The 41730-nt window shown below is 44.2% G+C and carries 39 protein-coding genes (1 of these 39 cut by a window edge); 23 read left to right on the top strand and 16 right to left on the bottom strand.

Annotated features, from left to right (window positions below):
- The first annotated feature begins 94 nt into the window (after positions 1–94).
- The gene (locus tag R7P80_RS06480) at positions 95–910 is read left to right on the top strand and encodes a sterol desaturase family protein (protein WP_225491399.1); all 816 of its coding nucleotides are present in this window, start codon (positions 95–97) and stop codon (positions 908–910) included.
- A 103-nt stretch (positions 911–1013) separates the two neighbouring features.
- Here R7P80_RS06480 and R7P80_RS06475 read toward each other — a convergent pair whose 3' ends face one another.
- The 5 genes from R7P80_RS06475 to R7P80_RS06455 form a co-directional block, all read right to left on the bottom strand.
- Complete coding sequence (locus R7P80_RS06475; RefSeq protein ID WP_005389537.1) at positions 1014–1232, bottom strand: hypothetical protein; 219 nt, start codon at positions 1230–1232, stop codon at positions 1014–1016.
- A gap of 48 nt (positions 1233–1280) precedes the next feature.
- Positions 1281–1661 (bottom strand): hypothetical protein, encoded by a 381-nt coding sequence (locus R7P80_RS06470; protein ID WP_053307088.1) that lies wholly within the window; start codon positions 1659–1661, stop codon positions 1281–1283.
- A gap of 198 nt (positions 1662–1859) precedes the next feature.
- The gene (locus R7P80_RS06465) at positions 1860–2273 is read right to left on the bottom strand and encodes an NUDIX hydrolase (protein ID WP_206959219.1); all 414 of its coding nucleotides are present in this window, start codon (positions 2271–2273) and stop codon (positions 1860–1862) included.
- Positions 2263–2682: an NUDIX domain-containing protein gene (locus R7P80_RS06460; protein ID WP_054574143.1), complete on the bottom strand. Its 420-nt coding sequence runs from the start codon at positions 2680–2682 to the stop codon at positions 2263–2265. The genes R7P80_RS06465 and R7P80_RS06460 overlap by 11 nt, the downstream gene beginning before the upstream one ends.
- Before the next feature lie 207 nt (positions 2683–2889).
- A complete protein-coding gene (locus R7P80_RS06455) occupies positions 2890–4908 on the bottom strand; it encodes a methyl-accepting chemotaxis protein (RefSeq protein ID WP_225491400.1) in 2019 nt (672 codons plus the stop codon).
- A 134-nt stretch (positions 4909–5042) separates the two neighbouring features.
- On the opposite strand from R7P80_RS06455, the gene R7P80_RS06450 reads away from it, so the two are divergent.
- Positions 5043–5537, top strand: coding sequence for an NlpC/P60 family protein (locus tag R7P80_RS06450; RefSeq protein WP_198556802.1), 495 nt, complete (start codon positions 5043–5045; stop codon positions 5535–5537).
- Between the two features lie 45 nt (positions 5538–5582).
- On the opposite strand, the gene R7P80_RS06445 is transcribed toward R7P80_RS06450, so the two are convergent.
- The 3 genes from R7P80_RS06445 to R7P80_RS06435 form a co-directional block, all read right to left on the bottom strand.
- Positions 5583–5927, bottom strand: a complete 345-nt coding sequence (locus R7P80_RS06445) for a DUF3802 family protein (protein WP_005377620.1) — start codon at positions 5925–5927, stop codon at positions 5583–5585.
- 190 nt (positions 5928–6117) lie between these two features.
- Positions 6118–7080: a GGDEF domain-containing protein gene (locus R7P80_RS06440; protein ID WP_025766666.1), complete on the bottom strand. Its 963-nt coding sequence runs from the start codon at positions 7078–7080 to the stop codon at positions 6118–6120.
- Positions 7080–8054: a response regulator gene (locus R7P80_RS06435; RefSeq protein WP_021033872.1), complete on the bottom strand. Its 975-nt coding sequence runs from the start codon at positions 8052–8054 to the stop codon at positions 7080–7082. Before R7P80_RS06435 ends, R7P80_RS06440 begins: the two co-directional genes overlap by 1 nt.
- 224 nt (positions 8055–8278) lie before the next feature.
- Here R7P80_RS06435 and R7P80_RS06430 point away from each other — a divergent pair, with 224 nt between their 5' ends.
- Both R7P80_RS06430 and R7P80_RS06425 read left to right on the top strand, forming a co-directional pair.
- A complete protein-coding gene (locus R7P80_RS06430) occupies positions 8279–9145 on the top strand; it encodes a fructosamine kinase family protein (RefSeq protein WP_005377623.1) in 867 nt (288 codons plus the stop codon).
- Positions 9146–9398: 253 nt separating this feature from the next.
- Positions 9399–9593, top strand: coding sequence for a CPXCG motif-containing cysteine-rich protein (locus tag R7P80_RS06425; protein ID WP_005377624.1), 195 nt, complete (start codon positions 9399–9401; stop codon positions 9591–9593).
- Between the two features lie 75 nt (positions 9594–9668).
- Here R7P80_RS06425 and R7P80_RS06420 read toward each other — a convergent pair whose 3' ends face one another.
- Positions 9669–10280 (bottom strand): riboflavin synthase subunit alpha, encoded by a 612-nt coding sequence (locus R7P80_RS06420; RefSeq protein WP_225491401.1) that lies wholly within the window; start codon positions 10278–10280, stop codon positions 9669–9671.
- A 392-nt stretch (positions 10281–10672) separates the two neighbouring features.
- Between R7P80_RS06420 and R7P80_RS06415 the strand changes: the two genes are divergently transcribed.
- Complete coding sequence (locus R7P80_RS06415; RefSeq protein ID WP_005377626.1) at positions 10673–12043, top strand: MATE family efflux transporter; 1371 nt, start codon at positions 10673–10675, stop codon at positions 12041–12043.
- Positions 12044–12176: 133 nt separating this feature from the next.
- Entirely contained in the window at positions 12177–13175 is a 999-nt protein-coding gene (locus R7P80_RS06410) for a DUF3080 domain-containing protein (RefSeq protein WP_206954080.1), read from the top strand.
- 15 nt (positions 13176–13190) lie between these two features.
- On the opposite strand, the gene R7P80_RS06405 is transcribed toward R7P80_RS06410, so the two are convergent.
- Positions 13191–14036, bottom strand: coding sequence for a DNA ligase (locus R7P80_RS06405; protein ID WP_017634928.1), 846 nt, complete (start codon positions 14034–14036; stop codon positions 13191–13193).
- A 423-nt stretch (positions 14037–14459) separates the two neighbouring features.
- Here R7P80_RS06405 and R7P80_RS06400 point away from each other — a divergent pair, with 423 nt between their 5' ends.
- The 16 genes from R7P80_RS06400 (at position 14460) to R7P80_RS06325 (ending at position 32869) form a co-directional block, all read left to right on the top strand.
- A complete protein-coding gene (locus R7P80_RS06400; protein ID WP_017634929.1) occupies positions 14460–14780 on the top strand; it encodes an STAS domain-containing protein in 321 nt (106 codons plus the stop codon).
- Positions 14781–14806: 26 nt separating this feature from the next.
- Positions 14807–15673, top strand: a complete 867-nt coding sequence (locus R7P80_RS06395) for an OmpA family protein (RefSeq protein WP_225491402.1) — start codon at positions 14807–14809, stop codon at positions 15671–15673.
- Positions 15670–17772, top strand: a complete 2103-nt coding sequence (locus R7P80_RS06390; RefSeq protein ID WP_064353904.1) for an SLBB domain-containing protein — start codon at positions 15670–15672, stop codon at positions 17770–17772. The genes R7P80_RS06395 and R7P80_RS06390 overlap by 4 nt, the downstream gene beginning before the upstream one ends.
- The gene (locus tag R7P80_RS06385) at positions 17772–18458 is read left to right on the top strand and encodes an AAA family ATPase (protein ID WP_054730238.1); all 687 of its coding nucleotides are present in this window, start codon (positions 17772–17774) and stop codon (positions 18456–18458) included. Before R7P80_RS06390 ends, R7P80_RS06385 begins: the two co-directional genes overlap by 1 nt.
- An 11-nt stretch (positions 18459–18469) precedes the next feature.
- Positions 18470–18850 (top strand): Hpt domain-containing protein, encoded by a 381-nt coding sequence (locus R7P80_RS06380; RefSeq protein ID WP_005377636.1) that lies wholly within the window; start codon positions 18470–18472, stop codon positions 18848–18850.
- A gap of 308 nt (positions 18851–19158) precedes the next feature.
- Entirely contained in the window at positions 19159–20685 is a 1527-nt protein-coding gene (locus tag R7P80_RS06375; RefSeq protein WP_065274521.1) for a sigma-54-dependent transcriptional regulator, read from the top strand.
- Entirely contained in the window at positions 20660–21730 is a 1071-nt protein-coding gene (locus R7P80_RS06370) for a glycosyltransferase family 4 protein (protein ID WP_170893796.1), read from the top strand. The genes R7P80_RS06375 and R7P80_RS06370 overlap by 26 nt, the downstream gene beginning before the upstream one ends.
- Before the next feature lie 144 nt (positions 21731–21874).
- On the top strand, positions 21875–23059 hold the full coding sequence (locus tag R7P80_RS06365; protein ID WP_225491403.1) for a glycosyltransferase: 1185 nt from the start codon (positions 21875–21877) through the stop codon (positions 23057–23059).
- An 11-nt stretch (positions 23060–23070) separates the two neighbouring features.
- Positions 23071–24243 (top strand): glycosyltransferase, encoded by a 1173-nt coding sequence (locus tag R7P80_RS06360; RefSeq protein WP_115385966.1) that lies wholly within the window; start codon positions 23071–23073, stop codon positions 24241–24243.
- Entirely contained in the window at positions 24236–25666 is a 1431-nt protein-coding gene (locus R7P80_RS06355) for a lipopolysaccharide biosynthesis protein (protein WP_225491404.1), read from the top strand. Before R7P80_RS06360 ends, R7P80_RS06355 begins: the two co-directional genes overlap by 8 nt.
- Positions 25663–27027, top strand: coding sequence for an O-antigen ligase family protein (locus tag R7P80_RS06350; RefSeq protein WP_167415198.1), 1365 nt, complete (start codon positions 25663–25665; stop codon positions 27025–27027). Before R7P80_RS06355 ends, R7P80_RS06350 begins: the two co-directional genes overlap by 4 nt.
- A gap of 115 nt (positions 27028–27142) precedes the next feature.
- A complete protein-coding gene (locus R7P80_RS06345; RefSeq protein ID WP_213962561.1) occupies positions 27143–28267 on the top strand; it encodes a glycosyltransferase in 1125 nt (374 codons plus the stop codon).
- Positions 28264–29697: a GumC family protein gene (locus tag R7P80_RS06340; protein WP_005377649.1), complete on the top strand. Its 1434-nt coding sequence runs from the start codon at positions 28264–28266 to the stop codon at positions 29695–29697. The genes R7P80_RS06345 and R7P80_RS06340 overlap by 4 nt, the downstream gene beginning before the upstream one ends.
- A 221-nt stretch (positions 29698–29918) precedes the next feature.
- Positions 29919–31037 carry a glycosyltransferase gene (locus tag R7P80_RS06335; protein WP_213885319.1) on the top strand — a complete coding sequence of 373 codons (1119 nt, stop codon included), beginning with the start codon at positions 29919–29921 and terminating at the stop codon, positions 31035–31037.
- Entirely contained in the window at positions 31030–32220 is a 1191-nt protein-coding gene (locus R7P80_RS06330; protein WP_033905250.1) for a glycosyltransferase family 2 protein, read from the top strand. The genes R7P80_RS06335 and R7P80_RS06330 overlap by 8 nt, the downstream gene beginning before the upstream one ends.
- 10 nt (positions 32221–32230) lie before the next feature.
- On the top strand, positions 32231–32869 hold the full coding sequence (locus R7P80_RS06325; protein WP_205390866.1) for a sugar transferase: 639 nt from the start codon (positions 32231–32233) through the stop codon (positions 32867–32869).
- Between the two features lie 19 nt (positions 32870–32888).
- On the opposite strand, the gene R7P80_RS06320 is transcribed toward R7P80_RS06325, so the two are convergent.
- The 5 genes from R7P80_RS06320 to hrpA form a co-directional block, all read right to left on the bottom strand.
- Positions 32889–33278, bottom strand: coding sequence for an ATP-binding protein (locus R7P80_RS06320; RefSeq protein ID WP_005377656.1), 390 nt, complete (start codon positions 33276–33278; stop codon positions 32889–32891).
- 126 nt (positions 33279–33404) lie between these two features.
- Positions 33405–34985, bottom strand: a complete 1581-nt coding sequence (locus tag R7P80_RS06315; protein ID WP_005377659.1) for a BCCT family transporter — start codon at positions 34983–34985, stop codon at positions 33405–33407.
- 362 nt (positions 34986–35347) lie between these two features.
- Entirely contained in the window at positions 35348–35863 is a 516-nt protein-coding gene (locus R7P80_RS06310; RefSeq protein WP_005377661.1) for an outer membrane beta-barrel protein, read from the bottom strand.
- A gap of 199 nt (positions 35864–36062) precedes the next feature.
- Positions 36063–36542, bottom strand: a complete 480-nt coding sequence (locus R7P80_RS06305; RefSeq protein WP_021033871.1) for an outer membrane beta-barrel protein — start codon at positions 36540–36542, stop codon at positions 36063–36065.
- A 182-nt stretch (positions 36543–36724) separates the two neighbouring features.
- Positions 36725–40711: an ATP-dependent RNA helicase HrpA gene (gene hrpA / locus R7P80_RS06300; RefSeq protein WP_225491405.1), complete on the bottom strand. Its 3987-nt coding sequence runs from the start codon at positions 40709–40711 to the stop codon at positions 36725–36727.
- A gap of 185 nt (positions 40712–40896) precedes the next feature.
- On the opposite strand from hrpA, the gene R7P80_RS06295 reads away from it, so the two are divergent.
- On the top strand, positions 40897–41481 hold the full coding sequence (locus R7P80_RS06295; RefSeq protein WP_025766683.1) for an FMN-dependent NADH-azoreductase: 585 nt from the start codon (positions 40897–40899) through the stop codon (positions 41479–41481).
- Positions 41482–41575: 94 nt separating this feature from the next.
- Here the strand turns inward: R7P80_RS06295 and R7P80_RS06290 are convergent, their stop codons facing one another.
- On the bottom strand, positions 41576–41730 hold the 3' end of the coding sequence (locus tag R7P80_RS06290) for a hypothetical protein (protein WP_225491406.1). The gene runs 235 nt beyond the window's last position; the window shows 155 of its 390 coding nt (coding positions 236–390); the start codon falls outside the window, past its right edge; the stop codon is at positions 41576–41578.

Raw genomic sequence — 41730 nt, 5'->3', positions numbered from 1 at the left:
TTAGCATGAGTAGTTTTACAGGCAAAGCCGAAACGGATGATAACCACCTACTGAAGTAGGTGGTTTAGGGCTGAAAATAAATAAGGGAATGACAGTGACAGAAACGACATTTCAAGAACCCTCATGGCTCAGATTAGGCTTTTTCCTTGGCGTATTATTGCTTTGTGCCATTTGGGAAAACAAATTTCCTAGAAAAACACTGACCGCTTCGCGCAGGTTTCGCTGGGTCAATAACTTGTCATTGGTCGCTTTTAACAGCCTAGTTATTGCTTTAATCATGCCTATCGCCGCCTTTCAAGCTGCGGTCATAGCTCAGGAGCAACAGTGGGGGCTGCTCAATATTCTGTCCCTCCCCGCTTGGTTAAATATTTTTCTAACCGTCATTTTGCTTGATTTCGTCATTTACGCTCAGCATGTTGTCTTTCATCATGTAAAGCCGCTGTGGAAGATTCACCGAATGCATCACGCCGATCTCGACATAGACGTCACTACAGGCGCACGCTTTCATCCCTTCGAAATAATCATTTCAATGGGAGTAAAAATTGCAGCCGTGTTTATCTTAGGTGTTTCACCTATCGGAATTGTGGTATTTGAAATTGTGCTTAATGCGAGCGCGATGTTTAATCACAGTAATGCAAAACTGGCTTTATCCATAGACCAAAAACTGCGAAACGTCATCGTTACACCAGACATGCATCGCGTGCACCATTCAGTGATAGTAAAAGAGACCCACTCAAACTTTGGTTTTTTCCTTTCAGTTTGGGACCGCTTTTTTGGGACATACCGAGCTCAGCCTAAGTTGGGTCATGATGATGTTGTTATTGGTGTGCCGGAAATTAGAGACGAAGAAGAGCAAAGATTAGATAAGCTTTTAACGCAGCCCTTTCGCTACAATAAAGAGAAGAAGTAATGGTTGAAAAAATATTGTTGGATGAAGTATGTCAACAAAACGAATAGACCAAGCCTAAACCCCTGTTAAACACTACTTCATCCTCATGATGTGTAAGAACAGATTAGTTTTCTGCTAGCTGACGCTTTTTGTTTAACTGAGTAATACCAACAAATAAACCAACAACACCAAGCACTGCACATGCCAAAGCATTGGTGTTCATTACTTGCTGTGCCTCTATTGAGCTGTATAGAAAAGCAAGGCTGAAGAAAGTGGTGGCAAAGCTCAAACCTGTCAGTACGCTGAAACCAGCAAAACTGGCCAAGTCTTTAAAATCGTTCATAACGAGTCCCTGTTTACAATCCTTAATCGAGTGTTGTGAAAATAATAATTAACGAAATATTTGGCGCGATTGACTATGTTTTCGCGCATTCCATAACCAGATAGATACCCCAAATGAGAACCCTAAAAACAGTGTCTTCATTTGTAGGGCGACGTTGTTATCTAATATTTCTAATGTATAGTGAGCGTGGGAACTAAAGATAACATTGGTTATAAGAATCAATAACATAACGACTAGGCCAGAGCGGCGATGCTTGACCAATAGATACGCTGCTAATAAGTCTAACAGCCCCAACGAGCTCCAATACATATTCAACCAGCGTGGCGCAAAATCGTAAGGTAAAAAGCCACCAACAATGTTGTCATAAAGATGAACCACTCCGCCAACTGTCATAAAAAGGCATAAGAGAAACACGACGAATTTATCCATTACCGTTTCCTTATCTGAATGAATGAGCAAAGCATATAGAAGTCACTTAAACATTTGTAATCCCATCGCCATTTTTGAGATCGACAGTGCCATTATCAACACGATGAGAACAGTAACGGCTGCTCTACCTTCTTTATTTAGCATAGTGTTTGCTTTGTCATTGTCCCAAATCCGCCAATGCAACGACAGAACCCTCCTTTAAATCACGCCTTGGTTTATCAACTCTCGTACCTTTTCCAGCCCGCGCTGAAACACAGTATGTGTATTCGCGGGAAGGCCGCTCTCGACATCGTGCCAGAAGAACGCGAAATCATGTCCACCATCGTCTTGCGTATGAAACAGCCATGAATTAGCGAGGTCAGCACACTCACACAAAACAAAATGCCATACTTGATTTTGAAAGCCACTGTCCCATGAGCATAAATATCGTGCGGAACGAACATGTGTGATACCAGACTCCTCAGCGAGCTCCCGCTTGGCCGCTATGATGTAACTTTCATCAAACACTTCAACAGTGCCCTTGACGAGCTGAACACCCGCCAACGGATGTTTAAAAAGTAGGATCTCTTGATTTTGATTACGTAGAACGACGGGGCAAACTTTATCGATCACAAAACCACTCCTTATGGTTCAAGCAAAAGGCTTTAGCTTTCTCTGGATATAAAGAAATCGAGTGAAGTTGCTCTACACGCACCCACTTCAAATGGTACTGATTAACATCTGATTTTCTGATTTGCTCTGGCCCACTCCCTAGTTTCACTTTTAAGTTCCCTACATAAGAAAGAAAATAGGTTTCTAAGCGACCTTGATTTTCGAGTTCCAAAACTTTCTTAACCGAACCAAGTTCTATTGAGGTTTCTTCCCGCGCTTCTCTTTTAGCAGCTTCAACAGGTTCCTCACCTGCTTCAACACTGCCGCCAGGGAAAACCCAATACTGTCTGTCGTTTCGAACGCGATGGATAAGCAAAAGTTCTTGGTGATGATTAACTAGTATGAGGCTGGCTCTTTGTGATAACTGCATGATTCATTCCTTTGAATTCTGGCGACATTCTAGTCAACGAGTCCCTCGAACAAAGCATTAACATCACGTTGTGATAACTAAACCCTTTAGAAATGAACGAGATGAGATGTAACTCACTTTTGCAATGCAAATAGGAGCCATTGAATGGGTAGCCGTAACAAAAAAGCAGAACCGAGGTTCTGCTTTTAGTCGGTGGAAACATCTCATTTACTTGGTCTGATGAAGCTCATACTTGTGCAGCATTGCTTGCTGGTGCCCAGCAATTTCCGCCACTTGCTCAGAACTCTCAACCATAGACTCAAGCTGCAGCTTTGTGCGTTCGCCAAGATCAGAAATATGTGTGATGGATTGAGATACATCTGCCGTCGCTCGTTCTTGTTCTTCTGTAGCAACTGAGATTTGCTCAACACGTTCTTGAATGTGCTTAACCGCGAGGTTGATATCAGAAAATGTCGATTTCACTTCATTGCTGGACTGTAGCGCGTGGGTCATTTCTTCTCTTGAATCATTAACTGCTTGACGAGAACGCTCTGCGGCAGTAATAAGCTCGCTCATCATTTCTCGGATGTTCGTCGTTTGTTGAGAGGTATCACTTGCAAGTTTGCGAACTTCATCAGCGACAACCGCAAATCCACGCCCTTGCTCACCAGCACGGGCAGCTTCTATTGCTGCGTTGAGAGCAAGTAAGTTGGTGTTGTCCGCGATCCCACTGATCATATCCACCATTTCACGAATCTGTTTAACACGCTGGTCTAGCTCTAACATTGACTGTTCATTTACATCCAAAGAGCTTTCTAATGACTCCAAACGTTCGCGGTTTTGTTCCACGACTTGAACCCCTTTTTCAGTGTGTTGGGTTGCAAGGAGCGAGTCCTGTGAAGATGCATTTGTCACCATTGCTATTTCACGAATAGAGGCTTCAAGCTGCGTTATGGTCGTAATCATACTCGACAACGCTTCATTTTGTGTTGCCAACCCATCACTTGTTTGTTCGGCTGCACTGTGACTTACTTCTGCCGTCTGATAAAGCGTTTCACAATTGCGCGTCACCGTTTGAATGGAGTCATGTGTGGAATCGATTACTTGATTCAACTTTCGTGCTACTTCTTTCAGCTCATAGGGGCCGACTTCTTCTGCCTTGTCACGAAAATCATGTTCGGTAAGTGCTGAAAGACGCGTTAGTACATTCCTTAACCCTCGTTTTGTCCATGACTTGAGACTAAACCAAGTAACCAGAATAATAAAAGAAATCACACACGCCGCAAACACGAGCACAACGCTCACCGATTCAATGGTCTCGTTGACCACCCGCTCTTTTTCATCGATCAACTGACCAGCGGTTTGGGAGATTTGATCAAGTAACCGCATGGTTTCATCCGCAAGCATCGAAGCCTGTTTAAACTCTGAACGTTGCAATTCCCCTTGTTCTAGTTTGGCGAGGATCAAACGCAGCACGCCCTTTTCACTAAAGCCTTGTTTCACCATCTCATATGGTGCGGTTAAGCTTGCATATTCACTTACTTCAGGATTGACAGATTGGAAGTCTTCATAGGCGAGTTTAATACCTGCTATGCGATTTCGCATTTCTCGGTATTCTTTTTCGGCTTTGTTTAATTCTGAGTGCATCATCATGACTAAGAACGTACTTTCCATTGAGCTTGCAGAAGCAATGAAACGGTTAGCGGCATCGCTCGACTCAGGATTATCGGCACTAAGGAACGAACTGATTCGATTCATTTCCGGACCGATAGAGCTAAGCCCATAGCGAAAACCACCAACAGCGGCATCAATATCCATTTGAATTTGTATCACCGAAGATTGTTTCAACAAAATGGACTGCGTGATGTTATGTAAACGCGCTAGTTTGGTGTCTAACTCCTCCGAGAGTTGCTGATCTACACCAGACGCTTCCCCAACCAAAGTTGTGCTTTGAGTTGCAAGAGAGTCGATTTGCTCTTTTATGAGAGGCAACTCTTTCGGCTCAGTAATCTGCATACCATGGTTGAGTAGCTTAACCATCTCCAATACATTCCTGGTTAACTTTGCGTTTGCCATCGCGATGGGTAATGCTTTTTGCGACAAGTCTTCAAATTGTTCCCCTACCTGTTCCATTCCTTTGAAACTTGAGACAGAAAGGGCTATAACAAGAGCAATGATAGTTAAAAATGTTGCACTGACAGCCTGAATCAGTGAAAGTGATGTGCGTGAGCGTTTTCGCTTTGCCATAATCAATTTTTATTCTTTCTTAAGGTTGAATCGGTTCTGCAGTGATTCCGTCACATTTGTGAGACAAAACCGTGATTTGCAGCCCATACTATGGATTGGTTATGACACTAATATTTCAGTTGTGAGTCATAGAGATGACAGGTGGTGATTTGCGTCGAGTATATTTTCCTTTGATAATCAGTGTGCTACTAAGCGCCTGCTCTTCTGGGCCTGAGCCTAGTGAGCAAGCACAGGTGACAACACCTACAAATCAGCTATTGTCGGACAACCCTGACTTGTTCGACTTTTACACAGAGTGGCACGGCACGCCTTATCGCTTAGGCGGGACACAGAAATCTGGAATTGATTGCTCAGCATTTGTACAAAAAGCGTTTGTTGAGGCTTATCAGCTCTCGTTACCAAGGACAACGAAGCAGCAATCAAAGCAAGGTGTGGAGTTAAGCTGGACGGATGCCAAGCAAGGGGATCTAGTGTTTTTTAAAACAAGACGTACAACTTATCATGTCGGAATTTACTTGGGTAACAAGCAGTTCATGCATGCATCGACGTCTAGAGGTGTGATTATTTCAAGAATCGACAACCCATACTGGGCATCTAAGTTTTGGCAAATAAGAAGAGTTACAATGTAACTCCTCTCACTCTTTAACCGGACATTGCTGTAAGTTAAAACAATATCAGTCGTAAGTCGCAACAGCATTATCGAACAGATTTTTGACCAGAGCGATGTATTCATCAAGGAACGTGATCTGTTCATTGGTCGCTTTTTTATGCCATACCCCAGCCAATATCTCACCAAGATCTTCAACAACTGCATCAGCCTCTTTCAACAATTTGAAGCGTACGCTCGAGTGAAGTTCTGGATTTTGCTCAAAAATCGCCATGATGTTTGAAGCCACCATATCGGTGACAACATCTTCGATGCTTTCGGATCCAGTGTCGCCAATTTCGGTCGTAAAAATATCTAGATTTAGAGACAAGTGCTCGATAAGAGCGAGATATCCATCGGTTTCTAAAACCACTGTTTTTCTCCGTTTATTGCAAGCCTTCGAAGCTGAAAGCAGAATAGTTTCAATAGTAAGACATGCCGAGAAAATTTCATTAACTTATTTCATATTAACAAACATTCACGAACCAACTGGATGATTTTCAAACAATTGAGCTTTGCTTCACTGAATTCGGATACAGGGTTTCTTCAAACCTTTTTATATTTCAGTCATTTTCATGCAAACAGGTTTGGTTACGACCATTTTCTTTTGCACGATACAGCGCAGCATCGGCACTCTTTAACCATTGAGTGTGAGTTTCAAAATAAGGCTTATACTCGCAAACACCAATACTTATTGTGTAATTAATCAAAAAATCTTCCACTTTCACGATCTCTTGCTCAATTCTTTTGCGCAAACGCTCTGCGAAATAGCAAGCTTGCTCCTGGTTTGTGTGAGGAAGTAGTACGGTAAACTCTTCACCACCAAAACGACCGCAGATGTCACTACTCCTTGCTGTTTTTCTCAACAAGGCAGAGGTTCGACGAATGACTTCGTCCCCTGTCGGGTGACCATAAGTATCATTCACCTTTTTAAAGTGGTCGATATCGAATATTACTAATGAGCATGGTCCGTCGATAACTTTTAAGTGAGCAAACTCATCTTTCAATGATTGCTCCCAATAAGCGCGATTAAATAAACCTGTTAAACCATCTTTGCGACTGATTTCCGACAAATGTTGATTTGTTTCTTTCAAATGAATGCGATTTCTCGCAGTTTCAGAAACATCATTGACTTGAATCGCTATGTGGCTGACCTCTCCTGAGAGCCCAATTAACGGCGTGATCACGATATCTTGATACATAAAATCACTGCTGTTTGAAACCGGAGAAAAATTGTTGAACTTAAAAAGGTACGGTCTGTTTTCCCAGCTAGAAAAAGAACGAGTTTCCAGATCGGCGGCAGCTTTTATCTTGGTTTCTAGCCAAGTTCTTGGCAGCTCTTCAAAATGCTCAAATAAACATTCACCAAGAATTTCTTGTGATAGAACGCCACTGTATGACTGCATAAAACTGTTCCACACACACACTTTATACTCTTGATCCAAAACAATAAGCCCTGAATCCATCGTATCGAGAATTTGTGTGACCCAATGAAAGTCTGCTATGTCCAGCGTGATATCGGACATTAGATTAGCTCCATGATTTCATAGATTATTTCTACGGATGGCTTATCAATTAAAAACAGTACCTCGCACTCGAAATCGAGCGCTTCTGCCATGTAGGTGTATTCGATAGTAAAGAGCTCGCCCAACTCGCCTTGCTCTTCACAATAAGGTGTTAAGGTATCCACAATGCCTGGCTGACGAAGTGAGAACTGCTTGTCGAGTTGATCGCCCAACGATGTGAGAAATGACGAAACCAGTAGGTTAGAGATATTCAAGATGATTTCATTATGAGGCGTAAACTCAAGGAGGTAACCTAATTTTTCCCCAATCTGATTGATATCCCTACCACGTAAGCACACCAGTGCCTCTCCGTGAATACCACCACCGACAAACCTCTGCGCTACCGCAACGGAACTGTCACGCCCAACCACATCAACCAGTGTCATATGAAGCTCGCCGTAGGACAAAGGTCCAACATGAGGAACAGGAAGTTGGATGAACTCATGTAAATGGTCGGCCATAATCGCAGCCCCTTTACCAAGGGCAATGTTCGCAATTTCACGGAATTTGGCTAGTAAGGAAAGCTCTTCGCAACCCTGGTTTTTAGAATCAACCGAATGACTAGGTTTGAACGCATAATGCAGCCCTAATTGTTCGTATAGTGGGAGCACCTGCTCTTCTGTCAGAGGCTTAGCGATAAAAGCTTGAGCACCAAGATCGAGACAGCGCTGTTTTGCCTCTTGTTGAACATCTCCAGAAATAATGACGATTTTGGTCGGGTACTGACTAACAGGTAATGATTCGAGGACCTCAAAACCATCCATTATGGGCATCGTTAAATCGAGAAACAAAATATCGATATTTTGCTCAGCAAGAATATTAAGCGCCTCATAACCATCTTGCGCTTCAATAAGATGCAATGATGTATCTTGTACGATAGAACGCGCAATAAGCTTTCTTGCAACAGCTGAGTCATCACATATCAGTATTTTCATGCCACCAATGGAACTAACGTCAAAAAAATCATAATACCTGTTGTAAACGTTCATCTCCATATGCTAAGCCAAAAAATCAGAGGCTTATAAGCGATTTGATTCACATTTATACAAATTGACTACACTAAGAGGAAGGTTTCTTTACTAAGTATGCTCAACATAGCGCCAACTCCCTGCTATTTATCCTAAACTATTGGTGGTCAAATAGATTCGCGAGGTTTTGTATGTGGCAAGCAATATCGCAACAGCTTTCTGATACTTTATTGTTCGATTACCAGATCACGGAAAAAGTAAGGCTGTCTGGTGGGGATATCAGTGAAAGCTACATGATCAATGATGGCGAGCAACGTTATTTTGTGAAAATTAACGACCGCGAGTTTTTGTCTAAATTTGAGGTAGAAGCTGAAAGCCTGCATCTTTTGCGTGAAACATCCACCCTATTTGTACCTGAGGTGGTATTGGTTGGTAAAACCAAAAATGCCTCATTCCTAATTCTTAACTACCTTCCAACGAAACCATTAGAAGATGGTCCCAACAGCTTTAAATTTGGGCAGCAATTAGCTCACCTACACCAGTGGGGCGAGCAAAAAGAGTTTGGTTTTGATACCGACAACTATCTCGGTTCGACTCTACAGCCCAACAAATGGCACAAGAAATGGTGTGTATTCTTTGCTGAGCAACGTATAGGATGGCAATTACAGCTCCTTAAAGAAAAAGGCGTCACCTTGGTTGATATCGATGACTTTATCGATGTCGTAAAACAGCGGCTAGCAAACCATGCTCCGGAACCTTCTTTGTTGCATGGCGATTTATGGAATGGAAATGCGGCACTCACTGCATTCGGTCCTATCTGTTACGATCCTGCGTGCTATTGGGGGGACAGGGAGTGTGATATTGCGATGACAGAGCTTTTTGGTGGATTTCAACCAGAATTTTATCAAGGCTACGAATCGGTTATGCCACTTTCTTCAAGCTATGAAGAGCGTAAAGATATCTATAACCTTTACCATGTTCTCAACCATTGTAATTTGTTTGGCGGCCATTACTTGGAACAGGCTCAACTGGTTATTAATAAAATCATTTCTTATTAATTTGGAAGCCACTGCATATTTCAATATGTAAAATCTCGAGGCACATCACTACAGAAGATCACCCTAAGCTCAAGGTTGAGTTTGGGGTCAAGTTTTGTACTTATTTCGACTCAATTAGCAACAACTCGACCTAATATCAAAGGAGACTTAACTTTGGATTGTGCCTATTTTCCTTGTAGGCAAAGTAAGTAAAGGGCTGTACTTCCTTGATGAATAGTGTGTTTAAAAGCCCTGCGAGATTAGGAGTTGTTGTATGAAAAATTATACCGAAAGGTATGTAAAGTGCCCGCATTGCGGACACTCTATCGGCATTACATTGGATGCAAGTAATGGTGACCAAGAGTTTTATGATGATTGCCCAGCTTGTTGCCACGCTATCCACCTAAATATGCGAGTGGATGAGTTACAAGATAAGGTCGAACTAATTATCGATGACAATTACGAATAACAGCTCGAGCATGTGAACATCAGAAATATAAAAACGCTTAAATGAAAAAGGAGCATTAGGCTCCTTTTTCTCATTCTAAAGCTGTTTTGCTGCAAGAACGCGCTCAACAGTATCAACAATTGCTTGAGTCTGAGGATCAAACTCAATATTAACACGCTCCCCTACTTGTCTCACTCCGAAAAGCGTTCGCTGCAAGGTTTCTGGAATTAGGTGTACCGAAAAACGACACGCTTCAACTTCACCAATAGTTAGCGAGCAGCCATCTAAACCAATATAACCTTTCGCTAATACATATTTCATTGATTCTTGCGGCAGTTGAAACCAAATCGTGCGGTTATTGGGCGTATCGATGATATCGACAATATCTGCCGTCAAACTAATATGACCAGACATGCTATGCCCGCCTATTTCGTCACCAAACTTAGCCGCGCGCTCAATGTTTACGCTATCCCCTTCCAGCAGCCGACCTAAATTAGTAAGAGCCAATGTCGCTTGCATTAAATCAAAACTGATAAGGTTGCCTTCGATCTTAGTCACAGTTAGACAACATCCGTTGTGTGCAACGGATGCACCAATTTCTAACCCTTTACAAAGTTCATCGCTTAACTCGACAACGTGCGTTTGAAAGCGTTCTTTTTTATCAATTTTAACGACCTTCGCCGTACCCTGAACTATTCCTGTAAACATTTCTTTTTACCTATTGATTTAATACCAACTGTAGTCGAAGACTAAGCCCTAAACACTGCGCTACAGGTCGGAAATAAAGACCGCAGACGATAAAGCCATGGCTTAATGAACACTGGTTTGTTCTCATGCATGCTTCAACATTACCATGATTCGCTGCTGTTCTCAGTAAAAGCGTATCCTTAGCGTGGAGAGCGTCCAGTCAGTGTTATCGACTATTAGCTACCTAGCTATGGAATATAAACATACAATTGTTTATCATTTGCACGGAGTTTCTCCGAGGCATTTTTTCACCTTATCGTGACTAAAATCAACCATCAGATCCGTTCACCACATCTTTTGCCCTCGAGTACTCTCATTCTTTCAACTTATTGTTCCGCTCTGGAGTATTTTTCGTGCATCGCTATAAAGAAGAAGCATCAAGTCTTATCAAATTGGCGACCCCGGTATTGATCGCATCTGTCGCTCAAACTGGTATGGGGTTTGTTGATACCGTAATGGCTGGCGGCGTTAGCGCCACCGACATGGCTGCGGTTTCTGTCGCTTCAAGTATTTGGCTACCATCCATTTTGTTTGGGGTGGGTTTATTAATGGCATTGGTCCCTGTTGTCGCACAGTTAAATGGCTCTGGTCGTAGAGTGAAAATCCCGTTTGAAATTCAGCAAGGCGTCGTTTTGGCATTGCTGATCAGTGTGCCGATAATTGCAGTCCTGCTTCAAACCCAGTTTATTCTCGGGCTGATGGATGTTGAAGCATTGATGGCTGAAAAAACGGTGGGATACATTCATGCCGTTATACTAGCAGTACCCGCTTTTTTACTTTTCCAAACGCTTAGAAGCTTTACGGATGGTATGTCATTGACGAAACCGGCAATGGTGATTGGCTTTATCGGTTTACTGCTCAACATTCCTCTAAACTGGATTTTCGTGTACGGCAAGTTTGGTGCACCTGAATTAGGCGGCGTTGGCTGTGGTGTAGCAACCACGATTGTTTACTGGGTCATGTTTGCCATGCTATTGCTGTATGTGATGACATCAGAGCGATTGAAAAGCATCAACCTATTTGGAGAATGGCATCGCCCACAATGGAAAGCGCAAGTTCGTCTATTCAAACTCGGCTTTCCTGTTGCAGCAGCGCTGTTTTTTGAAGTTACACTGTTTGCTGTCGTTGCGCTGCTCGTTTCACCACTGGGTCCTATCATTGTGGCAGCGCATCAAGTCGCGATTAACTTCTCCTCGTTGGTATTTATGCTACCAATGAGTATTGGTGCAGCAGTAAGCATTCGTGTCGGCCATCGACTTGGTGAAGAAAACGTAGATGGCGCGCGCGTAGCGTCACGAGTCGGCATTATGGTTGGTCTAGCATTGTCCGTTCTCACAGCGATTTTAACCGTCTTGTCTCGTGAGTGGATCGCCGAGCTTTATACTAGCAACCCAGAGGTAATCACGCTAGCGATGCACCTGCTCGTGTTTGCCGCTGTTTATCAATGTACGGATGCGGTTCAAGTGATCGCAGCTGGTGCATTACGCGGCTATAAAGACATGCGAGCCATCTTCAACCGTACTTTTATTGCTTATTGGATTCTTGGGCTCCCAATTGGTTACGTCCTTGGCCGTACAGACTGGATTGTTGAGCCAATGGGAGCACAAGGCTTCTGGCTTGGTTTTATCATCGGCCTATCTTCTGCTGCCTTTATGTTAGGCGTCAGAATGCGTTGGATGCATCGCCAAGAGCCAGAAGTGCAATTGAACTTTTCAGTTCAATAAAGAGTAAAAAAGCCAGCATCCGCTGGCTTTTTTGATCGAATAATCACACGGTTGAGTATACTTATAACAAGATTACGAAGCGGTTGATTTTGCTCTCTAAACAACGGATACGAAGTTATAAAAAAGGATATTTGTGCGGTCTATTTTATTGTTCTTAATCTTGATTCTTAATGGTTGTGATAACTGGTTCAACCCAGAGAACGCCATGTTTGATAAGTATCATCAACGTGTAGCCAATGTATTGGACGTTCCTGCTATTCCAATAGAATTACAGTCTACGGTAACGATTCCTGCGAAACGTGTTTTGTTCGAGCCATTGCCAAGGCTATCTATTGGCCTGCTAGAGAGCTATCAATTACGACAGTGCGGACTCTTTAATTTACTTGCTGAGAAAAACTCACAACTAGGAAAGGTGCAGGATGCCTTTCATGATTTTGATTATCAAACTGCCCTTTTAAGAGTCATGAATCGATGTTTATCCGAATTTCCACTTAGCGATGAAGAACGTGCTACATTGACAGAGCTTTACTCAACCAAGTGGCAACATCTAGACATTCATCTCGACAACTTACTACTCGTAAGTGATGCCATGCAAAAGCAACTAACTGCCTCTGATTGGCTATCTCAAGACACGACGAATGATATTGCACGCATTAACGATGTCTATCGTATTTTCAGCGAAATGTATGATTTACCCCACCGCGCGGTCTCACGTCTACCCGATGTGGAAGTTACGCAATATCAAGAAGAGTTAGAGAAATCTCGTTTACTCGGACGACTTTACTATTCAATGGTAAATACATCCCTTTGGTTAAAAGCGACAACTCAGCTACTTGAGCAGAACCAGAGCAATGTATTGTGCGGGCCGAACAGAGACACCACTCAGTTCCGCTACTTAAGAAATGTCTTTCAATCCATTTACGTTGAAGAAGTGCAACCTTATTTGGCTTATTTAGACAGTACCTATCAACAACTTAATGATGGTGCCACTTTGGTGGAGAACCGTATGCAACTCCATGGTCACCAGTATGGCATCATTGAGGCACATAGGACATTTAGGCAAGAAACCCTAAACCACGTTCAGTTTTGGCAGGGTCTCTTCAAACGATGTGGCGTAACCGTTGGCAACTAGTAAGTGCAGAGCGTTCTATTCCTTCAACCTTTCACGCAAGAATCGAGCAAAACGCGGTTTACCAGTATGTGTAAAACCGTTATATCTAAATGTAATGGTTGAACCAATTTTCGGAGGCTGGCGACGCACTTCATCGGTAAATCCGCTACCGATGTAAAACTCAATGCCATTTGGTAAGCGAACTAACATTGCTCCCATCATACCTAATAAGCGCCCTGTTCCTGGCTTATAACCCACAACTAACGCTTCATCATCTGCGTATCGTTTTAGTTTAAGCAAATCACTACCGCGTCCAGCCTGATAGCGGCTTGATACCTTCCGCAACATCACCCCTTCACCGTCGGATATTGAAATTTTATCCAACTGTGTAAACAGATGAGCTTCATTTTGAATCGCTCGGTGCTCGACATATTTGATATGAGGCTGGTCGACTTCAAGCACTAAGTCTTTGATGTTGTAATAACGCTTCCGATAATCACCAGCGGAATATGGCATATCAAAGATCATAAAGTCGATGTGTCGCCAAGCAGACTCTACAGGAGTTTTATCTAACACCGTTTGCTGAACAAGATGGAAATTACCTCTCCCAGCCCAAAGTTCACCGTCCAATGGATAATCAGGTAAAGGTCCTGTAAACCAATCTGGGGCGTAGATTCGATTACCATTTCTCGTCACGAGATGTTGCCCAGTCCAATAAGCGCGAACACCATCAAGTTTTTCGCTATACCAATATTCAGACACATCAATGCCATCCTGATAGCTTTGTGCAAGAGAAACTGGTGGTGCGAGAGAAGTATCCGCTTGAGGCTGTGAAGACGCTGCCATAACAGCCAGCGCAATTAATGTCATTTTTAATGGCATAAGAAGACCTTGTACAAAAAATCGCCTTTATTGAAACGTAAGTCCTCTCGATGACCTATTTATTACTAGTTATTCTTCGACTCATAACAATCAACATTAGTAATAATTTGCAAAGATAATCATAAACTTTATGACAGGTTTTGCATTTAGTCGTTACACGTTATTCACGTAAGGCGGATGGTTCGTCAATCGAGTTGGAATCTAATCATGACGAGATCCCCCGCTCTAATGACTTCTTTAGGTTCAACACCTCTTATAAGCAAACCATTTCTCTGTGCATTTTTGATTCTCAATTTGAGAATCAGTCCTTTCTCAAATTGAACAATATCATCAACAGCGCTTAAACTTTTGATTTTTAAATAGTTTAAAATTGGCACGTTACCTGCTCTATATCCAATTAGAAAAACAAACGGAGACAGAGTCATGGAATTACGCAAACTAGAAATCAATCAAGACAAGTTAGCCATTGAGTTTTTTGGTGACTTAGATGCAAGCGGCTGTCGACAAGCACAACATCACATTGATGAAGTAATTCACAACAATCATCACAAAGAAGTCGAAATTAACTTACAGCACGTCCAATTTCTTGATTCTTCAGGGATTGGTGCCATTGTTTACTTATATAAGCGTCTAGTTGAACGTGAAAGAAGCATGAGTATTGAAAACGTATCAGGCCAACCTTTAGAAATCATGAGCTTGCTTCGTATCAACCATGCCATTCCCGTTAACTCAAAAGGACACTAAAAATACCGGTTTAAACGGAGGTTGGCATGGTAAATCTTATACGACGATATGCAGTAAGCGGTCTTGTTGTCGGCATGTTTGGTTGTTCGTCGTTTGACTACCCAGAACACGGGAAAGGTGGCTTGGCGGAAAGCTATCAAGATATCTCGATCGAGAATTATCAGTTTTCCCCAGTGATGCCTGACGAGCCTTTAGGTCCAGAACATGGGTTAAGGTTTGATTGGCGACTGACCAAGTTACATCTAGACGCACTAATCCAAGAGGGCGCGCGCTGGTGTTTTCCTGCGGCAGTTGTTCAGGCCCTTGAAAAACAAAATAGAATTGCGCGCGAGTTAGAAGGTGGGCTTTTACTCGACGCTGCCAACGACCTTGTGATTCAGCGTCGACGCTTAAACCAGCTCGAACAACAACTCGACTACGTACTGAGCCAAACAACTTGCACACCGCCCGATGATATTGAAGCACTACGTAGCGACCTAAACATAGTCTCGGATATCTATGCACTACTTAATATCGACAACCAGTTTGCTGTCGATTCAGCAGAAATCAACCCGAAGTACATGGGACATTTGGCAGAAGCAGCCTACATTTTACGTGACCACCCCAACCTATCTCTTGTAGTAACGGGGCATGCGGATGCAACTGGAACACCCGATTACAACCAGAAACTTGCTCAAGCGCGTGCGGAACAAGTAAAGCGTTACCTAACCGTATTTGGTATCACTTCAGAGAGAGTCACTACCAAATCTGTCGGAGATAACCTGCCACTCTATGAAGGTGAAACATCCGCCGTGCGTTTAACTAATCGTCGAGTAAGCATCGAGGTTATTAGCCCTAATTCAGATAGCGATACCTCAATAAACCGCAACTCAACGGCAGGAGGCGCGCTATGAACACGATGAAACCATTTATCCTCTTAATGTTGTTGTGTCTGGTTGCGTGGGTACCTTCTTCCATAGCGGATGAGAGCAATACTGTTAAGGTCGGTGATTTAATACAGATTAACTTACCCGGAGAGGCGTCGTTAAACCAAGGGTTTCAGGTCGATCGTCGTGGACGAATTAATTTACCAGAAGTCGGCCCTGTATTAGTGGCCGGCTACAATGAACAACAACTCCAAGACGTGATTATCGACAGGCTAAAGACCGTTTATCGTGACGTTAACAACGCTCGAGTTTTTATTAAACAGCAACAGTTGTTAGTGTCCGTTCAAGGCTACGTGGTCAAACCCGGTGAATATACCTTACCTTCTGGGTCCAACATTCAAATGTTTGTGTACGAAGCTGGCGGCCTGCGCGCAGGGGCTCAGCTTGATAAAATGATCGTGAAACGTGGAAATAAAAACATTGAATTTGACTACAAACGCTTCCTTGATACGGGGGACAATAGCCAACTGCCAAAACTAGAATCACTGGATGTCTTGTTTGTCCCCGCTTCCCCACTCGTAGGGAATATTGAGCAAGAGTTTGATGCAGCAAAACTCGCGAATTCAGGTGACAGCGCAGATTCCGCTCGTGCAATCAAAGTCTTTGGTGAAGTCAACGCACCTGGCTCGTTCTCATACAAGCCAAACACCACGCTAGTTGATGTCGTAATGCGAGCTGGCGGCGTGACACGATATGCCAGTGTTGAGCAAATTCGCGTGATAACAAACAATAACCCAACCATGTTTAACCTGAAAAAGTACCTTGATACTGGAGACCAAAGCCTACTGCCGGAGATCCTGCCAGGTGCCACCATCTTTGTCCCAAAACAGGAAGAAGAAATCAAAGCAGGTGCAAATGTGGTTTACGTGATGGGTGAAGTCGCCCATCCTGGGGCATACGAAGGCAAGCAAGGCGCTAGCTTCATGGATATCCTCGCCAACGCTGGCGGGCCCACTCGCTACGCAGAATCTCGCCAAATTCGCGTTATAAAAGCCGATGGCAAAGTCATCAAATTCGATCTTACCGCGCATACAGAAGGACTATCTTCAGCCAGACCACCAAATGTTGGACCAGGAGACGCGATTTTCGTGCCGGAGAAAACCGATTTCAATGAGAAGTCTTGGTTAAAAGTAGCACCTAGTCGAGCGGTCGCAGTGATGGGAGAAGTTGTTCGCCCTGGACGCATCGAGTGGTCAGACGAAATGGATTTGATTGATCTGCTTGCACACGTTGGTGGCCCAACTCGACGAGCTGATACCACCAAAATTGAAGTCGCCAATAACGGTCAAATGACACAATTTGACTTAGACCAATACATTCTGGATGGCTCGCCAACATCAAGCCTACCTCGAGTTTCCGCTGGTACAGTCGTAAGGGTACATGCATTGCCTGACGACCCATCCGATAATAAATCGCAATGGGTAAGCCAAAGCTCTGACGCATCAATATACGTTTTCGGGCAAATCAATGCACCTGGGCGCTATCGTTTCACCGAAGATATGCATTTTCTGGATATTTTGTCTGCCGCCGACGGACCGACAATGGATGCAGATATTCACAACATCCGTGTCACACACCGAGGCCTAGGTTATGCCAAAGTGAGTAAATTGAATTTATCGATGTACTTTGAAACAGGCGATGAGTCAATTCTGCCCCACGTTCGTCCTGGTGATACCATTTACATTCCAGAAAAAAACAAAAACTGGTTAGACCGTTCAAAAGAGTCCACGGTACGCGTATTAGGTGAAGTAAGAGACCCAGGGCGATACGTATTCAATGACAACATGACTGTGCTTGATCTGTTAGCGGAAGCAGGAGGACCAACTGACAATGCCTACCTTGAAAAGATCAGTGTGGTCAATATGTCTTGCTGCCAGGGCCAAGCCCGAACATTTGATTTGGTGAACTTTAGTAAAACAGCCAACATTTATGAGCTGCCAGTCATTCGCGCAGGCGACACGATTTACATTCCCCATAAGGACGAAAGCTTTGTTGAAAAAGCGAGGGCCGGATTAAGAGATATTTTACAAATCACCACAACCATCGTGTTAATAGGAGCGTTGTAATGACTATTCCTGCAACTCACGCTGAGATTGAGCAAATTTATCTTCAGAGTGAACAGAAAGGCCACAAAACGATTTGTGTTGTGGGTTGTAAATCTGAAGATGGTGTCACTTCCGTGGCGTCATCTCTTGCAGAGCGCTTGGTTTTAGCAGGCCACAATACTTTGTATGTAGACCTTAACTTATTCAAACCCGCTTATCACACTGTTCACGAATTTGATGATGACGAGAAGGTTGGCCATTTGATCACACGAGAGAATACACATCAAACTTTAGTCGGCCTCCCAGCTCCATCTCTCGCCAGCACTCAGTTAGCGTACCGAGACCCAACAATGCTGAAACGAAACATTGCACAATGGTTAACGCAGTACGAGCGCGTCGTGATAGATACATCACCACTTCTCAGTGTCAACCGAAGCAATATTGCGCCTCAAGTGATTGCTGGCGTATGTGATGCTACTTTGTTAGTAGCGCATTATGGTTCTACGACTGCAACCCAGCTCGAGCAAGCCAAAAAGATACTCGATGCTAGCGATGCGAACTTGATTGGTTCTGTACTGAACATGAAGCACACTCCAAGCCTGAAAGATGAGTTAATCCGCCAAGTTTCCAAGCTGCGTTTCTTACCAAAAAAGTGGAAAGAAAAACTGTCTCAGCAAATTAAAAAAAGCGAACTGTTTATGTTATAGGGAGCGCTATTATGACGATAAATAATACATTGACTATCGAGCAAGAATTAGTGGATGAGCATATTCTTCAGCAAATGATCAAAGATACGTGCGCCGAAATCATCCCTACCTTGATTGATCACTATGTCGAAGAGTCACGCGATCGCATGGAGAAAATAGAGCAAGCATTAAGCACAAAAGACCTTCAAACATTAGAGTTCGAGGTTCACACACTGGGCAGTTCTGCTCTCGCTTTAGGCAATCGAACGCTTTCAAGACAAGCAAGAATGATTGAGAAGTACTGTGTCGAAGGAAAAATACCAAAAGCATTGGAGCTTTGTGAAACACTTCCGCAACTCGCCAATGAATCGTTTGATGCGTTAGAAAAGCGAAAAGCTCAAGGGTTTGAGTAGTATCAGTGTCTTACTCCCTAGCGAAGCATCGCGTTTGATAAAGCGCGATGCCGACATCATCTCAGAAATTTAGGCTCCAAATTCAATCACCCTCGCCAAGCCACACACCTTTAAATTATTTGGGCATAACTTAATCAATTAAAAAGTATGGATTTTTCGCAAATTTCCTACCTTGTGCTAATACTTAAATAACGCTTTTCTCAAATTGAGAATTTTCAGCACTAGAGAGCTATAAACCACTCATAATGCCAAATAGTAGTGCTGACAAAAATCATAAAAAATGAAACAAACTACGTTGGGATGGGACTATGAGACCAAGGGTGTTACTGGTAGAGGACTCTACTTCACTAGCCATACTTTATAAGCAGTATGTGAAAGACGAACCTTATGACATTTTTCATGTCGAGACAGGTCGCGAAGCGATTCAATTTATTGAAAGAAGCAAACCTCAGCTCATCATTCTCGATTTGAAACTGCCCGACATGTCTGGCGAAGACGTGTTGGATTGGATCAACCAGAATGACATTCCTACGTCCGTTATTATTGCTACGGCACACGGCAGCGTCGACTTAGCCGTTAATCTAATTCAAAAAGGTGCGGAAGATTTCTTAGAAAAGCCCATAAACGCTGATCGCCTAAAAACATCAGTCGCATTGCACCTCAAACGCGCCAAATTGGAAGATTTGGTGGAAAATATTCAGTCCAAGTTTGATCGCCACAACTATCACGGATTCATCGGTTCAAGCCTCCCGATGCAGGCGGTATACAAGACCATTGATGCTGTTGCGCCAACTTCTGCCAGTGTGTTTATTGTGGGAGAAAGCGGCACAGGTAAAGAAGTTTGTGCTGAAGCCGTCCACCGCCAGAGCGACCGTAAAGACAAGCCTTTTATTGCAATTAACTGTGGGGCTATTCCACGAGATTTGATGGAAAGTGAGATTTTTGGTCACGTTAAAGGGGCCTTTACTGGAGCAACAACAGATCGAAAAGGTGCGGCGACGCTGGCACATGGTGGTACGCTTTTTCTTGATGAGCTGTGTGAAATGGAACTTGAGATGCAAAAGAAGTTGCTCCGTTTTCTACAAACGGGCACTTACACCCCTCTTGGTGGCACTCGAGAAATGAAAGTAGATGTGAGAATCATTTGTGCCACTAACCGAGATCCATTAACAGAAGTAGAAGAAGGTCGTTTTCGTGAAGACTTATACTACCGTGTGCACGTTATACCTATCGATATGCCCCCATTACGTGAACGAGGAAGTGACATCGTCACGCTTGCCAAGCACTTCTTGACCACTTACGCCAAACAGGACAAAAAGAAATTCTCAACAATCGACAGTGAAGCTCAACATATCATCAAGCATTACGAATGGCCGGGTAATGTAAGGCAACTACAAAACATCATACGTAACATTGTGGTGCTTAATAACGACGAAAAAGTCACGGTGAGCCACCTACCCGCTCAACTTACTAAAAAGTCTAAAGTGACGAAAACAACGACGCCTGCGCATGTTGCTCAAGAGTCAACAAACATTGCACCAATCACACCACCACCTGTTTATACTGAGGAACTTTCACCTTCTGCGGTCGAACCGTCGATTACCGCAGCGGAGCTGCCTGGTACACCGTCCTCTGCTGCTACCTCACCGTACTTTAACGCTGATGGAACCATTCGTCCTATGTGGCAAGTAGAGCGTGAAGCAATTCAAAACGCAATCGCGTACTGTGATGGCAACGTCCTCAACGCCGCTGTCATGCTGGAGTTAAGCCCATCTACGGTTTACCGAAAAAAACAAGCGTGGGAAGCGGATGAAATTAATCTCGAACAATCTTGATAAACCTGCCATTGGTGAAATTTGGATCTTGCTTGATAGCCGTCTATTCGGCGGCATTGAAAGTCACGTTATCGAGCTAGCTCGGGGATTAATCGCCTTTGGAAACAAAGCTCGAGTTGTGCTAACCACTGAGTATTCGCCAGCCGCTCAGATTGTACAGAAGGCAAAAGAAGCCGCGATCCCTGTGAGTTACTTAAACTATTTGTCTGGCGAGCCCAATAAAGCTTTAAAAATTAAACACCTAACAAGCGCCGTCGCCAATCACCAACCCTCAGTGGTTCACTCCCATGGTTATAAAGCGTCGATTTTGTCGCGCTGCGCCAAACTGCTCACCCGTACGTTTCCTCGTTTGATTTCAACTTATCATGCTGGTGAATCGTCCTCAGGGAAACTATGGCTATACGATTGGCTTGATAGAAGCTCAGGCAGCCTATCTGACTATTGCTTTGCTGTCAGTCCAAGTATTCAGCGCAAAGTTTTTTGTTCTTCAGAACTGCTGAATAACTTTGTTTCGATTCCCAACAGTCAACTCAACTATCAGGAGATCGCTTTTGTCGGCCGATTGAGCCAGGAAAAAGGTGCCGATCAATTTATTGAGGTAGCGAGGCTCTGTCCAACATTACAGTTTAGTGTGTACGGTGATGGCCCGGAAAAAGAGTCGCTTAATCAAGCTGCCCCTCCAAATGTGACTTTCTTCGGCCATCAAACCGATATGGAAGGTGTTTGGGAAAATATCAGCGTACTTATTATCTCTTCTCGTTATGAGGGTCTTCCAATGGCGGCGCTTGAAGCCATGTCGAGAGGCATTGCCGTGATGAGCTTACGTGTAGGTCGTCTTCCAGATATTATCCAAACGGGTAAAAATGGTTTTATCGTCGAAGACATTCCCTCTCTTGCTAAATGTCTTCATGACTGGATGTCGATTGGTGAAGCGCAACAATCACTCATTCGCCAGAATGCTCGACAAACCATCATTGATGATTTCTCAGCGCAAAGTGTGATTCCCGTATTGCTACAAAAATATCAAATTGAAACGGATCACTAATCCATATTGGTTCTCAATATGAGAATGATGAGTTCCAAACATAAATATCATATAAGATTCAATCACATAAACTAATGGCATATTTTGGCATCTCTATTGCAGCTCAGCAGTTAACGCAGATTAATGATGAGACAGAGGTGACTTATGACTACGCCAAAACGCATTCTATATGTTCATTATGGTGATAATTGGATTCGCGGCAGTGAAGTGGTACTTCTGGATCTCATCTCAGGGATTGACCGTGATAAGTTTGAGCCATTCGTGTGGTCAAACTGCCAGCCACTAATCGATAAGTGTCAATCGCTCGGAATTGAAGCGGAACATTCTGTTTTCAATCTCGTTGGTGGCTGGAGTGCACCTCGCTGGGATATTAGCGGGTGGAATAGCCTTATCAAACAAGGCTCAGCTTTGATCGAAAAGCACAGCATCGACTTGGTACACGTCAATAGCGGCGGCCCTTGTCAATGGATGTGTTTGGCTGCTCGCATGAATCATATACCACTTGTCACGCAACTTCATTGCCATTATACATTGCGCGATCGCTTCTCTCTCGGACTTCACCTCGCTCCAAAATTGATTTGCGTTAGCAAAGATGTTGGACGCGAAATTCTTCAGGACGGCTACCCACAAAACCAACTTCATGTCGTACACAACGGCGTGTCACTTCAAGGCGTGGATACACCCATCGACATTAAAGATCGCCTCGGAATCCCATCACAGGCCTTTACCTTTCTGTCGGTGGGTTCGCTGATTAAGCGCAAAGGATTCGACCGCCTTATTCGCGCAATGCGCATGCACAACTACCACCACCACAACCCTCACCTTGTTATTGTTGGTGACGGCGAAGAAAGAGAAGCATTGCAACAGCTTGCCGCGGATCTTGGTATCCAAGAACGAGTGCACTTTGTCGGGGAGCAACACAATGCCGGAGCGTGGATGTGTGGTAATGCAGACGCTTTTATTAGCGGCGCCTATGAAGAGGCCTTTGGTCTCGTGCTCGGGGAAGCGGCTTTAGCTCAACTGCCTATCGTGGCTCCTAAAACGGGAGGCATTCCTGAGTTGTTCGAGCATAATCACTCTGCATTGCTGTACCAGAACAGTGGAATGGCGAGCCTGTTAAACGCGATTCAACAAGTCATGCAAGACGCGGCATTAAGAAACAAGCTGGCGGAAAACGCTTACCTACATGCTAGCCAGAACTTAACGACGACTGCATCTATCAACGCTATTGAACGTATTTACGAAGGTGAACTTAATAACAACGCCATTACACCAATGCCAATGACTCACTGCATGAAGCCTCTTTCACGCTGGTTGAGCATCAATTGAGGAGCCCGGTCATGAAACGTGTATTGATGTTCGACGCCATCCCAATGCAAGGTGGATCCAAAATCGCGAATGCAGAGCTCCTTAAGCAGTGCGATAAGCTGAACGTGATTGGTTATCTACTCACTACAAATCCAGAGCATTGGGCGTCACTGCTTAGTGATACACCGCGTGTGCAAGTTATAAAAATAAAACCATCACCATTTAACTCGACTCATGGACTGACCTACTGGTTGATGAACGCTTACTACTTTCTCCAACTTCTCTACGCGTGCATGAAGCTGCCAAAAATAGATAGCTTTTTGGGCCTATCTTGCCCAAGTAATGATATGCCTTTGTACTTACTACGATTAATTTGCAAAAAGCCTGTGGTACAGATGGTTCATGGCCCTATTGGACGATCGAGATCTGCTGGCTACTGCTTAGTAAAAGCATCGGCAATTTACTACTTGGCAAACACCCGCGAATCAATGGTAGAAGCATTACAGGCCTACCTCAAAACAGAGAAGCCAGCCACCGAACGCTATTGGTGTGGTTTGAATACATCTACGTTTGTTAATGGATTATCGAAAGATCGCTGGCCAAAACAAGCGAATCCGATTTCAAGCCGCGTTTTCTGGGCAGCTAGCTTACTAAAATGGAAGAACATCGATCTTTTGCTTGATGCTTTAACACTTGATGAGTCGAAAAAGATCAAATCCACCGTGTGTTACATCAAACCTAACGTGGCAGGTGTGGAATATTCAACACCGGACTTCAACACACAAGGTGTTGAATGGCATGAGTGCCCAAACAACTTAGATGAATTGCGTTCACAGTGTGGTGTGTTTGTTTCCACCAGTCTCAACGAACCTTTTGGGTTATCTATTTTGGAGGCGCTCGCTGCAGGTATGTGTGTCGTCATTCCACATGATGATAGTTATTGGGACCGCGTGTTAACTCACGGCCGAAATTGTATTAAATACACGCCTAACAATGTGGCTTCGTTACACAACGCAATTCGCCTTTTGAATGAATCGCCGTGGATGAAAGTAACGATGGGTATCGAAGCACTCAATGTTTCTCAACTATACACAGCCGAACGTTGTTATTTGCCAATCGCCCAGCACCTTGCTGCCGAAATTGCTACCAACAATGATTGCACACTCAAGACACCGCGAGACATCAAAGGATATGATCATGTCTAAAGCAATGACCAACATGACGCTATTTGCTATCGCCTTAGTGATCAATAAAAGCATCAGCCTAATCATGCTGCCTGTATTGCCCCACTTTCTCTCACCAGAGCAAATGGGCAAGCTTGAGCTTCTAACAACCTTTGGTGTTGTTACGACCTTGTTTGTCAGTTTCTCTTTGCATGAAGCGCTGTATCGATTCGTCGGCGTTGAAAAGGATCAAAATACGCGCACAAGCCTACTAAACCAGCTGTACTCACTTGCTTTACTCATCGCTGGCGTCGTCGCTCTTAGCTTGCTCACTATCATTTTAATCGCCCCCATTCCCGCGCCTTTTACGCGAGTCGAATTCGCTATTGTTATGTTTGCTATCGTTCTAGAAGGCAGCATTGCAATCGGCACCGCCTGGTTAAGAACACAAGACGACAAAGCAAGAACACTGCTTAACGTCATGGTCACTACCACCATTTTTCAGGTCATTTTTATCGTCGCGGCGCTGTCTGTTCATCCCCATGTTATTTCTGTTTTGTGGGGGGGGTTGTTAGCTGCTATTACTCAATTTGTTTGGCTGCACATCGTTAACCGTTACAATGTCACCCTTCCTAAGCTGGCATTGGCAAAACAATACCTAAACTACTGCCTACCAATGATGATGGCCGGTTTAGTAGCATTTTGTCTCAATGGCGCTGAACGCTGGTTCATTGGTGCCAACACTTCTCTTGAGACGTTAGGGATTTACGCGATAGCGGTAAAATTTGCAGTGGGCATGTGTATTTTAGTGCAGCCGTTTGGCATGTGGTGGATGCCACGTCGATTTAACTACTTAGAAGGGCGCAAGAACACTGAGGCAGTGCGCATCACACACTTAGGTATGATTTACATTACAGGTTTGAGTGTAGTGGTTGGCACATTAGCAATGGTGATGATCACCCACTTACTGCCAGAAACCTATCATGAGGCGGTACTATTCAGCTTATTCTTGCTACCTATCGCCATGTTAAAAGAATGGAGCGAGCTGATTAACATCTCCATTTTGTACAAGCGTCGTACTCGCTGGCTACTGGGTATAAATGTCGTCTCTGCGTGCGTTGCGATTGCTTTGCTGTTTGGCTTATCTTCTCTGGGCATTTATGGCGTATTCATTGCGCTTTATTACGCACAACTGTGTAAGTTGGGCCTGACTTATGTAGTAGGCCAACAATGTATGACGTTGCCTTTTCACCTCAGTCTGATGGTTTTATTACAGATTGTATCCGGTGTGGCACTGTTCCTGCTTCACTCTTCACAATCAATAGGCATCGCCATCGCAATTTGCATTTTGACATGCAGTTTGCTGGCAGGGATAGCCACTCGCTACATGAGTAAAGAGACGCTCAATGCTCTCACTCGATACATAGTGAAACGGCGTGGACAGGTGAAGAGATACTCGTTATGAATGAAACCAAGGTGAGAACAAAACAGTCCATCGCAGCACTGACGATTACAGTCTGTATCGGCCTGCTTTGGATTGTTATGCCTCATCCCATTTTGATTGTTGCGTTGTGTTTCGCACCACTCGCGTTACTGTTTGTTCTCAATCAAACGTTTTGGCTTGTCACACTGTTCGTTATTTTTTCATTCTTTCGTATTCACGAAGCCTTTCCTGTTATCTATAACTTCAAGATCCCATTACTGTTATCACTGGGGGCACTCGCCGCACTCGCCTTTCACCTTCTTATAAGCCGCCAGATTACAGCTTTTTGGCACCCTTCATTAAAGTGGCTGTGTATATTTTGGGGTCTGGTGATCATCGGAATAATATTCGCTTCCAGTCGTGATATCGCAATAACGGTGTTCAAAAATACCTATTGGAAAATCATCATTATGACGTTGGCCATCACCTGGCTTATTACTAAACCTTCACAGCTCGCTCAGATGTCAAAAGCAATTATTTTCGCCGGATTATTGATTGGCTTAGTGGCATTACAAAACGCTGCGAATGGCATTGATTTAGTCGAAGGAACGCGCGTGTCAATAGGACGATCCATAGGTTCAGTACTTGGCGATCCTAACGATTTGGCACTAGTGCTGATGTTTCCCCTTGCCTTTACCGTTAGTCAATTGATGGAGAAGCATTCCCCCAAGCATCTCAGGCTCTTTGCCCTTATCACCTGTTTGGTTTTGTTCTTTGCGATCATTGAGACTCAGAGCCGCGGTGGGTTACTCGGTTCACTGTCTGTATTTGCCTACTTTGCTTTTAAACACATCAAAAGCAAAACATTAGTCTTGGTACTAGGCGCCGTAGCAGCCATCGTACTCTACGCATTCGCTGGTATTTCAGGACGAGAATCGGGGGGAGCCGCTGAGGATGGTATAGATGCCTCTGCGATGGGGCGACTTTATGCGTGGGAAGCGGCATTTAAAATGGCACTGCATCACCCGTTGACTGGCGTAGGTCTAGATAACTTTTACTTTAATTACTATTTCTACAGCCCACACTGGGATGGTATCAACCACGCGGTCCATAGTACTTGGTTTGGCGTGTTGGCAGAAACGGGTTTTGTCGGACTCGCGGTGTTCATTACTTTAATTGTGTCATTGATCCGCACCTCCTTGCATTCCATCTCATTGTTGACACCAAAATCAGATTACACCCTCTCTGTTGGAGCAAACGCCGTGTTAAGTGGACTTATCGGTACCATCGTATCAGGCACGTTTCTGACTCAAGGTTTCACTTGGCCAATTTACATTCTAGCGGCGTTAACAGTTGTCGTTAGCCGAATTGTTCAAAGTGACTGTCAAAATGAGAAATCCTAGTTTCAAACATAAACAAAACCCATAACTCACTGTTTTAAAATGGCTAATTCCTTGGCACGCATTGTGATTACTCACTTAATTAGTAATCAAATAACCAAGACTCAAGGAGAGCCACATGACAGACATCGTAGTATTTGGAGAAGATTTTGGTGGGTTACCCTCTTCCACTCAGCATATTGTCAAGCGACTAGCAGCGAACCATCGCATCCTTTGGGTGAACTCCATTGGCCTTCGTCAACCTAAGCTGGATTCTAAAGACATACAACGTGCGTTAAACAAACTCACTCGTGTATTTCATAACGTAGGCTCACACAAGCCAACATTGGACTCTGAAACAAACCCAAACATTCACATCATCAACTTGCTCACCATTCCTGCCCCTAGTTCTGCATTAGCAAGAAAAGTGGCCGCTAAGATGATGAAACACCAACTCAATAAACAATTACAAGCTCTTGGTTTTGATAAGCCTGTATTTTGGACGTCGCTCCCGACTGCTGCCGATCTTTGTGCAGAAATGAACCCACGTGGACTGATTTACTATTGTGGCGATGACTTTAGCGCTTTAGCTGGTGTTGACCACGACACGGTGGCCAAGCACGAACGTACTCTTGTTAATGCGGCCAGCGTTATCTTTACGGCAAGCGAAACACTCTCCACCAAATTTCCATCTGGTAAAACCGTCACTTTGCCTCATGGTGTCGACTTTAGTCTGTTTTCTGAGCCAGCACCTAAGGCTGAAGATTTTCCTAATAATGGTCGCAAAGTGCTGGGCTTTTATGGCAGTTTGTCTGAATGGTTAGACTACGACTTAATTGCCCAAGTCGCAGACCAAGCGCCTGACTGGGATCTCGTGTTCATCGGCCCTAACGAGTTCAGTGATAATCCACTTCCACAAAGATGCAACGTATACTACCTGGGCCCGAGAGCGCATCACACTCTGCCACGTTACTCCCAACACTGGGATGCCAGTTGGTTGCCCTTTGTTGATAACGCTCAAATCAAGGCATGTAATCCGCTTAAACTTCTTGAGTACTTGGCAACAGGAACCCCTGTTATCAGCACACCGTTTCCTGCATTAATGCCCTACAAACATATGCTCCATGTAGTTCAAAATTTAGAAGACGTATGTGCCAGTCTCGATCACTTGATCCCCCCCCCAGCAAACTCAAAGCAATATGTTCAACAGCAAAGCTGGGAAGCAAGAGCCAACCAAGTTGAGAAATTAGTGAGGACGCTATGAACGATTTGAGAGAGAACCTTAGTGTATTACTACATGGCGCTTGGCGACGTCGTTACATGATCGTTATCCCTATGCTTGTCTTGCCGGTGCTGGGTTTCATCGTAAGTAAGCTGGTTCCGACGACTTATGTTGCTCACACCAGCATGCTTATTCAAGAGACAGCGAAAATGAACCCGTTCCTTCAAGACCTTGCCGTCTCAACAATGCTTAAAGACCGATTGAGCGCACTCAGTACTCTGCTAAAAAGCCGACACGTTTTGTATTCTGTCGCAAAAGAACAATCGCTGATCAATGACGAGATGAGTGCAAAAGAGCAAGAGTTCATCATAAAAGATCTTGCGTCGCGCCTGTCTGTTCAGCCACTCGGTAAAGACTTCATTCAAATTCAATTGCAAAGTGGTAAATCAGAAGGAATGGAGTCGATGCTGCTCTCTGTCAGAGAGCATTTTGTCGAACAGCTTTTGGCTCCTGAGCGTTCTTCGATTAAAGATTCGAGTCATTTTTTGACTATCCATATCAACAAACGCAGGGAAGAACTAGACAAGGCTGAACAAGCTTTTGCAGAGTATAAAAATACTTACTCAGACGCGACGCCCGAAATGCAAGCTCAAAGCCTTACTCGCCTTGCTAGCCTCAAACAAACGCTAGCCGAAAAGGAGGCGGAGCTTGCTGGTGTTTCACGAAGTCTAGGCAGTTTGGATCAACAACTATCCAAAACGAACCCGGTTATCGGTAAACTGGAAGAGCAAATCATCGACATTCGTAGTGAACTTACCCTGCTTCGCGCTAAATACACAGAGGCGCATAGTTTGGTGCAAGGTAAGTTGCGAGAATTAAACCGGTTGGAGCAGGAACGCTCGGTACTCTTGAACTCTAAACAACCAGAACTAAACAGTGCTCAACTATGGGATATCGCGAGCAATACCACAGTAAACAGTCTTGGCGAAGCACAGCCTCTACTTGTCTCCCAACTACATCAATTACAAATGATGCGCGGACGTTTTGAAGCACTTACGGAAGAAACCAACAGCTTGCGAGACATGATCCAAGAATTAGAGCGAAATGCGCACCAATTTGGGAGCACAGCAACAGAAATCAACCGCTTAGCTCGTGACGTCGCAGTGAAGAGAGAAATGTATGATGAACTCGTCGAACGCTATGAGATGGCCCAACTAACGGGTTCTTTGGGAGAGTTTGAAGAGAATAAGCGCGTAAAAATCATTGATGAACCGTTCACGCCAACGATTCCAACTAACTTACCTAGTTTTGTATTTGTCATTTTAGGATTTATTGGTGGCGCTGGTTTAGGCATTGGATTAGCGACGATACTAGAGTTAGCCGATAACTCTATCCGCTCTAAAAGAGCATTAGAAAAACACCTTGGTGTTCCTGTCATCACCACTTTACCTAACGTAGTGTACGGAAACTAACCGCCATAAGAACTCATTTACAAGCACTCGGTCGGCGAGTGCTTTTCTTTTACTACTGCCTTATACAGCCTCATAGCATGTCCACTAATATGAATCTCAAATTGAGAATAAACATAGAACTTCACACGAGCTGAAATTAACCTATTGTTTTTAAGTGTTTAATTTCTTGGCACGCTGTCTGCAATTCCTAAATAAACAAAGAACTCAACGAGGGTTTGAAAATGGAATTCAGACAAAAACACAATAACACTAAGCACAGCAAAAAAGTGATATTACACGTCGTGCAACACTTAGCTCCTGGCGGTTTAGAAACGCTCGTGCTAGAAATGCTTCGTTTTGCGCCGCCAAACCATTCCGTTTTTGTCGTGAGCTTAGAAGGAAGCAAAGAACATGCACTACAAGGCTGGCAAAAACTGTTGCCCTACCAAGGCCAACTACACTTTCTTAATAAAAGACCTGGATTCAGCGGGAAGACCATCGCTACGCTGACTTCAATGATAAAAAGAATGCGACCAGACGTGGTCCACACCCATCATATCGGCCCACTTCTGTATGGTGGTATTGCTGCACGTTTAGCGCACGTACCTGTAGTGATTCATACCGAGCACGACGCATGGCACCTTAATAACAAAAAATCAGCTCGACTACAGTCCCTTTTGCTAACGATGATTCGCCCGCAAGTAGTTGCCGATGCTAACTTTGTCGCCCATCAAATACAGACTAAGTTAAAGTATCGCAAAGTTTGTACTATCCATAACGGGATTGACTGTCAGAAGTTTAAAAGCGGTGACCAAACGGCAACAAGACACTTGTTTGAACTTCCAACCGACAAAATCGTGATTGGCGTTGCCGGGCGTCTAGAAGCAGTTAAAGGTCATAAAGTGCTTATCGAAGCATTCTCTCATCTTGCGCCAAACACACACCTAGCAATAGCCGGTGATGGTTCTCAGCGAACTCAATTGGAAGCACAAGTTAGAACGTTAAAACTTGAAGATCGAGTAACCTTTTTAGGTTTGGTAGACGATATGCCCAGCTTTTACCAAAGCCTAGATTTGTTTTGCTTACCATCACTTCAAGAGGGCTTTCCTCTCTCAACCCTCGAGGCTCAAGCATGTGACATTCCTTGCGTCGCGACGGATGTTGGCGGCGTGAAAGAGACGCTCTGTCCGAACAACAGCACACTGGTTGAAGCAAATCGCGTGTTTTTGTTGGCCGAAGCGTTATCACAACAACTGGAATCATCACACCATTCTCCTCGAACTTTTATTCTCAAACACTTTGATATCAGAGACATGGTGAGTCGCTACTCACGTTTGGCCAAGGAGGCTAGCTATGAATGATTTACTTTGGATTATAGGGTTTGGTTTATCCGCATTTTTGATTGTCTATCATCACGTTGGGTACCCACTGCTCCTTAAATGGCTTCCTTTAAAACAGCAAGACGAAACCAAAGCACCATTTGTAGAGCGAGCTTACAAAGCCTCCAAAACAGACAGCCAGCTACCCTCTATTACTGTCATCGTGCCCGCCTACAATGAAGAACAATGGATAGCAGAGAAGATCCGTAACCTTGCGAGCCTAGACTACCCGAGGGATAAATTAAGAGTAGTGATCGCATGTGATGGCTGCACAGATAACACAGCCGAGATTGCTCAAGCGACAATTCAAGAAGCAATCTGCTCTGATACTCTGTTCATTATTAATGATCACCAAGTCAATCGCGGTAAAGTTGCCCTACTCAACGAAGAAATGCGTCATGTTAGCTCGGACATTACCGCACTGAGTGACACGTCGGCATTGATTTCTTGCGATTCTCTGTTGCTAGCTAGTCAGCATTATCAAAATGAGAACGTTGGAGTGGTTAACGCAACATATCAAATAATGAGTACTGATAACCAAGGTGAAGCGGCGTATTGGCAATACCAGTCTCGAGTAAAGCACCAAGAATCCTTGTTAGGTTCAACGATTGGTTCCCACGGTGCGTTTTACACTTTCAGAACTCACTTATTTGAACCACTGGAAGTTAGCACCATTAATGACGACTTTATTCTCCCTATGAGAATCGTTTTGCGAGGCTATAGCGCTATTTACGAGCCAAACATGCTGGCGCTTGAGCTCGAACAAAGCTCAGATGACGCAGATTTCAAACGACGCCTAAGAATTTCAGCAGGTAACATGCAGCAGCTCATGCAATTAAAGAAATTACTGCTACCTCGCTATCGTGGCACTGCCTTTGCATTTCTATCGGGAAAGGTCCTGCGCTTAGCAACACCCTATTTGATGATTGTTTGCTTTATTTGCTCACTACTACTGGCACACAATCCGCTGTTTCAAGTAATGCTGTTCGCACAAGTTGGTATTTATAGCATCGCGCTTATCACTTACTTGATGCCAGCACTTAACACAATTAAACCTTTTAAGCTGATTAGTTACATCGTCATTGGTCATCTCGCCAACTTTATCGGCGGTATGAAATATTTACTCGGAATGGAAAATGGACGTTGGAAACGCGTCAACCAATAAGGAAAGCATCATGAAAAACTCACGCTACGATTCAAATGTATGCCACGCGAAAAGAACGTTTGATGTACTGGTTGCAATGCTTATTTTGGTCGTCACTGCACCACTTTTCCCATTTATCGCGCTAGCGATCAAAACCACATCGAAAGGCCCTGTGATTTATCGCCAATTGCGAGTAGGACGCTGCACACCAGAAAAAATGGATCTTTTTCAAATCATGAAGTTTCGCACCATGTATATTGATGCAGAGCAACGCTCTGGCGCAGTATGGGCAACTGAAAATGATCCCCGCATCACGCCAGTAGGACGCTTTTTACGCAAAACGCGTTTAGATGAACTACCTCAACTGTTTAATGTGTTGAAAGGTGAAATGTCGATGATTGGGCCGCGCCCAGAACGCCCAGCTTTCTACCAGAAATTGGAAGATGAAATCCCCTACTTTGTAGAGCGCACATATGGCGTGTTACCGGGTATCACAGGCTTAGCTCAGGTTAACCAAGGCTATGATGCATGCATTGAAGATGTAAGACGCAAAGTTGGGTTTGACCACAGTTACGCACTAAGCTTAGGTTCGTTTTACTCTTGGATTTCAATGGACCTTTCAATCATGAGCAAAACATTCGTTGTGATGATTGACGGACGAGGTCAATAACTTCCGGTTCTGGTAACGGTCACTCTTGCCACTGGCGGCGCATCTTTTCTATCGTCGCTGGTGGCACGTCATGAATGCTTTGATACGCTCCGTGACACACTTTAATTTCCACCTCGATGCGCTTCTTCATGCAGTAGTCCATGTAACGCTTCATCTCCCAATGTCGAACAAACGTATTGCTCACAATCACGACTCTCCCTTTGTTCAACCACTTTCTAGTTTGCTGAAAACACCACTCATGCGCTTGAGGTAATTGAACCGGTTCAAAGTGATAATCACCTTCATCATTTTCAAAATACATGTCAGCTTCAAAATGCTTAGCACCAAGCTCTATTGCCAGTTGTTTTGCTAAGGTTGTTTTACCTGACCCCGGAAGTCCACGAATAAGAATGAGTTTAGCCAGTGACATAATGCAGTTTAATGAGGTGGGAATAAGCCTAAACTGTAACGAAATTATTGGAAAAGAAAAGTAGAAATAAAAAATGCCGAGCACATTAGGCTCGGCATTTAAACTCAATCATGGATCGTGTTGTATTTATTTGTAAGCTGGCAGTTCTGTTCTTAACCCTTTCACCAAACTTACGCACATCAACAGCAGAACAAAAGTAAACGGTAACCCTGTTGCAACAACGCCTGATTGCAATGCTTGCAAGGCTTCTTTACCGCCAACCCACAGCATTACGGCTGCAATTGCGCCTTCAATACACGCCCAGAAAATGCGTTGCGGTACTGGTGCATCAATCTTACCACCGGCGGTAATACTATCGATAACCAGCGAGCCAGAGTCTGACGATGTAATAAAGAATACCAGAATCAGCACGATAGAAAGCATTGAAATCACTGAGCTATACGGAAGCGCATCGTAAACATGGAACAGAGTCAATGAAATATCAGTTAGGCCATTTGCACCTAGCTCACCAACTTTATTCACCACTTGGTCAAGCGCGATACCACCAAACACAGACATCCAAATCAAAGTAACAACTGTAGGAATAACGATGACTGCGAATAAGAATTCTCGAACCGTACGACCTTTAGACACACGCGCGATAAACATACCAACAAACGGTGACCAAGATACCCACCAAGCCCAGTAGAATACCGTCCAGCCGTGCATCCAAGTTTCATCTTCACGACCGTGAGGGTTACTCAATGGAATAATATTTTCAATGTAAGCCATTGTTGTGTCGCGTAGCGAGCTCCACGCCGTATCAAACGTGATGAAGGTAATGAAAATAAGCAGCGCAAACGCAACCACCATATTGACGTTACTCAGTAGCTTAACACCACCATCAATACCACGAATCACTGATAGCACCGCGATAAAGGTAACGAAGGTGATCACAATCATTTGTGTACCAATGCCGCCTTCTAGACCAAAGACATGATTAATACCACTGGTCGCCTGCTGAGCACCCAGACCTAGCGACGTTGCAAGACCAAATAGCGTCGACAAAACGGCAAGGATATCAATAACGTGACCTAACCAGCCCCATGCACGGTCACCAAAAATTGGATAGAACGCCGCGCGCAATGAAAGTGGTAAACCTTTGTTAAATGCAAAAAACGCTAATGCTAGTGCAACGAGTGCGTAAATACTCCAACCATGCACACCCCAGTGGAACATAGTGGCACCCATCGCGAGGGATTTTGCTTCTTCGGTGTATGGTACTGCGTTCAGTGGCATTCCCCACCAATCAGTGAAATACGCGGTCGGCTCAGCCACACTCCAGAACAGAAGACCAATACCCATACCCGCGGCGAAAAGCATCGACAACCAAGAAACGGTTGAGTGATCCGGCGTTGCTTCTTTGCCACCTAAGCGGATTTTACCTAGCGGAGAAAAAAGAAGAGCAACGGCGAACAATAAGAAGAAGTTTGTCGACCACATAAAGAACGCATCAAACTGTTCGATAATTCCGTTTTTTAGACCGTTTAATACGTCACGAGCAGTGGTTGGCTCAACAAGAAGAAGTGAAATCAGACAGAAAACAACGAGCCCCGCACTAATGCCAAAAACCGGGTTATGTATATCGAATCCCCACTTTTGAACGTTATCCTGTCCAACCTGATAATCGGTTGTATCAATACTATATTTTTTAAATGCATTATCCATAAATACAAATTTAACGTGAATTTGAAACGCCCCTCAGGTGAGAAGAACTCCAATACCGCCCTCCATTAATTTGAACTCTAAAGTTTTAAAGCGGGACAAATTTTAGCAGCAATCACATATTTTTGCAAAAAGTCGTGGTTTATTGCATTTTAGGCTCAATTCGAGACAAATGAAGGGGAAATAATATCAACACAAAAATTACGAGGTCTAACGATTGATTTTGTCGTAGGTTGTAGACTAGAAAAGACACAAGAAATACTTAAGTTCATAGCCAGTCACTGCGCAAATAGAGAAGACCTGCGCTGATTTGGTTTCACAATTAACGACGAAACCAAATCAGCAAACCTTTCATCCAGCGAGCGTTATAAGAAATGGAAGGTGATGTTCCCTGTTACGCTGCTAACGGTATCGCTATCGCCTTCAATATCCACGCCAAACGCTTGATAACTCGCGCCCACAGACACATTGTCAAGCAAGAAGTATTCGGCACCAACACCATACATGTAAGAGACGCCATCATCTTTGTCTAAGTTTCTCAGTCCACCGTCATAATCAACGTTGAATGCATTGATGCCGCCTTTTGCGTAAACGTGTAACGGGCCGAAGTCGATACTAGGTTTCGCCGCTAAATAGAATGAATCAAAATCAGCACTACCCCTGCTGCCACTCAAAGATAAATCCACTTTGCCGTGGTTAAAGTAGCCTGCTTCAATGCCAATGAACGGCAAAATACCAGTACCAACATGAATACCGTAGGTTGTATCATTTTCGCTGTCGATATCGGACTGACCAATTTGGCCACCAGCGTAAATCCAAGAGTCAGCCATAGCTGATGTTGAGCACAACGTTAGAGCGAATAACGAGAGTGTTTTTTTCATACTATCCCTTCCTGATCGATTCCTAAGCGAAACATTACGCAAATATGCGCATTTAATCGCCACTATATATTGGAAAGCATAGGCATTTTAAGACTCTAAAAGTGAATAATTTATGTTCAACTTTTGTTTTGTGACTTCCAGACAAAAAAACACCGGCATAAAGCCGGTGTGTTTCATATGGTGTTAGAAAGCTTGACGCTTATAGGAAATGTAGTGTTGCGTTAACAGAGAACGTGCTGATATCGTCTTTACCAGCAGTGTAGTTCATGTAGCTAGCACCAACAGACATTGGGCCAAAAATGAAGTACTCAGCACCCACACCGTACATTAGGTCCAAATCGTCATCGTCTTTGCCGCCTTTCACTTTTTTGTCCCACTGATGGAAACCACCTTTTGCGTACACGTGTAGCGGACCGAAGTCGATACTTGGCTTAAGTGCTGCGTAGTAAGAAGTTAGCTTAGTGTCTTGACCATTTACGTTGAACTCACCGTGCTGTGTTACACCAGCTTCAACACCAATGATAGGTAGAATGCCTGTACCAACGTGAACAGAGTATGATGTGTCCGTCTCACCTTTGTAGTCAGACTGACCTACTGTTGCACCACCGTAAATCCAAGAATCCGCCATTGCCGCAGAAGATGCGCCAAGTAGCGCCACTGCTAATAGAGTTTTTTTCATCATCTACCTTTACTCTTTATTATTCCCACGCCTGCATAACTCAGTCGTTGGTACTACAGATAAAGGGAGGCGAACTATTGCCTCCCGGAACTAAAAAATAATGCTTATTGAGTTACTAGCAATTAGTGTACCAGCAACTTCTTAAGCGATAATTACAAATCTGACACTATTTTACTGGTTGATTAGCAAGCATCAATCGCGTTTTTGACTCGTTTATCAGAAACAGGATAAGGAGTGCCTAATTGTTGAGCAAAGTAACTCACGCGAAGTTCTTCAATCATCCAACGCACTTCTTTTACATTTTCAGGAATAGCCACACCTTTCGGGATCTTGTTCAGCAACTCTTTATAGTCTTGAGTCACAGATTCAATCTTCAGCATATGTAAACGATCTTTGTTTGGATCGATAGGCAACTTCTCCATACGGCGCTCTATCGCGCGCATGTAGCGAAGAATATCCGGCAAGCGTTTCCAGCCACATTCCGTTGCAAAGCCTTTGAAGATCAAGCCTTCAATTTGTGCTTTGATATCGGACAGAGCAAACGCCATTGTGAAGTCGATCTTGCCTTTTAGCTTCTTATTGATGCTAAACGCCGTGGTCAGAATAGTCTCAACCTGTTGAGCGATCTCTACAACGGTGTCACCCAATTCAGCACGAACGTGTTCTTTCAACGCTTCGAACTTCTCTGGCTCCCAAACTAAACCACCCTGCTCTTCAATAAGCTTATCGACACCGCAGGCAATGCAGTCATCTATCAGATCAAGCACTTTGCCGTAAGGGTTAAAATACAACCCCAACTTCGATTTGTTCGGTAAGTTAGCGTGCAAATATTTAATTGGAGACGGCACATTCAACAAAATCAAACGACGCTGACCAGCACGCATTGCCGTTATCTGCTCGTACTCCGTTTCGTAGAGTTTGATTTCAACGCTGTCTTTGGTATCAACAAGCGCCGGATACGCTTTTACATCGTAGCCGCCACGTTTTTGTTGATACACTTTCGGCAATTCGCCAAAACTCCACGTATGCAGACCTTGCTGTTCGATATCGTCATCCGCAACTTTGGAAAGCGTTTCTTGAACTTTGTCTTTCAAACTTTCTTTCAGTTCATGAAGGTCTTTATGTTCCTTCAGTTTACGATTTCGATGATCAACCGCACGGAACGTGACTTTCAAGTGCTCAGGTACTTGTTCCAAGTTCCAGTCTTCACGCAGTACCTCTACGCCCGTCATGCGTCGCAACTCTTTCTCTAATGAATCTAGCAGCGGCGCTTCCATTGGCGTGACGCGTGCTAAGAATGCATCGGCATAGTTTGGCGCAGGCACAAAGTTCTTACGAATTGTCTTTGGCAACGATTTAATCAAGCTGACCACAAGCTCATGGCGCAAACCAGGGATTTGCCAATCAAAGCCCGCTGGTTCAACTTGGTTTAAAATCGGCAACGGCAAATGCACTGTGACACCGTCACTATCATCGCCTGGTTCAAATTGGTAACTCAATTTGAGCTTCAAACCATTTTGATGCCAGAAGTTCGGGTAATCCAAATCGGTCACATGGCTAGCATCACCCTTGAACAGCATCTCTTTTTCAAAGTTCAGCAGTTCCGGATTTTCTTTAGATGCCTTTTTCCACCACGTATCGAAATGCTTACCAGAAACCACTTCGGTGCCAACGCGTTGGTCATAGAAATCAAACAGCTCATCATCATCCACTAAGATGTCTCGACGACGAGATTTATGCTCAAGCTCTTCCACTTCTTGCAGAAGCTTACGGTTTTGCTTAAAGAACGCGTGTTTGGTTTCCCATTCACCCTCAACCAATGCACTACGAATGAAGATTTCGCGACTTACGGTCGAATCGATACTGCCGTAGTTGACCAAGCGTTTCGGTACGATTGGTACGCCGTAAAGCATCACTTTTTCGTGCGCCATCACCGCAGCGCGTTTCTTCGACCAATGTGGTTCGCTGTAACTGCGTTTAATAAGGTGTTTAGCTAACGGCTCAATCCATTCTGGCTGAATCTTTGCGATGATACGACCCCAAAGTTTTGAGGTTTCCACCAACTCAGCAGACATGATCCACTTAGGCTGTTTCTTGAATAGACCTGATGCAGGGAAGATATGGAAACGAGCATTACGCGCGCCTTGATATTCATTCTTTTCTTGGTCTTTCATGCCGATGTGCGACAGCAAACCAACCAAAATGGCACTGTGTACGCCATGGTAAGAAGCGGGCTCATCGTTAAGCTTGAATTCCATCTCACGCATCGACTGATGAATTTGGAAGTACACATCTTGCCACTCGCGAACGCGCAAGTAGTTCAAATAGTCTTGCTTACACTGTTTGCGGAACTGATTGCTAGACAAGGCTTTTTGCTGCTTTTGGATGTATTCCCACAAATTCACAAATGTCAGGAAGTCCGACTCTTCATGGAAGAAGCGACGATGTTTATCGTCTGACGATTGTTGTTTGTCTGAAGGACGTTCGCGTGGATCTTGAATCGACAAGGCAGCTGCGATGATCATCACTTCTTTAAGCGCACCATATTTTGGCGCTTCCAATACCATACGCGCCAAGCGCGGATCGATTGGCAAACGCGCTAATTGGCGACCAATGGAAGTCAGGCGTTTTTTCGGATCTTTTACCTCAGAGTTAATCGCACCAAGCTCTTCCAGCAAACGCACGCCGTCTTGGATGTTACGTTTATCCGGTGCTTCCACAAACGGAAACGCTTGAATATCACCCAAACCAAGTGCCGTCATTTGCAAGATAACCGACGCTAGATTGGTACGTAGGATTTCAGGATCAGTAAACTCTGGGCGTGACTCAAAATCTTCCTCTGAGTACAGACGAATACAGATACCCTCTTCCACACGACCACAACGACCTTTACGCTGGTTCGCACTCGCCTGAGAAACTGGCTCGATTGGAAGACGCTGAACCTTAGTACGGTAACTGTATCGACTGATACGCGCCGTACCCGGGTCGATAACGTACTTAATGCCAGGAACAGTTAGCGAGGTTTCTGCCACGTTGGTTGCCAGTACAATTCGGCGACCAGTGTGAGGTTGGAAAATCTTATTCTGCTCACCTGCCGACAAACGCGCGTAAAGCGGCACAATTTCCGTGCTCTTCAGATTACGTTTGGACAATGCATCTGCGGTATCACGGATTTCACGTTCACCGTTCATGAAAATCAGGATGTCACCTAAATCTTCATCGCACAGTTCATCTACCGCTTCGAAGATGCCTTCAAGCTGGTCACGATCATTGTCGTCATCACCGCTTAGTGGGCGGTAACGTGTTTCTACCGGGTAAGTACGACCCGATACTTCAATGATTGGTGCATTGTTGAAGTGTTTTGAGAAGCGTTCTGGGTCGATGGTTGCCGACGTGATGATCACTTTCAAATCAGGACGACGTGGCAGCAACTCTTTCAAGTAACCCAAGATGAAATCGATGTTGAGGCTGCGCTCGTGCGCTTCATCGATAATGATGGTGTCGTATTGATTCAAGAAACGGTCATGCTGAATTTCAGCCAACAAGATACCGTCCGTCATCAATTTGATTTGGGTATTTTCAGAGATCTGATCGTTGAATCGAACCTTGTAACCAACAAACTCACCAAGCTTGGTTTCCATCTCTTCGGCAATACGGTTAGCAACCGAACGCGCTGCAAGACGACGAGGCTGAGTATGACCAATCAGACCAAATTTACCGCGACCAAGCTCAGCACAGATTTTTGGTAGCTGAGTGGTTTTACCAGAACCGGTTTCACCCGCGACGATAACCACTTGGTTTTCTTCGATCGCTTTCGCAATATCGTCGCGTTTTTGGCTTACAGGCAGGATTTCTGGGTATTCAATCGTTGGTTTGTAGTTGCTGCGCTGCTCTGCAACCATCATGGATTTTGCGATGTCTAATGCGATTTCGTCGAACACAGCATTACGCGCTGCGTCCTTCTTAATTTTGCTTGCACCAGAAATACGTTTACTCAAGCGGAAACGGTCGCGCATCATGCACTGATTCAGCGCTTTACGCAGAGATGCCGCGCTATTCACTTGAGCCTGAGGTGTTTGAGCTTGTTTCGCTGTCGCTTTTTGCGCACCATTTGACGGTGTCGCTTGCTCTTCAGCTAGATTCTTTTTTGGGGGCTGTGACGAAGTCAAAGCGTTTCCTATTCTTTTCATTACAAAAACTGCGCGGATTGTATCACACAAGATCTGTAACAAGATAACCGAAAGCTCATTCAATTTTTTCGAACATGTTCAGCGAATCGCTAGGCTTTTGAACTCACTTACGTTGCTTATAATGGCTCCCATAGTCGAAAGCACTTATTTAAGGAATAACCATTATGTCTCGTGTACTAGCTCTAAAATCAAGCATCCTTGGCGATTACTCTCAATCAAACAAATTGGTTGAAGACTTCATCAAAAATGTAGACCAAGACAAGCTTACTGTTCGTGATTTGGCTGCAAACCCGCTACCTGTTTTGGACTTCGCCGTTGCGACTGCACTGCGCGCTACGGAAGATCTTTCACAAGAACAGCAAGCGGTGGTCGACTTGTCTGACACCCTTATTGAAGAAGTAAAGGCCGCAGACACTTTGGTTATTGCCGCTCCAATGTACAACTTTACCATCCCGACTCAGCTTAAAAACTGGATTGATTTGATTGCTCGTGCAGGCGTGACATTCAAATACACAGAAAACGGCGTTCAAGGTTTGATTGAAGGTAAAAAGGCGATTGTAATAACGACTCGTGGTGGTATTCATAAAGATTCACCAACTGACAACGTTACGCCATACCTACGCACTGTGCTGGGTTTTGTAGGAATCACTGATGTGGAATTTGTTTACGCAGAAGCGCTAAACATGGGTGAAGATGCGGCTGCAAAAGGCATTTCAGAAGCGCAAAGCCAACTTGCAACAATGGCGTAAGTTAGAATAAACCAGAATACAAAAGGGATTGGTTCGCGCCAATCCCGTTTTGGATCCTGATGCCTTGATCGTATTTATAGGGTCTCTAACATCGTCAAAAACGATTCACTTTCTCCAAGTTGCGTATTGCATCGAGGTAGACTTTTTCTAAAGACCGCTCAGCTTCGCTTATCATATTCTCGATCATCGCATTAAACGCGACATCGCTACGGACTTCTATATTGTCTCCCGCCTTAACGTCAAGAGAGT

This window comes from Vibrio sp. 2092 (genome assembly GCF_033339635.1).
GTDB lineage: Bacteria > Pseudomonadota > Gammaproteobacteria > Enterobacterales > Vibrionaceae > Vibrio > Vibrio alginolyticus.
Note: the sequence above shows the minus strand (reverse complement) of the source record. Positions and strands in the feature narration are given on the sequence as shown.

Excerpts from the sequence above, each read along its gene's own strand:
- R7P80_RS06370 (WP_170893796.1), top strand. The coding sequence starts at position 20,660 with ATGAAATTAATCTCGAACAATCTTGATAAACCTGCCATTGGTGAAATT.
- R7P80_RS06375 (WP_065274521.1), top strand. The coding sequence starts at position 19,159 with ATGAGACCAAGGGTGTTACTGGTAGAGGACTCTACTTCACTAGCCATA.
- R7P80_RS06430 (WP_005377623.1), top strand. The coding sequence starts at position 8,279 with ATGTGGCAAGCAATATCGCAACAGCTTTCTGATACTTTATTGTTCGAT.
- R7P80_RS06385 (WP_054730238.1), top strand. The coding sequence starts at position 17,772 with ATGACTATTCCTGCAACTCACGCTGAGATTGAGCAAATTTATCTTCAG.
- R7P80_RS06395 (WP_225491402.1), top strand. The coding sequence starts at position 14,807 with ATGGTAAATCTTATACGACGATATGCAGTAAGCGGTCTTGTTGTCGGC.
- R7P80_RS06315 (WP_005377659.1), bottom strand. The coding sequence starts at position 34,985 with ATGGATAATGCATTTAAAAAATATAGTATTGATACAACCGATTATCAG.
- R7P80_RS06440 (WP_025766666.1), bottom strand. The coding sequence starts at position 7,080 with ATGTCCGATATCACGCTGGACATAGCAGACTTTCATTGGGTCACACAA.
- R7P80_RS06455 (WP_225491400.1), bottom strand. The coding sequence starts at position 4,908 with ATGGCAAAGCGAAAACGCTCACGCACATCACTTTCACTGATTCAGGCT.
- R7P80_RS06420 (WP_225491401.1), bottom strand. The coding sequence starts at position 10,280 with ATGTTTACAGGAATAGTTCAGGGTACGGCGAAGGTCGTTAAAATTGAT.
- R7P80_RS06295 (WP_025766683.1), top strand. The coding sequence starts at position 40,897 with ATGTCTCGTGTACTAGCTCTAAAATCAAGCATCCTTGGCGATTACTCT.
- R7P80_RS06380 (WP_005377636.1), top strand. The coding sequence starts at position 18,470 with ATGACGATAAATAATACATTGACTATCGAGCAAGAATTAGTGGATGAG.
- R7P80_RS06475 (WP_005389537.1), bottom strand. The coding sequence starts at position 1,232 with ATGAACGATTTTAAAGACTTGGCCAGTTTTGCTGGTTTCAGCGTACTG.
- R7P80_RS06325 (WP_205390866.1), top strand. The coding sequence starts at position 32,231 with ATGAAAAACTCACGCTACGATTCAAATGTATGCCACGCGAAAAGAACG.
- R7P80_RS06450 (WP_198556802.1), top strand. The coding sequence starts at position 5,043 with ATGACAGGTGGTGATTTGCGTCGAGTATATTTTCCTTTGATAATCAGT.
- R7P80_RS06305 (WP_021033871.1), bottom strand. The coding sequence starts at position 36,542 with ATGAAAAAAACTCTATTAGCAGTGGCGCTACTTGGCGCATCTTCTGCG.
- R7P80_RS06320 (WP_005377656.1), bottom strand. The coding sequence starts at position 33,278 with ATGTCACTGGCTAAACTCATTCTTATTCGTGGACTTCCGGGGTCAGGT.
- R7P80_RS06340 (WP_005377649.1), top strand. The coding sequence starts at position 28,264 with ATGAACGATTTGAGAGAGAACCTTAGTGTATTACTACATGGCGCTTGG.
- R7P80_RS06470 (WP_053307088.1), bottom strand. The coding sequence starts at position 1,661 with ATGGATAAATTCGTCGTGTTTCTCTTATGCCTTTTTATGACAGTTGGC.
- R7P80_RS06400 (WP_017634929.1), top strand. The coding sequence starts at position 14,460 with ATGGAATTACGCAAACTAGAAATCAATCAAGACAAGTTAGCCATTGAG.
- R7P80_RS06425 (WP_005377624.1), top strand. The coding sequence starts at position 9,399 with ATGAAAAATTATACCGAAAGGTATGTAAAGTGCCCGCATTGCGGACAC.
- R7P80_RS06405 (WP_017634928.1), bottom strand. The coding sequence starts at position 14,036 with ATGCCATTAAAAATGACATTAATTGCGCTGGCTGTTATGGCAGCGTCT.
- R7P80_RS06355 (WP_225491404.1), top strand. The coding sequence starts at position 24,236 with ATGTCTAAAGCAATGACCAACATGACGCTATTTGCTATCGCCTTAGTG.
- R7P80_RS06335 (WP_213885319.1), top strand. The coding sequence starts at position 29,919 with ATGGAATTCAGACAAAAACACAATAACACTAAGCACAGCAAAAAAGTG.
- R7P80_RS06365 (WP_225491403.1), top strand. The coding sequence starts at position 21,875 with ATGACTACGCCAAAACGCATTCTATATGTTCATTATGGTGATAATTGG.
- R7P80_RS06350 (WP_167415198.1), top strand. The coding sequence starts at position 25,663 with ATGAATGAAACCAAGGTGAGAACAAAACAGTCCATCGCAGCACTGACG.
- R7P80_RS06345 (WP_213962561.1), top strand. The coding sequence starts at position 27,143 with ATGACAGACATCGTAGTATTTGGAGAAGATTTTGGTGGGTTACCCTCT.
- R7P80_RS06435 (WP_021033872.1), bottom strand. The coding sequence starts at position 8,054 with ATGAAAATACTGATATGTGATGACTCAGCTGTTGCAAGAAAGCTTATT.
- R7P80_RS06310 (WP_005377661.1), bottom strand. The coding sequence starts at position 35,863 with ATGAAAAAAACACTCTCGTTATTCGCTCTAACGTTGTGCTCAACATCA.
- R7P80_RS06360 (WP_115385966.1), top strand. The coding sequence starts at position 23,071 with ATGAAACGTGTATTGATGTTCGACGCCATCCCAATGCAAGGTGGATCC.
- R7P80_RS06390 (WP_064353904.1), top strand. The coding sequence starts at position 15,670 with ATGAACACGATGAAACCATTTATCCTCTTAATGTTGTTGTGTCTGGTT.
- R7P80_RS06330 (WP_033905250.1), top strand. The coding sequence starts at position 31,030 with ATGAATGATTTACTTTGGATTATAGGGTTTGGTTTATCCGCATTTTTG.
- R7P80_RS06460 (WP_054574143.1), bottom strand. The coding sequence starts at position 2,682 with ATGCAGTTATCACAAAGAGCCAGCCTCATACTAGTTAATCATCACCAA.